General features: G+C 50.7%; 59 protein-coding genes (1 of these 59 only partly in view). 35 read left to right on the top strand and 24 right to left on the bottom strand.

Going from position 1 to position 56861, the window contains the following annotated elements:
• Positions 1 to 162 precede the first annotated feature (162 nt).
• The 5 genes from nirK (at position 163) to L2712_RS00510 (ending at position 4279) form a co-directional block, all read left to right on the top strand.
• Positions 163 to 1341, top strand: a complete 1179-nt coding sequence (nirK, locus tag L2712_RS00490) for a copper-containing nitrite reductase (RefSeq protein ID WP_248976563.1) — start codon at positions 163 to 165, stop codon at positions 1339 to 1341.
• A gap of 64 nt (positions 1342 to 1405) precedes the next feature.
• Entirely contained in the window at positions 1406 to 2251 is an 846-nt protein-coding gene (locus L2712_RS00495; RefSeq protein ID WP_248976564.1) for a hypothetical protein, read from the top strand.
• Between the two features lie 18 nt (positions 2252 to 2269).
• Positions 2270 to 2908 carry an SCO family protein gene (locus L2712_RS00500; RefSeq protein ID WP_248976565.1) on the top strand — a complete coding sequence of 213 codons (639 nt, stop codon included), beginning with the start codon at positions 2270 to 2272 and terminating at the stop codon, positions 2906 to 2908.
• Between the two features lie 19 nt (positions 2909 to 2927).
• Positions 2928 to 3380 carry a copper chaperone PCu(A)C gene (locus L2712_RS00505; protein WP_248976566.1) on the top strand — a complete coding sequence of 151 codons (453 nt, stop codon included), beginning with the start codon at positions 2928 to 2930 and terminating at the stop codon, positions 3378 to 3380.
• A gap of 122 nt (positions 3381 to 3502) precedes the next feature.
• A complete protein-coding gene (locus tag L2712_RS00510) occupies positions 3503 to 4279 on the top strand; it encodes a Crp/Fnr family transcriptional regulator (RefSeq protein WP_248976567.1) in 777 nt (258 codons plus the stop codon).
• Here L2712_RS00510 and L2712_RS00515 read toward each other — a convergent pair.
• The gene (locus L2712_RS00515) at positions 4263 to 5468 is read right to left on the bottom strand and encodes a GGDEF domain-containing protein (protein WP_248976568.1); all 1206 of its coding nucleotides are present in this window, start codon (positions 5466 to 5468) and stop codon (positions 4263 to 4265) included. The two genes, L2712_RS00510 and L2712_RS00515, sit on opposite strands and share 17 nt — an antisense overlap.
• Before the next feature lie 106 nt (positions 5469 to 5574).
• Complete coding sequence (locus tag L2712_RS00520) at positions 5575 to 7515, bottom strand: bifunctional diguanylate cyclase/phosphodiesterase (protein WP_248976569.1); 1941 nt, start codon at positions 7513 to 7515, stop codon at positions 5575 to 5577.
• A 441-nt stretch (positions 7516 to 7956) separates the two neighbouring features.
• Here L2712_RS00520 and L2712_RS00525 point away from each other — a divergent pair, with 441 nt between their 5' ends.
• A complete protein-coding gene (locus L2712_RS00525; protein ID WP_248976570.1) occupies positions 7957 to 9402 on the top strand; it encodes an MBL fold metallo-hydrolase RNA specificity domain-containing protein in 1446 nt (481 codons plus the stop codon).
• 71 nt (positions 9403 to 9473) lie between these two features.
• Positions 9474 to 10703, top strand: coding sequence for a cation:proton antiporter (locus tag L2712_RS00530; RefSeq protein ID WP_248976571.1), 1230 nt, complete (start codon positions 9474 to 9476; stop codon positions 10701 to 10703).
• A gap of 11 nt (positions 10704 to 10714) precedes the next feature.
• Here L2712_RS00530 and L2712_RS00535 read toward each other — a convergent pair whose 3' ends face one another.
• Both L2712_RS00535 and L2712_RS00540 read right to left on the bottom strand, forming a co-directional pair.
• Positions 10715 to 11884 carry an MFS transporter gene (locus L2712_RS00535; protein WP_248976572.1) on the bottom strand — a complete coding sequence of 390 codons (1170 nt, stop codon included), beginning with the start codon at positions 11882 to 11884 and terminating at the stop codon, positions 10715 to 10717.
• A 370-nt stretch (positions 11885 to 12254) separates the two neighbouring features.
• Positions 12255 to 13262 carry a class I SAM-dependent rRNA methyltransferase gene (locus tag L2712_RS00540; RefSeq protein WP_248976573.1) on the bottom strand — a complete coding sequence of 336 codons (1008 nt, stop codon included), beginning with the start codon at positions 13260 to 13262 and terminating at the stop codon, positions 12255 to 12257.
• A 106-nt stretch (positions 13263 to 13368) separates the two neighbouring features.
• Here L2712_RS00540 and L2712_RS00545 point away from each other — a divergent pair, with 106 nt between their 5' ends.
• On the top strand, positions 13369 to 14004 hold the full coding sequence (locus tag L2712_RS00545) for an esterase/lipase family protein (RefSeq protein WP_248976574.1): 636 nt from the start codon (positions 13369 to 13371) through the stop codon (positions 14002 to 14004).
• On the opposite strand, the gene rarD is transcribed toward L2712_RS00545, so the two are convergent.
• Positions 13924 to 14850: an EamA family transporter RarD gene (rarD, locus tag L2712_RS00550; protein ID WP_248976575.1), complete on the bottom strand. Its 927-nt coding sequence runs from the start codon at positions 14848 to 14850 to the stop codon at positions 13924 to 13926. The two genes, L2712_RS00545 and rarD, sit on opposite strands and share 81 nt — an antisense overlap.
• A 240-nt stretch (positions 14851 to 15090) precedes the next feature.
• Here rarD and mnmC2 point away from each other — a divergent pair, with 240 nt between their 5' ends.
• The 3 genes from mnmC2 to L2712_RS00565 all read left to right on the top strand — a co-directional run bounded on the left by mnmC2 (position 15091) and on the right by L2712_RS00565 (position 17847).
• Entirely contained in the window at positions 15091 to 15783 is a 693-nt protein-coding gene (gene mnmC2, locus L2712_RS00555) for a tRNA (5-methylaminomethyl-2-thiouridine)(34)-methyltransferase MnmC2 (protein ID WP_248976576.1), read from the top strand.
• 108 nt (positions 15784 to 15891) lie between these two features.
• Positions 15892 to 17424, top strand: coding sequence for an FG-GAP repeat domain-containing protein (locus L2712_RS00560; protein ID WP_248976577.1), 1533 nt, complete (start codon positions 15892 to 15894; stop codon positions 17422 to 17424).
• A gap of 210 nt (positions 17425 to 17634) precedes the next feature.
• A complete protein-coding gene (locus tag L2712_RS00565) occupies positions 17635 to 17847 on the top strand; it encodes a hypothetical protein (RefSeq protein WP_033539439.1) in 213 nt (70 codons plus the stop codon).
• A 22-nt stretch (positions 17848 to 17869) separates the two neighbouring features.
• On the opposite strand, the gene L2712_RS00570 is transcribed toward L2712_RS00565, so the two are convergent.
• From L2712_RS00570 to L2712_RS00640, 15 genes are all read right to left on the bottom strand, one after another.
• Positions 17870 to 18118, bottom strand: a complete 249-nt coding sequence (locus L2712_RS00570) for a hypothetical protein (protein WP_248976578.1) — start codon at positions 18116 to 18118, stop codon at positions 17870 to 17872.
• A 119-nt stretch (positions 18119 to 18237) separates the two neighbouring features.
• Positions 18238 to 19500 (bottom strand): sensor histidine kinase, encoded by a 1263-nt coding sequence (locus tag L2712_RS00575; protein ID WP_088905495.1) that lies wholly within the window; start codon positions 19498 to 19500, stop codon positions 18238 to 18240.
• An 11-nt stretch (positions 19501 to 19511) separates the two neighbouring features.
• The gene (locus L2712_RS00580; protein ID WP_248976579.1) at positions 19512 to 20195 is read right to left on the bottom strand and encodes a response regulator transcription factor; all 684 of its coding nucleotides are present in this window, start codon (positions 20193 to 20195) and stop codon (positions 19512 to 19514) included.
• Between the two features lie 105 nt (positions 20196 to 20300).
• Positions 20301 to 21668: a magnesium transporter gene (gene mgtE / locus L2712_RS00585; RefSeq protein ID WP_248976580.1), complete on the bottom strand. Its 1368-nt coding sequence runs from the start codon at positions 21666 to 21668 to the stop codon at positions 20301 to 20303.
• Between the two features lie 100 nt (positions 21669 to 21768).
• A complete protein-coding gene (locus L2712_RS00590; protein ID WP_033539435.1) occupies positions 21769 to 22044 on the bottom strand; it encodes an HPr family phosphocarrier protein in 276 nt (91 codons plus the stop codon).
• On the bottom strand, positions 22037 to 22885 hold the full coding sequence (gene rapZ, locus L2712_RS00595; protein WP_033539434.1) for an RNase adapter RapZ: 849 nt from the start codon (positions 22883 to 22885) through the stop codon (positions 22037 to 22039). The genes L2712_RS00590 and rapZ overlap by 8 nt, the downstream gene beginning before the upstream one ends.
• On the bottom strand, positions 22882 to 23325 hold the full coding sequence (gene ptsN / locus L2712_RS00600; protein WP_033539433.1) for a PTS IIA-like nitrogen regulatory protein PtsN: 444 nt from the start codon (positions 23323 to 23325) through the stop codon (positions 22882 to 22884). The genes rapZ and ptsN overlap by 4 nt, the downstream gene beginning before the upstream one ends.
• 2 nt (positions 23326 to 23327) lie before the next feature.
• Positions 23328 to 23615 carry a ribosome hibernation promoting factor gene (gene hpf / locus L2712_RS00605; protein ID WP_033539432.1) on the bottom strand — a complete coding sequence of 96 codons (288 nt, stop codon included), beginning with the start codon at positions 23613 to 23615 and terminating at the stop codon, positions 23328 to 23330.
• A 30-nt stretch (positions 23616 to 23645) separates the two neighbouring features.
• Positions 23646 to 25133 (bottom strand): RNA polymerase factor sigma-54, encoded by a 1488-nt coding sequence (locus L2712_RS00610; RefSeq protein ID WP_033539431.1) that lies wholly within the window; start codon positions 25131 to 25133, stop codon positions 23646 to 23648.
• Between the two features lie 132 nt (positions 25134 to 25265).
• Positions 25266 to 25997 carry an LPS export ABC transporter ATP-binding protein gene (lptB, locus tag L2712_RS00615; RefSeq protein ID WP_248976581.1) on the bottom strand — a complete coding sequence of 244 codons (732 nt, stop codon included), beginning with the start codon at positions 25995 to 25997 and terminating at the stop codon, positions 25266 to 25268.
• Positions 25994 to 26536, bottom strand: coding sequence for a lipopolysaccharide transport periplasmic protein LptA (gene lptA / locus L2712_RS00620; RefSeq protein WP_033539429.1), 543 nt, complete (start codon positions 26534 to 26536; stop codon positions 25994 to 25996). The genes lptB and lptA overlap by 4 nt, the downstream gene beginning before the upstream one ends.
• Positions 26523 to 27080 carry an LPS export ABC transporter periplasmic protein LptC gene (lptC, locus tag L2712_RS00625; RefSeq protein WP_033539428.1) on the bottom strand — a complete coding sequence of 186 codons (558 nt, stop codon included), beginning with the start codon at positions 27078 to 27080 and terminating at the stop codon, positions 26523 to 26525. Before lptC ends, lptA begins: the two co-directional genes overlap by 14 nt.
• On the bottom strand, positions 27077 to 27628 hold the full coding sequence (gene kdsC / locus L2712_RS00630) for a 3-deoxy-manno-octulosonate-8-phosphatase KdsC (protein WP_033539427.1): 552 nt from the start codon (positions 27626 to 27628) through the stop codon (positions 27077 to 27079). Before kdsC ends, lptC begins: the two co-directional genes overlap by 4 nt.
• Before the next feature lies 1 nt (position 27629).
• Complete coding sequence (locus tag L2712_RS00635; RefSeq protein ID WP_033539426.1) at positions 27630 to 28607, bottom strand: KpsF/GutQ family sugar-phosphate isomerase; 978 nt, start codon at positions 28605 to 28607, stop codon at positions 27630 to 27632.
• Between the two features lie 35 nt (positions 28608 to 28642).
• A complete protein-coding gene (locus tag L2712_RS00640) occupies positions 28643 to 29602 on the bottom strand; it encodes a calcium/sodium antiporter (protein ID WP_088905491.1) in 960 nt (319 codons plus the stop codon).
• A gap of 165 nt (positions 29603 to 29767) precedes the next feature.
• On the opposite strand from L2712_RS00640, the gene L2712_RS00645 reads away from it, so the two are divergent.
• The 10 genes from L2712_RS00645 (at position 29768) to L2712_RS00690 (ending at position 38438) form a co-directional block, all read left to right on the top strand.
• Positions 29768 to 30613, top strand: a complete 846-nt coding sequence (locus L2712_RS00645; RefSeq protein ID WP_052125622.1) for an ATP-binding cassette domain-containing protein — start codon at positions 29768 to 29770, stop codon at positions 30611 to 30613.
• A complete protein-coding gene (gene mlaE, locus L2712_RS00650; RefSeq protein ID WP_088905490.1) occupies positions 30600 to 31385 on the top strand; it encodes a lipid asymmetry maintenance ABC transporter permease subunit MlaE in 786 nt (261 codons plus the stop codon). The genes L2712_RS00645 and mlaE overlap by 14 nt, the downstream gene beginning before the upstream one ends.
• 71 nt (positions 31386 to 31456) lie before the next feature.
• Positions 31457 to 31930, top strand: a complete 474-nt coding sequence (mlaD, locus tag L2712_RS00655) for an outer membrane lipid asymmetry maintenance protein MlaD (RefSeq protein WP_033539423.1) — start codon at positions 31457 to 31459, stop codon at positions 31928 to 31930.
• Between the two features lie 44 nt (positions 31931 to 31974).
• Positions 31975 to 32595, top strand: coding sequence for an MlaC/ttg2D family ABC transporter substrate-binding protein (locus tag L2712_RS00660; RefSeq protein WP_428848606.1), 621 nt, complete (start codon positions 31975 to 31977; stop codon positions 32593 to 32595).
• Positions 32595 to 32888 carry an STAS domain-containing protein gene (locus L2712_RS00665; RefSeq protein WP_248976583.1) on the top strand — a complete coding sequence of 98 codons (294 nt, stop codon included), beginning with the start codon at positions 32595 to 32597 and terminating at the stop codon, positions 32886 to 32888. The genes L2712_RS00660 and L2712_RS00665 overlap by 1 nt, the downstream gene beginning before the upstream one ends.
• A 15-nt stretch (positions 32889 to 32903) precedes the next feature.
• Positions 32904 to 33161: a BolA family protein gene (locus L2712_RS00670; RefSeq protein ID WP_033539420.1), complete on the top strand. Its 258-nt coding sequence runs from the start codon at positions 32904 to 32906 to the stop codon at positions 33159 to 33161.
• A gap of 9 nt (positions 33162 to 33170) precedes the next feature.
• Positions 33171 to 34430, top strand: coding sequence for a UDP-N-acetylglucosamine 1-carboxyvinyltransferase (murA, locus tag L2712_RS00675; protein WP_248976584.1), 1260 nt, complete (start codon positions 33171 to 33173; stop codon positions 34428 to 34430).
• Positions 34431 to 34473: 43 nt separating this feature from the next.
• Entirely contained in the window at positions 34474 to 35943 is a 1470-nt protein-coding gene (locus L2712_RS00680) for a sensor histidine kinase (protein ID WP_248976585.1), read from the top strand.
• Positions 35943 to 36575, top strand: a complete 633-nt coding sequence (locus L2712_RS00685) for a response regulator (RefSeq protein ID WP_033539418.1) — start codon at positions 35943 to 35945, stop codon at positions 36573 to 36575. Before L2712_RS00680 ends, L2712_RS00685 begins: the two co-directional genes overlap by 1 nt.
• A gap of 195 nt (positions 36576 to 36770) precedes the next feature.
• Complete coding sequence (locus L2712_RS00690; RefSeq protein WP_248976586.1) at positions 36771 to 38438, top strand: Ig-like domain-containing protein; 1668 nt, start codon at positions 36771 to 36773, stop codon at positions 38436 to 38438.
• A gap of 605 nt (positions 38439 to 39043) precedes the next feature.
• Here L2712_RS00690 and degS read toward each other — a convergent pair.
• Both degS and degQ read right to left on the bottom strand, forming a co-directional pair.
• Positions 39044 to 40123: an outer membrane-stress sensor serine endopeptidase DegS gene (degS, locus tag L2712_RS00695; RefSeq protein ID WP_248976587.1), complete on the bottom strand. Its 1080-nt coding sequence runs from the start codon at positions 40121 to 40123 to the stop codon at positions 39044 to 39046.
• Between the two features lie 138 nt (positions 40124 to 40261).
• On the bottom strand, positions 40262 to 41614 hold the full coding sequence (degQ, locus tag L2712_RS00700; RefSeq protein WP_248976588.1) for a Do family serine endopeptidase DegQ: 1353 nt from the start codon (positions 41612 to 41614) through the stop codon (positions 40262 to 40264).
• A gap of 309 nt (positions 41615 to 41923) precedes the next feature.
• Between degQ and zapE the strand changes: the two genes are divergently transcribed.
• The 10 genes from zapE (at position 41924) to L2712_RS00750 (ending at position 52064) form a co-directional block, all read left to right on the top strand.
• On the top strand, positions 41924 to 43030 hold the full coding sequence (zapE, locus tag L2712_RS00705) for a cell division protein ZapE (RefSeq protein WP_248976589.1): 1107 nt from the start codon (positions 41924 to 41926) through the stop codon (positions 43028 to 43030).
• 275 nt (positions 43031 to 43305) lie between these two features.
• Complete coding sequence (gene rplM / locus L2712_RS00710) at positions 43306 to 43737, top strand: 50S ribosomal protein L13 (protein ID WP_033539413.1); 432 nt, start codon at positions 43306 to 43308, stop codon at positions 43735 to 43737.
• Positions 43738 to 43752: 15 nt separating this feature from the next.
• On the top strand, positions 43753 to 44145 hold the full coding sequence (rpsI, locus tag L2712_RS00715; RefSeq protein ID WP_011867089.1) for a 30S ribosomal protein S9: 393 nt from the start codon (positions 43753 to 43755) through the stop codon (positions 44143 to 44145).
• Positions 44146 to 44251: 106 nt separating this feature from the next.
• Complete coding sequence (locus L2712_RS00720; RefSeq protein ID WP_033539412.1) at positions 44252 to 44440, top strand: DUF2065 domain-containing protein; 189 nt, start codon at positions 44252 to 44254, stop codon at positions 44438 to 44440.
• Between the two features lie 66 nt (positions 44441 to 44506).
• Complete coding sequence (locus L2712_RS00725; RefSeq protein ID WP_033539411.1) at positions 44507 to 45802, top strand: adenylosuccinate synthase; 1296 nt, start codon at positions 44507 to 44509, stop codon at positions 45800 to 45802.
• A gap of 188 nt (positions 45803 to 45990) precedes the next feature.
• The gene (locus L2712_RS00730; RefSeq protein WP_248976590.1) at positions 45991 to 46647 is read left to right on the top strand and encodes a tetratricopeptide repeat protein; all 657 of its coding nucleotides are present in this window, start codon (positions 45991 to 45993) and stop codon (positions 46645 to 46647) included.
• 55 nt (positions 46648 to 46702) lie between these two features.
• The gene (rnr, locus tag L2712_RS00735) at positions 46703 to 49171 is read left to right on the top strand and encodes a ribonuclease R (RefSeq protein WP_248976591.1); all 2469 of its coding nucleotides are present in this window, start codon (positions 46703 to 46705) and stop codon (positions 49169 to 49171) included.
• 14 nt (positions 49172 to 49185) lie between these two features.
• On the top strand, positions 49186 to 49926 hold the full coding sequence (gene rlmB, locus L2712_RS00740) for a 23S rRNA (guanosine(2251)-2'-O)-methyltransferase RlmB (protein ID WP_248976592.1): 741 nt from the start codon (positions 49186 to 49188) through the stop codon (positions 49924 to 49926).
• A gap of 815 nt (positions 49927 to 50741) precedes the next feature.
• Positions 50742 to 51164: a hypothetical protein gene (locus L2712_RS00745; RefSeq protein WP_033540767.1), complete on the top strand. Its 423-nt coding sequence runs from the start codon at positions 50742 to 50744 to the stop codon at positions 51162 to 51164.
• Between the two features lie 147 nt (positions 51165 to 51311).
• Positions 51312 to 52064: a hypothetical protein gene (locus tag L2712_RS00750; protein WP_248976593.1), complete on the top strand. Its 753-nt coding sequence runs from the start codon at positions 51312 to 51314 to the stop codon at positions 52062 to 52064.
• Between the two features lie 625 nt (positions 52065 to 52689).
• Here the strand turns inward: L2712_RS00750 and L2712_RS00755 are convergent.
• Positions 52690 to 53433, bottom strand: a complete 744-nt coding sequence (locus L2712_RS00755) for a DUF481 domain-containing protein (protein WP_033540765.1) — start codon at positions 53431 to 53433, stop codon at positions 52690 to 52692.
• Between the two features lie 222 nt (positions 53434 to 53655).
• On the opposite strand from L2712_RS00755, the gene rpsF reads away from it, so the two are divergent.
• From rpsF to rplI, 4 genes are read left to right on the top strand one after another with little or no spacing between them, the layout of a single operon-like run.
• On the top strand, positions 53656 to 54066 hold the full coding sequence (rpsF, locus tag L2712_RS00760; RefSeq protein WP_248976594.1) for a 30S ribosomal protein S6: 411 nt from the start codon (positions 53656 to 53658) through the stop codon (positions 54064 to 54066).
• A gap of 8 nt (positions 54067 to 54074) precedes the next feature.
• Complete coding sequence (priB, locus tag L2712_RS00765; RefSeq protein ID WP_033540763.1) at positions 54075 to 54380, top strand: primosomal replication protein N; 306 nt, start codon at positions 54075 to 54077, stop codon at positions 54378 to 54380.
• 12 nt (positions 54381 to 54392) lie between these two features.
• On the top strand, positions 54393 to 54620 hold the full coding sequence (gene rpsR, locus L2712_RS00770) for a 30S ribosomal protein S18 (protein WP_011867078.1): 228 nt from the start codon (positions 54393 to 54395) through the stop codon (positions 54618 to 54620).
• A 27-nt stretch (positions 54621 to 54647) separates the two neighbouring features.
• Complete coding sequence (gene rplI / locus L2712_RS00775; protein WP_033540762.1) at positions 54648 to 55100, top strand: 50S ribosomal protein L9; 453 nt, start codon at positions 54648 to 54650, stop codon at positions 55098 to 55100.
• A gap of 282 nt (positions 55101 to 55382) precedes the next feature.
• On the opposite strand, the gene L2712_RS00780 is transcribed toward rplI, so the two are convergent.
• Positions 55383 to 56861, bottom strand: the 3' portion of a protein-coding gene (locus tag L2712_RS00780) for a S46 family peptidase (RefSeq protein ID WP_248976595.1). It continues 726 nt past the right edge of the window; the window shows 1479 of its 2205 coding nt (coding positions 727-2205); its start codon lies off the right edge, out of view — the gene reads right to left on this strand; the stop codon is at positions 55383 to 55385.

Here is a 56861-nt window from a genome sequence, read left to right on the forward strand (position 1 = left end):
TCTGGCTTTGCTCATTACACATTTTTTTAGCGACTTGACCAAAGTCAATTTCAATCTGCGTCAAAGGCATAGTCTTAGCGTTACAAGGTATTCACACCTTCATCATAGCGGCTCTGGCAGTTTGAACCCCTTTGGTGAAATGCGCTAACAACGGAGTATTTAATGGAAAAGCAATCTTCTACCCCAGCAGTTAATGTCAATCAGCAACGTCGCAGCTTCTTGAGTGGATCTGTTGGTTTGGGTTTGGTGGGCGCGGGTATGGCCGCAGGTCTGGTATCAACCAGTGCTTCAGCCACGACTCAGAGCAAGTCTGACCGCATGGCAAACTACAAGGCCGAGCAGTTAGAGCGAGTGACTCAAGAGTTGGTGCCACCGCCTATGGTGCCTAAGCATGATCAGGTCGCCAAGGGTAAGCCTAAGGTGGTGCAGGTAAAGATGGTCGTAGAAGAGAAGCAGGTGGAGCTGGAAAATGGTACCAAGGCGTGGATCTGCGCCTTTAACGGTAGTGTGCCGGGTCCGCTTATCGTTTGCCATCAGCATGACTTCGTCGAGTTGACGCTAGTTAATCCGGCTAGCAACGCTTTGGCCCACAACATCGATTTGCATGCCGCCACAGGTGCCCTGGGGGGCGGTGAGTTGACCTTGGTCTCTCCCGGCCAGGAGGTGACCTTCCGTTTCAAGGCTACCAAGGCAGGAACCTTCGTCTATCACTGCGCACCGGGCGGGGTAATGATTCCGTGGCACGTGGCGATGGGGATGCACGGTGCCATCATGGTGTTACCACGTGACGGCCTGAAAGATGCGGCCGGTAAGCCCATAAAATACGATAAGGCCTACTACCTTGGTGAAGCAGACTTCTATGTACCTAAGGATGCAAACGGCAAGTACAAGTCCTACGACACTGTGATGGGCAGTATGACTGAGGTGCTTGAGGTGATGAAGACGCTTACGCCGTCCCATGTCGTGTTCAATGGTGCGGTTGGTGCCCTGACAGGTAAGGGGGCCATGACAGCTAAGGTGGGTGAGTCTGTGCTCTTTGTGCACTCACAAGCCAACCGTGATTCTCGTCCTCATATCATAGGTGGACACGGTGACTATGTTTGGCCAGCTGGCTCCTTTGCCGATGCGCCGCAGACCGACCTGGAAACCTGGATGCTCGCCGGGGGCTGTGCCTGTGCTGCCGTGTACAATTTCCGTCAGCCGGGTCTCTATGCCTATGTCAATCACAACCTCATTGAGGCTGTCCTTAAGGGGGCTGCTGCCCATATCAAGGTCGACGGTGAGTGGGATGACAACCTGATGGTTCAGGTGAAGAAACCTTCCAACATAGTAACCGCCTAAGGCTGTATCGCTCGGGCCTAGCCGGCCTGGGCAAAGGTTTATTGATAGGGTTTAGGAGGTGCAGATGCGAAGCTTACACCTGATGGCATTACTGATGATGCTGGGAGCTATCTTTATTCCCCCCCGTACACAAGCCGCCGAGGTGGACTATGGCCTGGAGGCAGATGTCTATCTCTGGTACGCCAGTCTGGATATGGCGCAGTACCAGCAACGTCTGGCAAAAGATGCTGGCTTGGTGGATCTGGCCGAATATGCGGGTGCCGAGATACGTGGTGGTGCCCACCACATCATGTCGATTACGCCGATCGCCCAAAGCCAAGATGGCAGTGAGGTTGAGGTCGAGATTGAGTTTCTGTTGGCCTCCGCTATGGAGATTAAGGCGCATAGTGAGGTCAGGGGGCAATATGTGGTGCAGCGCCTGAACCTGGATAATTTAGGGTTGGTGCGCAGCAGCGTTACCCTGGTCAATGAGTATGATGACTTCACCTCACGTTACCGAGCCGCCGCGCCTAACAATCAGATCCGCGCCGCCCTCTATGCCTGGACCCAGTCATTAGATAGTTTGGACGGGGCTAGGCTGTTCTCCCTGATGGCGACGGATGCTAGCTTTAGTGGTCCGGAAGACCCTTCCCAGACCCTAGGCCAATACCTTGCCTACCTAAAGCGTCTCGAACATAGCGACAGTCGCCGGGTGATTAAAAACCTTACCCTGACGCCAGAAACCGCAGGTATATATCGACTGAATTTTGAATATCAATGGACGGCGACCAATAACCAGGGGGAAGTCGAGCTGGCACAGGTCGGCGTGGTGATGCTCTTGTCCGTGAGTCAGCAGGGAGTCAAGGTAGATCTTTATCGTGCCCAGTACCTGCCGCCGGTAACCGATCTTGGCGCCGAGGTGCGCTGTTAGCCCTACGAGGAAAAGATGATGACACAAGTGATTCAACCTAAGGTCAAACGTGCGCTGAATATCGTTTTACTACTCATCGGCAGCATGATGAGCTGCGCCTGCATGGCAAATATGCCTATTCTCAAGGGGATAGGTGGCGACTTTAGCCTGCGTAGCAGTAAGGGGGGCGAGGTACGTCTGTCGGACTTTGACGACAAGGTGGTGATGATGTTCTTCGGCTACACCAATTGTGCCGACATCTGCCCGACCACCATGGCCCATATCAGTCAGCTAATGAATCAGCTGCCAAGTGAGACTCGTGAGCGCATCCAGGTACTCTTTATTAGCATAGATAGCGACTACGACACCCCTAAGCACCTGAATAGATACCTCAGCTATTTCGATCCCAGCTTTATCGGTCTGGTGGATGAGCGGGAAAAGATTGATGCAGTTGCCGCCCTCTTTAAGGCCGACTACACCAAGCTGGCCGAAGAGAGGGTGACGACTGAGTATAAAAAGTTGAGCCTGGAAGATAGTGAGGCGCCTAAGCGTCAGGGATATCTCTATTCCCATACCGCCAAGATCTTCGTGCTCGATGGCAAGCAGCGGGTGCGCGGTTTCTTCTATACAGGTACCCCCATCGACGAGATGCGTCAGCAGATAGAGAGTCTGCTGTAATCATTAAAAAGGAGATCATATGAAACAGGTTTTTTGTTTGTTGGTGTTGCTTTGTAGTGGGGTTGGCTCCGCCCAAGCCAGTGAGCTAATGGTGCATGATGCCTGGATCCGTGGTATGCCGCCCACCTCCAGAGTCGTGCCCGTCTACCTGTCGTTGCACAACCCTAGTAATAAGCCGCTTGTGCTCAAGGGGATCAGTAGCCCCAGGGGCGCAGTCGAGCTGCATCAGACTCTGATGGAAAATGAGGTAATGCGAATGCAGAGTGTGGGGGCTATTCAGATTCCGCCTCACGGCATGGTAAAGCTTGCGCCCAGTGGCTATCACGGCATGATGTCGGACTTTAAGGGCGGTGTACCCGCCTTGGGAGAGGAGGTGCAGCTCACCCTGACTTTGGCAGATGGTGAGAGCCTGTCGGTCACGGCCAAGGTAACAGCCCAGGGAGCTGCGCACGACCACAGCATGCATCATTAAATAAGCGCTAGGTGTTTTTTGAAGTAGATGTATCTTTAATGCCTGTTCATCATGATCTAGATCACGACTTGTTATCAGCTTGTGATTTAGATTAACGAAGCGACAGGACTAAGGAAGGCGCGATGATAACGGATCCACAGATTAAGGCCTGCATTCACAGGCACCACCTATTTTCTGCACTGGGAGAAGAGGAGCTTTGCCGTTTGCTTGGTCAGGCGGCCAAGATCACCCTGGATGCTCACGAGAATCTCTTCTATCAGGGGGATCTGGCGAAGCGTTTCTACCTGGTGATTCAGGGCCATCTGCAACTCTATCGCACCAGTTTGCAAGGACAGGATAAGGTGATCGAGGTGGTGCGTGAGGGGCGCACCTTTGCCGAAGCCCTGATGTTTAGTCGTCAAGCCTCTTACCCTGTGTCGGCTCAGGCAGTATCTCAATGCACCTTAGTGAGTTTCGACAGCGATGGTTACCTTGGCATGCTTAGAGGTAATTCCGATGCCTGTATCGCCATCATGGCCGAGATGAGTGTCAGACTGCGTAAGGATATCAACGAGGTGGAGCTGCTCTCGGTACAAAATGCCCAATCACGCCTGTTACTCTTCTTGCTACGTAACATGCAAAAGATTGGCGATAATCAGGGGCGTGTCGAGTTAGATATTCCTAAACGTGTACTGGCATCGCGCCTGTCGATTCAACCGGAAACCTTTTCTCGGTTAATGAAGAAGATGGTCACAGAGGGGATCATCACAGAGTCCCGCGGCGCTATCGACATCAAAGAGCTTTCTAAGCTTTATGCCAGTGCCAATATGCCCTTGGCTAATCAGACGATGAATCAGAACGCACCCCTTATGCAGGCGGGTAAGGCGCCTTGCCAGCAGATTGCTATTGAGATGGTGTAGCTAGGGTTTCGGCCAACGGGCGTTCGGCGGTGCAGCAGCGATCTCTGCCAGTCTCCTTGGCGCGGTACATCGCTTTGTCGGCCAGTGCCAGCAGGCTGTCCGGCGTGTCGCCTTGAGTGGCGGTCACTATGCCGAAGCTGGCGCTGATGGGAATGAGTTGTCCTTGCCAATTCAGGCTGTGTTGTCGCAGGGTGTGCTGTAGTTTCTGGGCGATGACATCTGCCTCTGTGCTATCGGTCGTTGGTAAGATAAGCAGAAACTCCTCTCCCCCAAGACGGCAGAAGCTGTCCGTGGCGCGTATCACTTTACCAATCTGCTGCGCGGTCTTGACCAGTACAGCATCTCCCGCCGAGTGGCCAAACTTATCGTTGATCTGCTTGAAAAAATCGAGATCGAACAGAATAAGGCTGTAGGCCTGCCCATCTCTAAGCCAACGCTGATGCAGTTGTTCTAACTGTTGCTGCATGGCGCGTCGATTCCACAGGCCGGTGAGATAGTCTCTGTCTGCCTGCTGGCGAATTTTTTGTACCAAGCGGGTGAGAGCATTGCCCATCATGATCACATTGATCCACAGAGTCATGATCACATATAGCCATAACATAGGGATGGCATCGTTGCTCAGAATAGTCGCGAGTTGGGGCTTTAAGGAAGGGTTCAATGCCAGTAGCAGGGCTCTGAGGGCGAAGGTGATTCCCATCAGGGCGATAGGGCTTAATAGCACCACCGCGATGGGCCGTTTGACCGTGCTTTCCAGGGCGACCAGGTTGTCTTTCGCCATCAGTAAAAAGACGATAGCCGCCATTAGCGAGAAGAGTATTCCGAGTGTGCCGCTTGCCTCGTGGCTCGGCGCCTGAGTCAGCATCAGTAGCCCAATGACTAGCCAGAGTGCGCTATCGAATTTAATGCTGCTGTTTAGCCTGAACAGACCTTGAGTGCCGCTGCGAAGCAGAATAAACCCCAGTAACAACAGCATATCGGCACCATGCCAATAGAGATAACTGGCGCTTTGTCCTCTTTGAGTTGTCAGTATTACGCCAATAAGGACGAGGAGGTTAGCAAGGGAAAAATAGGCACTGGCACGCGGCGCAATACGCAATGGAAAGCTCATTACCCCCCAAGCGAGGGTAGAGGTGCCGGCGAGCAGACAGATAAACATGACGAGCAGCTCGGCGATGGGATCAATAGTCATAAGCAATCTTTTTTATTTTTCCACTCTATAGAGCAGTTTCTCTGCAGTGAATACTCGTTATCGCAAAAATGTATATGATGACGATGAAAGGCTGAATATATCGCCCTTAGCCGTCTATCTGTTTGTTCGTTAGGTAGCAGCGCTCAAAGCTTATCGCATCAGTGGGTTTACCATAGAGGTAGCCTTGACCGAAATCGCACTCTTCCTGACGAATAAAATCATCCTGAGCCTGGGTCTCAACTCCCTCGGCGATCACATTGAGCGTCAGCTTCTTACCCATGGCGATGATCGCTCGTGTCAGTTCCCTGTCTTGCTCGTTCTTCTCCAGGTTTGTAATAAAACAGCGATCTATCTTGAGAGTGTCGAAGGAGTATTTTTGTAGGTAGCTCAGGGAGGAGTAGCCGGTGCCAAAATCGTCTAGAGAGATCTTGACGCCCAAAGTTTGTAGGCGGTCGATGATATGTTTGGCCAGCTGCTCATCTTGCAGTAAGACGCCCTCGGTAATTTCCAGTTCTAGGGAGGAGGGCGGCAGTTGATACAGGCTCAACAGATTGGCGATGTAGTCGGCAAAATCGACGTCGCGAAACTGCAGTGGTGAGATATTTATTGCTACGCGAAATTGCTGGCTGGGATCACGGCAAAGCCATTGGGCAGCCTGTTCGATGGCGGTATGCAGGACAAAGTTACCTATGGCAATGATCTGGCCATTGTTTTCTGCCAAGCTGATAAATTGGTCCGGTGGTACGTTGCCCAGCAGTGGGCTGTGCCATCTAAGTAGGACCTCGGCGCCGATCACACCTTGGTGCTGCAGACTGAATAGCGGTTGATAGTGCAGACTAAGCTCCTGATTTTTTAGGGCGTCGACCAAGTGAGATTCCAACAGGCAACGGCGTTCGATATTGGTCTGAGTCAACTTGTTAAAGAAGCTATAGGGCGTGCCGTCACTCTTACTGATGCTCATGGCTGCGCCCGCTTTTTGCATTAGCTCGGCAGCATCCTGTGCGTCGGTCGGTGCTATTGCTACTCCTATGCAGCAGGGAATATTGATGCTGAAATTGGCCAGAGCAAAGGGGATGTTGGCGGTCTGTATGATGCTGTTAATTAACGGAAGCTCTAGTGGATTTGTGCCTCTGTGGGCAATGACAAATTCGGCGCCAGCAATACGGGCAAACAGGTTGTCTTTGTGCAAAATGCCCTTAATGCGCTGACTAAAGAGCTGCAGTACCTTGTCCCCAATGACGTAGCCATAGCTTTCATTGATTGACTTAAAGTTACGTAGGCCAAAGTAGATCACATAGGTGTTTAGTTCGTCGGCTTGGCTGAGCTGTTGCGACAGTTGATTAATGAAGCCAAGTCGATTGGCCAAGCCGGTTAATGGATCGTGATCTTTATGAAATTGCAGTGAATTTTCAATGGCGGTGCGATGCTCTATTTCGCTCAATAACTTTTTACTGAGTTTGGTTAGCTCAAGTGTTCGCTCTTGTACCTTGGTTTCTAAGATCTGGTTGAGGTGAAGCAGTTTGGCGCTCTGATACAGACTGGCGAGATTGGCGTTGATGGCATTTTGAAAACGTGCCAACAGATGACGAAAGGTCCGCCCGTAGTCTCTCTCATGATTATCCAGCATGCAGAGGGTGCCAAAGGGATGGCCGTTGGGCCAGGTTAGCGGTAGGCCACAATATGCGATCATTCCCAGTTTGATATCTGGATTGCTATCCCACTCTTTATCTTTTAAGGCATTGGGCACTACCAGCTCGGATTGATTTTTGATAACGGTTTCACAGTAGAGACCATGGCCCAGACCCTCTGTATCATGGCGTTTATAGGGATTGTCCGGATGCTGGCTGCTGGTAAAGACCGAAATGTCTTTATCTGTCACCCGCATGATTAAGATGGCCGGCGTATCGACGATTTCCGATAAAAGATCTAGGGTTTGCTGCCAGCCATTAAACATCTCATCCGGCACGCCAAGCTGGGCCGTGTTTACCTGAGTTTGACTGAAGAGAGGGTCTTGCTCCAGCAATGAGAAAGCGTCTTGGTAGGGCATGATTAGGCATCCTGAAAAGCGCATTTGTGATCCGTTTAACTAACTATAACCTATAGACTTCATCGGTGTATGGTGTTGTGTTGCTGTTTTTTTGAGCTGTATGGCTTTTTGTCTTTTATATCACCGGAAGCTTAACTGAACGTTTGGTTTTAAGGTGTTTAACACTAGTTTATTGTCTAAATCCCATCATCTTTCTCGAGCGATAACCAAATGCTCATCGGGCCGCATTGACCATTAGCTTTAAAGGCTGGCTCATCTTTGCAATCATTTGCTGTAGGGCTTTAAAGCCTGCTCTGGCTAATGGAGATAAACCTTGGCGTTAACTGGTTGGAAGCTATTAAAAAGACTATCTTTTAATCATAAGCCGATTCATTTTCAGGCGAGTTTAGTTCTGGCCATTCTCTTTGCCTTACCGTTTGTGGGCACACTAAGGATACTCATATGCAGATGACGCTCTCTTTTCTCGGCGCCGCCCAGGAAGTCACTGGGTCTTGCCATCTTCTCGACATCGCGGGTCGTCAGGTGTTACTCGACTGCGGCATGATTCAGGGAGGCAAGCTTGATGCCCTGCGCAATCACGAACCCTTTGTTTTTGAGCCCACAGAGATCCATGCCGTGGTGCTGAGCCATGCTCATATCGATCACTCGGGGCGACTGCCCCTGCTGGTCAAGTCTGGCTTTACCGGCCCTATTTATACCCATAAGGCGACGGTCGAGCTTTGTGAGGTGATGCTTAGAGATGCCGCCATGCTGCAGGTACGCGATGTAGAGCGGCTTAATCGAAAGCGGACGAAGCTGGATCAGCCTCTGCTAGAGCCCTTGTTCGACGAAGAAGATGTGGCGGCGGTGATGAAACAGTTTGTCGCCCTCGATTATGGCCAGTCGGTGCAAGTGGTGCCTAACCTGACGGCACGTTTGTCTGATGCCGGCCATATTCTGGGCTCCGCCGTGGTGGAGTTGTGGCTGGGGGAGGCCGATAGCAGAAAGAAACTGGTTTTCAGCGGCGATCTCGGCCGGGCGGGCATGCCAATTTTGGATGATCCCACGTTTATCTATGATGCCGATCTGGTGTTGATGGAGAGCACCTACGGCGATCGGTTACACCGCAGTTGGGACGATACGCTGGCGGAGCTAAAGGCTATTTTTGCCAAGACCATCAAGGAGAGCCGAGGCAATATTCTGTTGCCGGCGTTTTCAGTGGGTAGAGCCCAAGAACTGCTCTACCTGTTTCACCTTTATGCCAAAGAGTGGGCCTTGTCGAACTGGCGTATCTGTCTCGACAGCCCTATGGCGATCAAGGCGACGCAGATTTATGTGGCCAATTATCAGTTGATGGATGAGGATTTTAAGCGTTTCACTCGCCTGTCTCCGGGCAAGCACCCACTGCTTTCTAATGTGGACTTTATCAATAGCACTGAGGAGTCGATGGAACTTAACGAGATCCATCAGGGGCTGATCATCATGGCTGGCAGTGGCATGTGTAACGGTGGCCGGATCCGCAGTCATCTGGAGCATAATCTGGCCAATCCTAAGTCAGATGTGATCATCTGTGGTTTCCAGGCTCTAGGTACGCCGGGCCGTTTACTGGTGGATGGCGCCGAGTCGCTTACGATTCATGGTCGTAATATTCCGGTGAAGGCCAAGATACATACAGTGGGCGGGCTGTCTGCACATGCGGATCAGGCGGAGCTTATCCACTGGTATCAACACTTTGAACAGATGCCGCCATTGGTTTTAATCCATGGCGAGAAGGAGGCGCAGGAGCGGCTGCTGGCTAAGCTGACCGCCGAGACGAGTAAGCCGCCCCATGTGGTGATTGCCGAGCGCGGCGATACGCTGGATCTTAGTGCATTGCCTGAGCTAGTGTGGCTGCCTAGTAGAGATTAATCTTTCCTTGGAGGTAAAATCTCTGTTAGCTTAACGCTCAGCGAATGATATTAGCCCAAGGAAATCATCAGATGGATGAACATATCGTCATACTTATCATAGCCTTAGTTGTTTTGTTTTATGGCTATATTTCTAAATGGTTGGCGCGTTTCTACATCTCGGGTCCTATGGTGTTTACCTTACTTGGTCTGCTTATGTCGCCCTACGGGCTCGATGTGGCTCAGGTCAAGGTAAATGCCGACTTTGTCACCACCTTGGTTGAGATCGCCTTGGTATTGGTACTCTTTAGTGATGCTGCGCTGTTAGATCTCAAGTTGCTCAAACAGTCTTGGCAGTTGCCGGCGCGGCTGCTGTTTATCGGTTTGCCTATTACCGTGGTGGCGGGAGCCGTAGTGGCCAGGTATTTCTTTCCCGATTTTCCCACTCTCTATCTGTTAATGTTGGCCTTATTGCTCACGCCCACCGACGCGGCGCTGGGTAAGGCGGTTGTGTCAGATCCTAAGGTGCCTAAGAAGATTCGCTCCACCATCAATGTAGAGAGCGGCCTAAATGATGGCATTATCTTCCCCATATTGATCACTGTGGTCGCGATGATCTTGAGTGGGCTGGAAAAGGCTCAGGACAATAGCTGGCTGATGTATGTTGGCGAACAGATTCTGTTCGGTGCCTTGGTGGGCGGCGTGGTCGGTTATCTGGGGACTAAGCTGCAGACTTTCTGTTTTAAGCGCGAGGGTATGGTGGAGACTTACCTTAACTTGATCCCTATCGCGCTGGCTATCTTGGCTTACTACCTTGCCGAAGCGTTTTCGGGTAATGGCTTCATTGCGGCCTTCTTTGCCGGTCTCTATGCCGGAAATACCAGTGAGATGGCCAGGGGGCATATTGAAGATTTCGCCGAGAGCGAAGGTGAGCTGCTGGTGTTGATCAGTTTCTTTATCTTCGGTCTGGCGTTCGTGCCCACCACCTTGCCCTATGTCACCTTTGATGTCGTGATCTATTCGCTGCTTAGCCTGACGCTGCTACGTATGTTACCTGTGATGGTATCTCTTATTGGCACTAAGCTGGATCTTGCGACCATGGCCTTTATCGCCTGGTTTGGGCCCAGAGGGATCGCCTCAATTTTGTATGTACTCATCATTGCCCATGAAATGGGCGGTATCAAAGGGTTTGAGACCCTCTATAGCGTAGTGACTGTGACAGTTTTGATGAGCATACTGGCTCACGGCCTGTCGGCCCAGCCGCTGGCAAACTGGTATGCCAAACGGCATCCAGATACCGAATCTAGCGCCAAACAAGATTAGGGCGCCAAGCTTTAGTTTTGCAGATGATCGGTTTGTGTATGGATCTTCTGCATGCTCTTGATCAGCATGTAGAGGCAGGTGCTGAGCAGACAGATCCCCAGATAGAGCATCATGCCCTGACGCTTATTATCTAAGGTTAAGGCGAGTAAAGGACCGGCAACTGACCCCAGGCTGTAACAGAGCAGCATCAACTCGGTTGCCGATACCAGCTTAACCGAGGGCAGTTTGTCACAGGCCAGTGAGATAGCCACCGGATAAAGGGCGAAGCTCGCCGCGCCCAAGATAAAGTAGCTCAACGCCTTGAGGGTAATATCATTGGACTCTATGGCGCCGATCACTCCCATTAAGCCTATTAGGCAACACATGGCCATCAAGAGACGCTTATCCATACGGGGTGAGAGATAACTGACTAGTGGCTGTATCGCCATACCGCCCAAAATGATAGCGGCCATCAGTAGCCCTGTTAGGTTAGGCTCTCCCACTTGCTTGGCAATGTAGACAGGCATCAGGCCGTAGATGGGCCCCAGCAGCAGGCCTGAGACCAGGCAGCCTACAATTGCTGGCCGGCTAAGGCCTGCGATCTCTTTGATGGAGAGTTTCTGTTGCTGTTGATGAGAGGGTTGTCCCGAGGTGATTAGCAGTGGCGCCAGCATGGCCAGTGCCAATAGGGCGATCACAAATAGGTAGGGTAATACGCCTTGGGTACCGACTTCACCTATGGCCAGTTGTCCGACGGCGCTACCGCCATAGAGACAGGCCATGTAGATCCCCAATCGCTTAGCTCTTGCCTTCAGGCTGTTAGCCATCAATAACCAAGACTCAACCACTACAAAGACACCGGCAACGGCAAACCCGCCCAGCAGACGTGCTCCCAGCCAGATGCCTGCAGTTGGCAGCAGCAACATAGCGAATATGCTGGCGATTATTAGCGCCAGAAACAGCATAAAGGCTTGTCGATGACCGACTTTCGCTATGATGCGCTCGGCTCTGAGTGCACCGATAAGTAAGCCGAGGTAGAAGATGCTGGCAAGCCAAGGTGCCAATTGCTCTGACAGGCCAAAACTGTGCAGCGACAATGGAATAAGGCTCATAAGAAAGCCTGATGCAAGGGCAAAGAAGGACAGTCCTATAATGGGTGCTGTAGGATTGTTCGATTTACAGTTATCGGCGACGTCTAACACCAATAATCTCCAACTTATCTATCATAAATGGCGGTAAAATTAGGTAGGTTACCTGTGTTGCCATTTATCGCGGGTTTAGCGGGAAGCGAAATGTAGTGCCAGATTCGATGCAAGTAAAGTGAATTTTATATTTTGTCGTTTTTTTGATTGAAAACGTGCCAAATGTGGCAAATAAATGTCCGCTTTTGTCTTGGATAGCAGATGAGGCGGGCTTAGTGAATGAAGAGTCTTTCTGATTGCTTAACTAGTTTATCTCACCTTTAAACCCTCTTTGTTAACCTGTTTTGTTGAGTATTTGTTGCTTAATGCGCTTAGGGAGGTTTAAAGCCGTAAAAATGAATGTTTACGGCTTGATGTGGTTAGGGGGTGTCTAATTGAGCGTCAGGGCGACTATCTTTAGGGGATGATTGCCATCGAAAGAGGGGAAGTCGTCATGGCAATGCAGCCATTCAATCTGGCTTACTTCGCGTCCCTGCTTTTCGACGCAGCGGATCAGAGATTTCAGCCAGGTTTCGCGCTCTACTTTTGCCACATTGTTGCAGCAAACGATAGTGCCACCGGTACGCGTTGTCATCATGGCAGGTTTAAATAGGCTCTGGTAGTCATTGACTAAGTCGACGATACCAAAGGGGCTCTTAGCAAAGCGTGGCGGATCGAGAAATACCAGGTCAAACTGGCGTGGTGCCAGTTTTGGATAGCTGGGCAGTTTTTGGTTGCGGCGGCCGCCCACCTTCATGCCCGCCAGCTGACGCATTGCCGGAAAGGCATCGCTTTGAATAAATTCGCAGGTGTCGCCTACCTCGTTGAGTTCGGCATTACGGCGTCCGGCGGCGAGAGCAAATGAGGAAAAGTCCACATTGGTCACCTTGGTCGCCCCGCCCACCGCGGCGGCTGTGCCTATACCACAGGTGTAGGAAAACAGGTTCAGTACGGTTTTCCCCTTGCTATGGGCTTTGACGTATTCGCGGCCGATGCGCATGTCGAGAAACAGCAAGGGGTCTTGGCCTTCATGGCGAAGCTTGCTGATGAAATGGATATCGTTTTCCAGCATTTGCTGTTCGGCGCGGGCAAAGCACTCGAGATCGTCTGTTAGCGCATTGAGAATACGAGAGTTTTTATTGGATCTGTCATTGTAGATAACCGGAAGATCCTCGACCTTTAGCAGTTCATCGCTAAGGGCCGTCAATTCATCCTGTGGCAGCGACTCGTGAAAGCTCTGCACTAACCATGCATCGCCATAGCGATCTATGGTGAGTCCGTTGATGCCTTCAACTGTACCGTGGAAGACGCGAAAACAGTTGGTATTGGCGGCTTGTGCATCGGCAAGCAGGGCCGTTCTTTGGCTTAATGCTTGGCGGAGCAGCGCGGCATTGGACATGAGCTTATGATCTCTAATCGGTGGTATGCTGAGTGTGAGCACGGATAATAGCAAATATTCACCCCCTTGGGGGGATTAAGGGTGTCGTCGATAATAGGGAGTCGGTATGAAACTTGTGTTGGTTCATGGGATCTTTAATACGGGGCATGTCATGGGCTGGATGCGACGTCAGTTTGAGCGCCAGGGCTATGAGTGCCTGACCCCGACACTGGCTCCTTTTGATGGTCGCCGAGGGATTGCTCATGCGGCCAAACAGCTGCAGAGGTTTATCGATGCGAGTATTGCAGAAGATGAGCCGATCTCCCTGATAGGTTTTAGTATGGGGGGCATAGTTGCCCGCTATTATCTGCAGCACCTTGATGGGCATAAACGTACCAAGGCGCTGTTTTCTATCTCTTCTCCACACCATGGCAGTTATCTTGCCTGGTTGCCATATCCCTCAATGGCGATGCGGGAACTACGCCCAAGGAGTGAGCTGCTTTGCCAGCTGGCGCGCAGTGAATCTCGGTTAACGGGTATCGACCTCTACTCGTTTCGCACTCCGATAGATTTCACCATAGTGCCGAGTCGCAGTTCTCATTGGCCTCTAGCCGAGAACCGAGTGATCTGGTGTCCGCTGCATCTGTCGATGATCTTCAGTCGCCGTGTGGTGGCAGAGATCTTAATGGGGTTGATGCAGCTGCCGGCGCGCGCTAATAGTGCGCCAGAGGTCGGGGAGCGCCTCCAGGGAGCAGAGGATTAATCCTGTCCAGATCAGGGCGAAGCTCACCGCCTTGACGCTATCAAACACCTCGTTAAACAGAAAGATTGCCAGCAGAAAGTGCATGGTGGGCTCTATGTATTGCATCAAGCCCACCATGGAGAGACTGGTGTGGCGAATCGCCAGGGCAAAGAAGATCAACGGCAGCAGGGTCACCGGCGCCGAGCCCATGTAGAGCAGCAAGTTGCCTGCCCCCGCAGAAAGGGCTTGGCTCTGCCCGGTGGCGCTGAGGTAAAGCAGATATGCTGCGGCAATCGGCGTGAGTAGCGCAGCCTCTATGGTGACCGAAGTGAGTGAGTCGAAGCGGATAAACTTCTTACACAGGCCGTAGAGGGCGAAAAAGCTGCCCATCAGCAGGGCAAGCCAGGGCAATTGACCATAGGCCATGACCATATAGCCGATCCCAAGGCCACCTAGGACGACCGCCCACTTCTGTGCTAGTGACAGTCTGTCTTTAAGGCAGATGACACCCAGACCTATGGCAAACAGTGGATTGATAAAGAAGCCCAGGCTGGCGGCCAATACCTGACCATGGGTTAACGCCCAAGTGAAGCTATACCAAGAGACACACATGATTAGCGAAGCCAGTCCACATAGGGCAATGGAAGGAAGGTTGGCCTTTAGCATCGACAGTGTGGGGAGTGGTTTTCTCAGCAGCAGAAAAACCAGCAGCATAAAGGGAACTGAGCAGAGCAGGCGAATCGCCAGCATCTCGGTCACATCGGCACCGGGCAGAAACTGATAATAGAGGGGCAGGAGTCCCCAGAGCAGAAACGAGACGATCGCCAAGGCGTTGCCTTTGGCGCTAACTTGAGTGGTGCAGGGCATAGGGTTCTCTAGTGCTGTTGGCTGTAACAGTGTCAGGCTGCCGTAGCTGGGTTATACGGCAATGCACACAATAAAGGCTTGTTGACCTTACTGAAATTGGTGCGGATTTTCGCACTCAAACCTCAGGCTGGCTGTGAGGTGGATCACTCTTGTCCGGATTTTTTATCGTTAAGGCATTGCCTTTCAATATCTGGGTTAAGGTACAATTTGTCCAAGCTAAGCCTTGATATGAGCCTGATAATGAATAAGATCCATGTACAGATGACCAAAGATGGTTCTCATACCCTAATGAGTAGCCTGTTTGATGATAGCTACCATGCTCATAATGGGGCCATGAGTGAGTCTGAACATGTCTATATACAGGCTGGGTTTGCGGCGCTTGATCCGGCCTTTAAACAGGTCAGCATTCTCGAGTTAGGTTTTGGCTCTGGGATGAACGCCATACTGACCCTCAAACAGGCTTTAGGCTGTGAGGGTAAGATAACCCGGCCGATCCGTTTCGTGACCGTTGAGGCCTATCCTGTGCCGAGAGAGGTGATCGCACAGCTTAACTACAAGCAGCATCTCTCGCCCGCCCTGCGCATACTCTTCGATCGGCTGCACACTGCCCCTTGGGGTGAGGATGTCACCCTCTGCCCAGGTTTTGTGATACATAAAATTCATGGCAGCTGGGATCGAGTGCAGTTACCGCAGGCGTCAGTCAATTTGGTGTTCTATGATGGTTTTGCGCCGAGTAAGCAGCCAGAGCTATGGACACAAGATAACTTCGAGCGTCTCTTTCCCGCCATGATGCCTGGTGGCATGTTGGTTAGCTACTGTGCCAATGGTCAGTTTAAGCGCAACCTTAAGGCGGTGGGCTTCACGGTGAAGCCCTACCCGGGGGCGTTGGGGAGGCGGGAGATGACTCGCGCCTGGAAGCCCTTAGTTGAGTAAGTAGGCTATTTATTCGCTTTTGTTTGTAACAAGGCATTAACTTAGCTTTATTTTTCGCAGGGAATCGATAGATTAGAACCTTCCTAAGATCTCCCAGGGAAATGATCTGTGAAAAAACTGGCAATAAATTTCTGCTTTACTTGGGTTAGCGCTTGCTTGCTGATGGTGTCAATCGGTCAGGCGCAGGGGGATGCCTCAAATCCACTGGCGTTTGTCTCGCAACGCATCGATACCGGCTTTAAGCTGACTCATCCTTTGGTGAGTGCCAATTTGCTTGGCGATGGCAACAAGGAGTTGCTGGCGATAGGTGTCGATGACACCCAGACCAAGTGGCTCGCCGTCTACAGCTTGGATGGCGTCAGTCAGCAGTATCGCTTATTGCATAAGCTATCACTTGCCAATGACCTGTTTCGTTTCGATGTGACCGCTAAGCCTAAACAGGCTGACGCGCTGCAATCTGTCTACTTTATGTCGCGCTCCCATCTGTCTAAGTTAACTTTCAGTGAAAAGGAGATGGCGATCAGTGAGCTGTTTCCCATCGCCCCGCTGGTGGTGAAGCAGCGTATTGAGTTTATCGCTCGTGGTCATTTTGTACGGGATCTCAACCAGGATGGCCGAGACGATTTCATCGTAGGCCAGTTCGACCAAACTCAGCTTTTTTTAGGGCAGGGCGAAGGTTGGCTAAATCAAACCTTAGCGATTAAGCCTAAGGTGCTGCTCTATCGTGATGGCGCTCGTTACAGTGAGGCCAAACTCTATTTTGCCGATATGGATCTCGATGGTCTTGATGACATTATCAAGGTGGGTGAGGGTGAGCTTGAGATCTATGGCCAACATCAAGATGGTCAGTTTGAAACCTATCCCAGGTATCTGGCGGTCAGTCAGGCGATCAGTGGCCTGGATTGGTGGGACAGGCGTGACGCCTATGGTGAGGCGCTGGATCAAAGTGACCTTATCTACCGCAAGGTGGAGCAGATTAAAGATCTCGACGCCGATGGTATCGTCGACATGGTGGTGCGCTATACCAAAAGCTCTGGGGTGCTTGATAGGGTCAACGACTACGAGATCTATTTCGGCAGCCGCGGGGAGAATCGTGTTCAGTTTGGTAAGCAGCCCCAGAGCGTGATCAGAGCCGATGGCACCCTGACGGGCTTCGAGCTGGTGGACATCGACCTAGATGATCGCAGCGAGGTATTGGTGTCGGGCTTCGATATCGGCCTGTCGCAGATCATCGGCGCCCTGGTTTCCGGGAGCATAGATCAAGATGTGCATCTGTTTAAGATGGACAAAAATGGCCGCTTTGCCAGTCGGCCCAATATGAGTAAGTCTGTTGAGTTAAGTTTTAGTCTGACATCGGGACAGAGCGGCACGCCCGTGGTCACCCTTGCCGATATCGATGGCGATAAGCGCCAGGATCTGCTGCTCTCTGATGGTGAACAGGAGCTGGATCTCTACCTTGGTAGTGAAAAAGGTGCCCCGTTTGCTCACAAGGATAGCTTGAAGCTGACCTTGCCCAAAGATGGCGAGATGCTGAGCAGTGACGATTTGAATCAGGATGGTAAGGCGGATCTGCTGATCAAGTATGGTCGTCAAGACAAGGCGGATCTGCAGAGCCAATTTTTGGTGATCATGACCCAATGACCTGATGTAGAGGCGGTGATACGAATTGTAGCAATTCAACTCACTGGCATTTGCTGGCAATAAGCCAATAAGGTTCAGATGGTTAGCTCATCTCATGCCTTAATCTAAATTTAAGGTCATTTTTGCTTAAGTTTGGTTTAATTTTGTCCAAATACCCTTGACCATATTATGACCTATGGGTCAGTGAATGATGTAGTCTAAGGGTTGTGTATGATAGGTTTTGGCCGCGCCAGCAGTTCTGCGGGAGCAGATGTCGCAGTAAATATCATCACCTACCTGGGAGCTGGATGCTTATTGGTGGTGGTCGTAGGGTTTACAATAGCCCTTTATAAAGAATGGTTGGTCGTTCGTCGCTTCGACGCCGAAAAGCAGCGGCAGAAATTTTACGATAGTCTCTCCAATATCACGACGAGATCCCGCTAACGTTAGCAGCTTATTTATCTGTCTAGTTCAGTGGCAGCCTCGCCTGTTCGGCGATCAGGCTGGCAATCTCTTTTGTCAAATTGGGCCGTTCATCTATTTGATTTACTTGGCTCAGTTGACCAAGTAAATCATCGATATTCATGCCCAGTTGCATAGCAACCTCCTGCGCGTGACGATTGTTGAGGTGCTGTTCATTCACTAGTTTTTGCCTTAGGGCGCATCTGTCATTGCTGCTCTTGTCGCCGAGCATAGGTGTCCAGGGGGTATACAAAGTAAAGCCTCCACAGTGTCTGTTTACACTATGCTAAGCGAAACTTGTGCCAAGAAGATGACAATTCAAATTCCCATGCCGACAGGCTGGTCTTTTACTTTAGTGGGCGTGTTGCACCATCATGGGGCATCTGGCGCTGCAGGAAAGTGCAGTGTGGCGATGCAGCCCGTATCACCATTGGTGAGGCTAAAGCGCCATTGATAGCGCTGGCACAGGGCCTCGACTATCTCCAGCCCTAAGCCATGACCCTGAGGCTGGGTATCTAAGGTGCTCATGCCACGCCCCTGATCTCTCACCGAGATCCCATCCGTGTCGATACTGATCTCGATACAGCCTGTGTCGCTGGCATTGATGGCGTTATTGAGTAAATTGATCAGTAACATACGCAGAACTGGCTCGCTGGGGGCGATCTGTGGAGTAGCATTGAGGATAAGCCGCAGTTCAATGGCTTTATGGTCGGCAAGCGGTTGTATTTCATTAATTATCTGAGAAAGTTCTTTTTCTGTCAGCGTTCGCGTATTCGACGCTAGCAATCCCTTTTCCTGTTTTACCAGACTCAGCAGGGCATCTATGGTGTGTTGCATATTGCTGGCAGCGGTAGCGATCCGTTTACGCTGGCGTTTGAGAAATTCAGGGTTTCCCTCTTGCTCTAACAAACGACTGGCGCCCTGAATGATGGTCAGCGGGGTTCTGAGTTCATGGCTGGCGTAACGCGAGAAGGCCTGCTCCTGGCGAAGCAACTGGGCGATCTGCTGCTGGTAATAGTTAAGACTGGCGGTAAGAGCGTGAAACTCTTGAGTCGCATCGTTGGAGACCTGGAAAGGGCGCTCTGCGTCGGGGGATTCCAGCTGTTTGCTAATGGCTTGGATCGGAGCGATCAGCCTGTGTGTCAGTCGATTGATGGCAAAGCCGAACAGGGCGAACAGCATCAGGGTGACGGCCAGTATCACCAGGCTGATACTGCGCCATTCGTTACTGCTCAGTTCTACCTGTGCGGCATCCATCACCAAGAGCAATGGTAGGGTTAAGCCTTGCGCCTGATATTCGCCGCGATAGATGAAGATATCTTCCTTGAAAGTATCATGTAGCTCATCGAGAAATCCAACAGGCAACTCTGCCATCGGTTGGTAATCCTTAGGCAGCAGGCTCAGGTCATTGTAGGCGGTGATATTAGTGCTAAGGATGAGCGGCGAACGGGCGCCTTGCTCGAAGGCGGTCTGAGCGCTGGGGACTATCTGTTCTAGGGCACGGCGATTGATCTCATCTTCGACCCAGTAGAGTATGGTTACACTGAGCAGATAGAGAATCGCCGCCACTAATAGGGCGATAGCCCCAAAATAGAGGCTTAATCTACGGGTCAGGCTCTTGGCGGTTTGTTGCACCTTTGGGCTCGCTATTGTTTTACATCTAACCGAAACCCAATCTTAGGTACGGTTAGTATGATGGGGGTATCGAAGGGTTTATCCACCTGATTTCTCAGCTGGTACATGTGGCTGCGCAATATATCGCTGTTGGGAGGCTCCTCTCCCCACAGGTGCTGCACTATCTCCTCACGTTTCACCACATTAGGAGCTCGGGAGATAAGCAGCTGTAAGATCTGATAACCGCTTGGGGTAAGCTGAAGTTTTTTGCCCTCCCGGTAGGCAGTATGTTCGGCGATATTCAGGGTGAGCGGCCCACACTGTTTACACCCTTGGGCGACTCGTCCTTGTTGGCGCTTGATTAGCGCCTGCAGGCGTACAGTGAGTTCATCGAAATCGAAGGGCTTAGTCAGGTAGTCATCGGCCCCGCTATGAAACCCCTGGAGCAGATCCTGTTTATCATCCAGCGCCGTTAACATCAGGATAGGGACACTCGCGCCTTGCTCACGCAGGGCCCTGGCGACAGCGTAGCCATCCATCTTAGGTAACATAAGATCTAATATGATGGCGTCGAAGTGCCCTTCGGTGGCGAGTCGCAGGCCGAGTTCACCATTGCTGGCGTAATCCACCTGCGCGCCTTGGGATTCAAGGTAGTCCCCCAAGACGCCGGCGACATCTGGGTTATCTTCGATGATCAATATCTGAGTATTTTGCATGTCACCTCTCTCTATGATGTGACCATAACCATACTAACGTGAAAAAGATGTCGATAATATTGAAATTCAAGCGCATCCGATTCGGTATCGGGATGCTCTTGGCATTCAGTTCAGCAGAAACAGGGTCGCCAGGCCTAGGAAGGCAAATAGGCCGATAACGTCAGTGACTGTGGTCAGCACCATACCGCCAGCAAGGGCGGGATCGACATTAAACTTCTTCAGTAGCAAGGGGATGCTGGCGCCAGCAAATCCTGCCACCGTCATATTGATCAACATGGCGCCGCCGATCAGGGCGCCAAGGGCGATATCGCCTTTCCATAGCCAGATGGCGCCAAACACCAGCAGGGACCATAACAGGCCATTGAGAAAGCCGATGGCCAGCTCTTTGCTTATCAGCCAGCGGGAGTTACTCTGACCTATCTGTCCTAGGGCAATACCGCGGATCACCAGAGCTAAGGTCTGGTTGCCAGCGACGCCGCCCATGCTGGGAACTATGGTCATCAGGATGGCGATGGTGGCAAACTGCTCAAGGGTGCTCTCGAACATGTTACTGACCGAGGCGGCCAGCAGCGCGGCAAATAGGTTGATGGTGAGCCAGAGTGAGCGCCTAAAGGTACTCTTAAGCACAGGACCGAAGGTATCTGTGTCGTCGTCCATCCCTGCCATCCCCATCATGGAGTGTTCGGCATCTTCACGGATCACGTCGACAATATCATCGATGGTGATACGACCAAGCAGACGGTTGGTCTCCTCTTCGATCACCGGCGCCGACACCCAGTCATGGCGCTCAAACAGCTGGGCGACTTCGCTATCGTCCATACCGACCGGGATCCCTTCGAGATCCTTGTTCATGATATCGCGCACCGATGCATTAGGATCGCAGGTAAGTAGATCGGTAATACGCACGCCGCCCAGCAGGCTGTCGCGCTTATCCACCACATAAAGGGTGTCGGTGGCATCGGGCAGTTCACCACGAATTCTCAGATAACGCAGTATTACATCGACATTGACATCGGGGCGCACGGTGACGGTATCGGTATTCATCATACTGCCGGCGGTGTCTTCCGGGTAGGAGAGGGCCTGCTCAACCCTGGCTCTATCCTGGGCTGTCATCGACTGCAGTACCTGGTTGAAGACGCTGTCGGGCAGGCTACGCAGTATGTAGGCCAGATCGTCTGTGTCCATGCCTTCGGCCGCCTTGGCGACACGCTCCGGACTCATCTGGGTGATCAGATTGTCTTTGAGTTCCTCGCCGAGCTCATCGAGGATCTCGCCGGTGTGCTCTTGATCGATCAGTTGCCATAACACCTGACGGGTGCGCGGCGGAGAAGACTCCAAGATGAAGGCGATATCTGAGGCAGCCATGTCGTGCAACATGCTGCGCACATGCACAAACATACCGCTACCTAAGGCTTGAGTGAGCTGATTTAGGCGTTGATCTGTGGTTTCACTATCTAACACTTCGATCGGCATAGCTCCTCCTTAGGCAATAGATTGACCGGCTTGGGTAATAGGCGTGTAAGTCTATGATAAGTATAGGACGAAATTCACCCGGCACCGCAAAGCGAGCCGATTATACGGCCTCGTCGAATTTGGCGTCAATAAGGGCACTGATGGCGTCCAGTGCCGCCTGGGCATCTTTGCCTTCACTGGTGATTGTGATGGTTTTGCCCATGCCGGTTTCGAGCATCAAGAGGCCGAGTACGCTGGCGGCCGAGGCTTGTTTGTCGCCCTGGATCAGGGTGACTTGGGCATCGAACTTGGCGGCAAGTACTGCCAGCTTGGTGGCCGCCCTGGCGTGCAGTCCCAACTTATTGCAGATGGTCAGCTCGCGAGCCAACTTAGTCATGCTTTAGCTCTCTGTGACGAGCCTGTACCTTATGCTTGCCTTTGTTGAACAGCTTGGCCAGTTGGTCGGTGACATAGACAGATCTGTGTTGCCCACCCGTGCAGCCAATGGCAATGGTGAGGTAACTGCGGTTGTTACGCTCAAGATGAGGTAACCAGGTTTCCAGCAGGTTTTCGATTTGCCAGATAAATTTATTTACCAGTGGCTGCTGACTCAGAAACTGCTGCACTGGCTCATCGAGGCCGGTCAGGGGTCTCAGTTCTGGCTCCCAATGGGGATTTGGCAAAAAGCGCACATCGAACATGAAGTCGGCTTCGCTTGGCATGCCATATTTAAAGCCGAAAGATTCGAAGTTGATCACCAGCTCTTTATCGACTGTGCCCAGTAATATTTCGCGCACCTTGTCACTCAACTCATAGATGTTGAGGTTAGAGGTGTCGATATAGTGATCCACTAGCTTGGCGATGGGATCGAGCAATTTGCCTTCGAGCTGAATCGCCTCCTTGAGAGAGACTTTTGAGCGTGACAGCGGATGTAATCTGCGGGTCTCGCTATAGCGCTTGAGCAGCACATTGTCGCTGGAGTTAAGGAAGAAACTTAAGATCTCGGTATCTTTCGGGAGCTTGGCCAGCTGCTTTTCCAACTGGATCTCTTCGCTGGGCATATTGCGCACATCGACGCTAATGGCCACCAGTTCGCTGCGTCCCTTGAGTTGCTCCAGCAGGGATTCCATCATCTGTAGGGGCAGATTATCGACACAGTAGTAGCCGAGATCTTCTAAGACCCTAAGTGCGACAGATTTTCCCGACCCTGAGCGTCCGGATACCAAAACCAATTTCATTGGGTGATCACCTGATAGAGTTCTGACTCATCCTTGGTTTTTCTTAGCTGTTTCATGATCGCCTTGTCATTGAGTTTCTCTGCCATGGCGGCCAGAGTACTAAGATGCTGCTCGCATTGATCTGCGGGCACCAATAATGCAAAAAGGATATCGACGGGCTTATTATCAATGGCATCGAATGCGATTGGTTCAGCACACTTCACCAGTACGGCCACAGGTTGCTCTATGTTCGTCAGCCGTCCGTGAGGAATCGCGATACCATTGCCTATACCTGTGCTGCCCATTTTCTCTCGAGCCAGAAGGCTTTCAAAAATCTCTTGAGAGGAGAGGGTGGGGTACTGGACAGCGGCTAAGTCGCTGATAAGCTCCAGTACCTTTTTCTTACTGCCCGGAGTGGCGCAGGTTGTGCACTCCGGCCGCAGGATGGTACTCAGTTCCATCGTTAATGTTTAGTAAGCTTCTCTTTGTGTTTAATGACCTGACGATCGAGCTTGTCAATCAGGGAGTCTATCGCGGCATACATGTCCGCATGTTCGGATGTTGCGAACACTTCTCCGCCACGGAGGTGTAACTTGGCCTCAACCTTTTGCTGCAACTTTTCGACATTTAATACAACGTGCACATTATTGATCTGATCGAAATGACGTTCAAGCTTTGTGAATTTCTCTTCAACATAGTTTCTTAGAGATTGGGTGATCTCGATATGGTGCCCAGTCAGGTTTATTTGCATAAAGATAGTCCTCCAGTTTCCAGTTACGTGTTATAAGCTCTTACGCTGATTCGAGGGCGGTATAAGCATTGCCTCTCGGTACTTAGCAATAGTGCGACGTGCCACTTTAATGCCTTGTTCAGCCAAGAGTTGAGCCATCTTGCTGTCGCTTAATGGCTTTTTCTGGTTTTCCGCAGCAACTAGCTTCTTAATAAAAGCGCGTATTGCTGTTGAAGAGCACTCTCCACCATCGTCAGTGCCGACATGGCTAGAGAAAAAGTATTTGAGTTCGAAGATCCCTCTCGGGGTATGCATATATTTCTGTGTGGTTACACGGGAGATGGTCGATTCGTGCATCTCCACCGCTTCGGCGATGTCGTTAAGCACCATGGGCTTCATCGCCTCTTCACCAAATTCGAAGAAACCTTGTTGGAAGTCGACGATGCAGTTGGTGACCTTTAGCAGTGTCTCGTTACGGCTCTCAAGACTCTTGAGGAACCATTTCGCCTCTTGTAGGTGACCACGAATAAACTGACCGTCAGCCTGGCTCTTAGTACTGCGCGCCATGGCCGCATACTGCTGGTTGACGTTGATCTTGGGCATGCTATCGGGATTAAGCTCGACCACCCAGCGTCCCTTCTTCTTGGTGACGGTCACATCAGGGATCACATACTCGTCGCGGCTGGCGGTAATGGCTAGGCCTGGACGGGGGTTTAGGGTCTGAATGAGGGCGATAGCATCTCTTAGCTCATCTTCTTTAAGCTTGGTTTTGCGCATCAAGAGGCGGAAGTCGCGTCCAGCGATGAGATCCAAGTGCTCTTTGATCAACATGCGTGCATTGGCTATATGCGGGGTATCGTCGCTGTATTGGGCCAGCTGAATCGTCAGACACTCGCTGAGATCTCGTGCCGCCACGCCTATGGGGTCGAAGTGCTGTACTCGCTTGAGTACTGCCTCGACCTCATCGAGTTCTATTTCGGGATCGCCCATTGCTTCGAGAATATCCTCGCAGGTCTGGGTCAGGTAACCGCGTTCGTCAATGGCATCTATGATGGCGGTGGCGATGGCCAGATCGTTATCGGAAAAAGGGGTGAGATTCTTTTGCCATTCGAGGTGCTCGTATAGGCCTTCACTGGTCTCGCCCTGAAAAGGCATGTCGTCGTCGCGCATGGCGCCGGAGCTGGAGTTAGGGGAGGCGGTATAGACCTCGTCCCAGGTAGTGTCGACCGGCAGCTCGTCAGGCATAGAGTCTTGAGTCAGGGCATCTGAGGTCTCGACGCCTGAGTTATCCTGACTCGAATCCAGCTCTATCTTGTCATCATACTTGCTGTCGAAATTGTCGACGGCGGTATCATCTTGTAGTTCGGCACTGGCGCCTTCTTGCTCTTCATCCAACTCCAGTAGCGGATTGGATTCTAATGCTTGTTGGATCTCCTGCTGCAACTCTAGTGACGACAACTGCAACAGACGTATGGCCTGTTGTAGCTGGGGCGTCATGGTGAGATGCTGACCCATTTTGAGCTGAAGTGACGCTTTCATCGTACTGCTATTCCCTTGTTTCTAATTATAAAATGAGAAAGCTCTGGCTAATTGGCCGGACAAATATAAAGGATAGTCCTTATGGCCACAATCTGATATTAGTTTCAGTTTATGGCCCGGTTATAAGATTAACTATAGCTTGAATTGTTCACCTAAGTACACTGCTCGTACTTGCTGATTGTCTAAGATTTCGGCGGGTGTTCCTTCGGCGATCAGATTACCGTGGCTGACGATATAGGCTTTCTCACAGACGTCTAATGTTTCGCGCACATTATGGTCGGTGATCAACACCCCAAGGCCACGGTTTTTGAGTTGCTCGATGATCTTCTTGATGTCGATGACTGAGATAGGGTCGACACCGGCGAAGGGTTCATCGAGAAGAATAAATTTCGGGTTCGCGGCCAGGGCCCTGGCGATCTCTACCCGGCGACGTTCACCGCCCGATAACGCCATACCCTGGCTGTCACGGATATGGGTAATATGAAACTCTTCCAGAAGATGTTCCAACTGCTCTTCGCGGCCATCGTTATCCAGATCGCTGCGAGTCTGCAGTACGGCCATGATGTTGTCGCGTACCGAGAGTTTGCGAAAGATGCTGGCTTCTTGGGGCAGGTAACCTATGCCTTTACGGGCACGAAGGTGCATGGGGTCGAGAGTCAGGTCGTCATCATCGATATAGATGCGCCCCTTGTCGCTCTGTACTAGGCCTACCACCATGTAGAAGGTGGTAGTCTTACCGGCCCCGTTTGGTCCCAATAGGCCGACGATCTGCCCGGTTTTGACTGTAAGGCTCACATCTTGGACAACGGCACGACTCTTATAGCTCTTGGCGAGGTTTTCCGCCTTCAAGGTCAGGTCTGTCATTGCTTTTCCTGTTCGGGTTGTTCTGGCTCGGGTTGCGCTTGTTTCTGCTCTTGATAGTTTTCAGGCTGAATAATGGTGATCACGCGGTCATTGCCTGTACTCTCGGCGATCAGCTGTTGCTGTTCAATGTTGTAGCGGATCTGAGTGCCTGTGACCTGGCTGCCTTCCTGTTCCAGTGTAGCATCGCCAATGAGTGTCAGGGTGCGGCTCGAGAGTTCATAGCGGATCTCTTTGGCACTGGCAGAGGCGGGACGACCATCTTCCATTACCTGAGAGTAGGTGGCCGGGTTGCCTGTGGCAACGAGGATCTTGCCACTGTTCTTTTCTTTGCTGAAGGCGCGCAGTTCATCGGCCAAGATCTTGATCGAGCCCTGAGAGACCTCAACCGGTCCATGGAAGATGATCTGATTGTTCTTGATATCGGCTTCCTGGCTAGCGGCAGAGATCTTGACCTCTTGTAGCAGGTCATTATCCTTGGCTTGGGCGCCCAGGCTAATCAGGGTTAGCAGCCCAGCGAGAATAAGGCTATTTAGTTTCATATGTTCCTTCTACCTGACTCGTCAGTCGTATATTTTGTGCGTTGAGATCGGCGTATAAGCCTTGCCCCGTGATGAGGAAATCTCGCCCCGTTACCCGAATGCTTTTGTCGGATGTCATTATCATAGTATTGAGATCCAACTCCAGATAGGTGGTCTCTATGGTCTGGATAGGTTCTTCTGGGCTAATCGCATCAATGATAACATTATTTTCTAGGGTGACCCGTCCGCTATTTTTGTCCAGAGTGCCTTTAGTCGATCTGAGTCGCCATTGGGCATCGCCCTTGTCTGGATACACGAGATAGATGGGCTGAGTAAAGTAGGTCATGTTGCGTTCGGCGTAGTGCTTCATGTGGCTGGCCGATACGCGGCTATTGATGCCGCCCTGCTCATTGTACTGCACGCTCTTAAGATCCCGGACGATATAGTCGGGACTGTCGGCGTTCACCTGTGCCAGATCTTCTTCTCCCCGTTTCGATTGCACCTGCCAATAGAGGACTAGTGCGGTACCGAAAAAGGCGATAATGGCCAGCGTGACTCTATTCATATGCTCATTCCGTGGGCCGACGCAAACTTATCCTGGCTGAGCAGAATAAGGTCTGTCAGTTCTCGCAGGGCGCCGTGGCCCCCCTTGATATGGGTCGTCATGTCGGCGTGTTGGCGCACATAAGGGTGGCCATCAGCCACACAGACAGATAAGCCCACCTTCTGCATCACAGGCAGATCCACCATATCGTCGCCAATATAGGCCACTTCCTGGGGCGTGACCTTATAGAGAGCCAGCAGCTCTTCGTATGGTTCAAGTTTGTTGTCCACGCCCTGATAGATATGGGTGATCCCAAGGGCTGTCATGCGATCTTCCACTATCTGAGACTTACGCCCTGTGATGATGGCAACGGGAATATCGCTGGTGAGCAGCGAGCGCACGCCATACCCATCGCGGGTGTGGAAAGTCTTAAGCTCATCGCCCGAGTTACTCATATAGACTAAGCCATCGGAAAACACGCCGTCGACATCGCAGATCAGCAGCTTAATCTGTTTAGCCTTCTGCCAAACCGCATCAGTGATGGGACCGTAGAAACCTTGATGTGCCATGTTAGATCACCCCCGCCTTGACCATATCCAGCATATTGAGAGCGCCGATGGGACGCTGTGTCTCATCGGTCACTATCAGGCCGTTAATCTCTTTTTCGTCCATTACCTTAAGGGCCTGCGCCGCCAGTATGCCGTCGCTGACGGTGACACAACCATGGGTCATCACCTCGGAGATAGAGGTCTTGCGCAGGTTAATCTCGGCGTCGATCACCCGGCGTAGATCGCCGTCGGTAAAGATACCTACCAATAGGCCTGCCGAATCGATCACAGCCGTCATGCCAAGGCCCTTCTTCGATATCTCATACAGGGCATCGGTAATGCTAATGTCTTGTGAGACTAAAGGTAACTCATCACCCTTGTGCATCACGTCGCTCACCTTCAGCAGGAGCTTACGGCCCAAGCTGCCACCGGGATGAGACAGGGCAAAATCATCTTTGGTAAAGCCACGCGCCTGTAATAGTGCGACCGCCAGGGCATCGCCCATCACTAAGGTGGCAGTGGTGCTAGATGTGGGTGCAAGTCCTAATGGGCAGGCCTCTTCTGGCACCTCGATACACAGGTGAACCACGGCGTGTTTAGCCATATTGGATTCGGGTTTACCCGTGACCGCAATCACAGGCAATCCCATGCGTTTGATCACCGGCATCAGGGTTAAAATTTCACTGGCCTCGCCCGAGTTTGAGATGGCGAGCACTATATCGTTTTCGCTCAGCACACCCAAGTCGCCGTGACTGGCTTCACCCGGATGCACGAAGAAGGCTGGAGTCCCTGTGCTGGCCAGCGTGGCCGAAATCTTGTTGCCTATGTGGCCGGATTTGCCCATGCCCATGACGATCACCTTGCCGGTGCAGGCGAGGATCAGTTGGCAAGCTTTGGCAAATTCATTTGAGTCGACATATTGATACAGGTTGTCCAGCGCATTGCGCTCGGTATCGATAACCTTGCGTCCCCATTGACGTAATTGATCCGCATCTACCATCTTGTTCTCTCTATATTTTTCGGCCTAAAGCGCTATTAGGATAGGAAAAGCGTGACTTGATAGCCGATAAAAGTCACTAATAACACGCCACCATGCCAAGGGCGAAGTTGGCGGGCTTTGCCGGTTAATAAAATCAGTATGGCCAGGGCAACGCTGGTTGCCATCACCATATAAAAGTCTCGAGTGCTGGCTGCGGCATCTACCGCACCGGGTGCGATAAGCGCAGGCAGTGCCAGTACCGCTAAAATATTAAACAGGTTTGAGCCAACCACGTTGCCTATGGCCAGGTCGTCCTCTTTCTTTAACACGCCCGCCACACAAGCCGCCAATTCAGGCAGGCTGGTGCCAACGGCTATGATGGTGAGTCCTATGACTAAGTCTGACATATGGAAAGCCTTGGCGATACCCACTGCGCCTTGCACCATCCAGTCTGCCGACAGGGGCAGCAGCACTATGCCGATCACTAACCAGAGCACAGCCTTTGGCGTGGGCACATCCTTAGGAACTTCGCTTTCGGCTTCATCGATAAAGGGGTCTTTCTCCTTGTTGGAGATCGCATGCCAGATGAGATAGCCCATCAGCGAAAAAAAGAGTGCCAGCAACACGAGTCCTTCGATGCGGGTCAGTTGCCCGTCGTGGAGGAAATAGCCCGCCAGCGCCGTCGCCCCCAGCATCATAGGAATTTCACGCTTAAGTGTTTGTGAACCTACTGATATTGCGCCTAAAAGCGCGGTGATCCCCAAGATAAGCGTGATGTTGGCAACGTTGGAGCCCAGCACATTACCAATGGCAGTGTCTGTCATTCCCTCGAGGGAGGCGGTGGCCGCAACGAACATCTCTGGCGCCGAGCTGCCCATGGCAACTATGGTGAGCCCGATTAACATGGGAGGCAGGCCGAGATTGCGGGCGAATGCCGCGGCGCCAAAGACAAATTTGTCGGCGCTCCATACCAGCGCCCCTAAACCGACGATCAGTAAGAAAATATTAAATAGCATTGAAATTCTTTTTATTTAAGAGTCTGCCGCGCATTTTCGCTGGATTTGAGCCAAATTGAAAGTATTGCGCAAAGATAGTGTCGATTCAGTTGTGCACAATCGGTCAATTTCGTACAATTTGTCTCTTTTCCTGCCGCCTATCCATGGAATGTATTAGGTCCTGTTATGAGTCATCAATCGTTAAGTCATGACACAGAGTCGTCAACCGAGACCAGGCCATTGGTTGAGGTTAGCCATCTAGGTTTCAGCCGTGGTTCCCATGTCATCTATGATGATGTGAGCCTGTCGATTCCTCGCGGCAAGGTAACCGCCATCATGGGCCCTAGCGGTATAGGTAAGACGACCCTGCTGAAGTTGATCGGAGGGCAGCTGCGCCCGGATACAGGTGAGGTTAAGGTCGACGGCATAGATGTGCACAAGTGTAATCGCAGTGAACTCTTTGACCTGCGTAAACGTATGAGCATGCTGTTTCAAAGCGGCGCGCTGTTTACCGATATGAACGTATTCGATAACGTTGCCTTTGCACTTCGGGAGCACTCAGACTTGCCAGAGGCGATCATTCGCCGCATCGTGCTGATGAAGCTTGAGGCGGTAGGCCTGAGAGGCGCGGCGCAGATGATGCCGAGCGAGCTGTCTGGCGGCATGCAGCGACGTGCAGCCTTGGCCCGTGCCATTGCCCTTGAGCCCGAGCTGGTGCTCTATGATGAGCCCTTCGCCGGTCAGGACCCTATCTCTATGGGGGTCTTGGTAAAGCTGATCCGAGAGCTGGGCGATGCCCTGAGTCTTACTTCTGTGGTGGTGTCTCACGACGTACAAGAGGTGTTGGGGATTGCCGATTATGTCTATGTGCTGGCCGATAAGAAGGTGATCGCCCATGGCACGCCCGCCGAGTTGAAAGCGGCAGATAATCCTAAACTGAAACAGTTTATCGGTGGTCAGCCCGACGGGCCTGTGCCGTTTCACTTTCCCGCACAGGATTACCAAAAGGAGATGTTAGGTGAGCGTGATTGATCATATCGCCAGCTTAGGTCGTAGTGCAATCGATAGCGTCACCGGCTTGGGTCGTGCTGGCCTGATGTTGTGGGGCGCTATTGCCAAGGTCCCTAGAGTACGAAAAGGCACGCCTTTATTAATTAAACAGCTGTATGTGATTGGCGTGCAGTCTATGGTGATCATCTTAGTGTCTGGCCTGTTTATCGGCATGGTGCTGGCATTGCAAGGCTATAATATTCTGGTGGGGTTTGGCACCGAAGACAGCCTGGGTCCTATGGTCGCGCTCAGTTTGCTGCGTGAGCTGGGACCTGTGGTGACCGCGCTGCTGTTTGCTGGACGCGCCGGATCGGCATTGACCGCCGAAATTGGTTTGATGAAGAGCACCGAGCAGCTCTCTAGTCTGGAGATGATGGCTATCGATCCCCTAAGGCAGGTGATCGCGCCGCGATTCTGGGCCGGGGTGATCAGCTTACCTCTACTGGCACTAATGTTTACCGCTGTGGGGATCTATGGTGGTCATCTGGTGGGAGTGGAGTGGAAAGGGATAGATAGCGGCAGTTTCTGGTCGATTCTGCAGGCCTCGGTAGAGTGGCGCGAGGATATCGTGAACTGCATGATCAAGAGTCTGGTATTTGCCGTCGTGGTGACCTGGATAGCTTTATATCGCGGTTATCATGTGATCCCCAACCCTGAGGGCATTAGCCGCGCAACCACACAAACCGTGGTGCAATCCAGCCTGGCAGTGCTGGCGCTAGATTTCTTGTTAACGGCCATTATGTTTGGCCGCTGATTAAATTTTGTTTATGGATAAACCTATATATTTGCCGTCATGGTATGTATAGAACTGAGTGGTAATTGAGTATGTTGACTCGAAAAATTGAACTGTTAGTTGGCTTGTTTATTCTGTCGGGCCTGTTGGCCTTTTTGGTCCTGGTCTTTAATGTGGCCAATGTCGAGGTGAAACCTGGCCAGAGCCATTACACCTTATACGCCAAGTTTACCAATATTGGCGGTCTTAAGGTGCGCTCGCCCGTCAAGGTGGGCGGCGTGGTGGTTGGCCGAGTGACCAATATCAGCTTAGATCCTGAAGAACTGGTGGCTGTGGTCGAGCTGGCAATGGATAAACAATACGATCAGTTCCCCGAAACCAGTAGCCTGTCGATTCTGACCTCTGGCCTGTTAGGCGAGCAGTTTTTAGGTCTGACGCCCGGTTTTGTGATGGACGATATCGGCATGCTCAAAGATGGTGATCGTATCGATGACACCCATTCGGCTTTGGTGCTCGAAGATCTCATCGGCCAGTTCTTATACAGTATGAAGTCTAAAGAAAATTAATAGGGACGATTATGAAACAGTTGTTGAAAGTGGTTTTCTCCGCCATGGTGCTGTTGACCAGTGCGGCGGTGAGTAGCGAAGAGATTTCGGTTAATACCAAAGATCCTTACGCCATGGTGGAATCGGTTGCCAACAAGACTTTCGCCAGGTTTCATCAGGATTTTGCCACAATTAAGGCCAACCCTGACCACCTTAAGGTGATAGTCTCTGACGAGTTGATGCCCTACATAGATTATAAGTATGCCTCTTATAAGGTGATGGGGCCTTACCTGCGCCAGAGTACTCCGGAGCAGCGTGAGCGTTTTGCCGAGGCGTTTAAGACCTATTTGATCGCTACCTATGCCCAGGCATTTACCGAGTACACAGATCAAGAGGTAGAGTTTGCACCGGCTAAGCGTTTCGACGATGAGAAGATGGTGGATGTTAATGTACAGGTTATCGAACAGGGACGTCCGCCGATCAAGTTGATCTTCAAGGTGCGTCGTCTTAAGGATGATACCTGGAAGGCGTTTGACCTTGTGGCCGAAGGTGTGAGTCTACTGGCCTCTAAAAGCGCAGAGATCTCTAACCTTATCCGCCAAAATGGTATCGATGCGGTGATAAAAGAGTTAGAAACTCACACTGAAAACCATATCAGCTTGGTTAACCAAGGGACTAGGCTATAATGCTGTCCTTTAATCAGGAGGCGGGCGTCTGCCGGGTGAGCGGTGAGCTGTCCCAGGCGGCGGTGGTGCAGCTTTGGCCCAAGCTTGATGGGCTGCTGAGCCAGACGAGTGAGCGCTTGGATCTTTCTGGCATCGTTTATAGCGACAGTGCCGGTGTGGCATTGCTGCTGCATCTGGTGGCCGAGCAGAAGGCGCAGGGCAAGACGCTAGCGCTATGTTGTCCGCCAGAGCAATTGAAAAAGTTAATTGATTTATATGATTTACAAGACTTCTTCATCGAAGAAGCCAAATAAAAGGGTTATCCATATATGGAATGCAATGAGATTGAACAGCTGCTTAGCCAAGCGCTGACACTAGATGAAGTGCACGTGAGCCAGGATGGGACACATTATAAGATTGTCGCCGTTGGTGAGTGTTTCGACGGTGTAAGCCGAGTCAAACAGCAGCAGATGATCTATGGCCCCTTAATGGAACATGTGACCAGTGGGGCATTGCACGCCATCACGATCAACGCCTTTACCCCGACGCAGTGGAAGCGTGAAAAAATCTTCAACATGCCAGGCTAGAGACTCATAGTGGATAAATTAACAATTCAGGCCAGTGGTGCACTGGCCGGTGACGTGGTGATTTCAGGTGCGAAAAATGCCGCGCTTCCCATTCTAATGGCCGGTGTATTGGCCGAGACTGACTTTGTGGTCACCAATGTCCCCAACCTGAGAGACGTCAACACCAGCTGTGAATTACTTCGCTGCCTCGGCGCCGACGTTAGTCGCAGTGATGAGGGTAAGATCACCATATCGACCACCCATCTTAACGAGTTTTGTGCGCCCTATGAGCTGGTGAAGACCATGCGCGCTTCAATTCTCATCTTGGGACCTCTGCTGGCACGTTACGGCACTGCCGACGTCTCTTTGCCGGGCGGCTGCGCCATTGGTGCGCGTCCGGTTAACCTGCATCTGCATGGTCTGGAGCAGATGGGCGCCAAGATTGAGGTGAAAGAGGGCTATATCAAGGCCCGCGTCGATGGCCGCCTCAAGGGCGCTCATATCTTCATGGATATGATCAGTGTCGGTGCTACCGAAAACCTGTTGATGGCCGCGGCTCTTGCCGATGGTGAAACCGTGATTGAAAACGCCGCTCGTGAACCTGAGGTGATCGATCTGGCGAATTGTCTGAACGCCATGGGCGCTAAGATCAGTGGTGCCGGTAGCGATACCATTCGCATTCAGGGTGTCGAGTCGCTCAGTGGCTGTGAATACCGTGTGATGCCGGATCGTATCGAGACAGGTAGTTTCCTGGTGGCTGCCGCGGTAACCCGAGGTAAGATCCGCTGCGTCGATGCCGATCCCAAGACGCTCGAAGCTGTGCTGGCCAAGCTGGAAGATGCTGGCGCAACCATCACCACGGGTGAAGATTGGATTGAGCTGGATATGCAGGGGCAACGCCCAAAGGCGGTCAATATCAAGACCATGCCTTATCCTGGTTTTCCGACGGACATGCAGGCGCAGTTCTGTGTACTCAACGCCCTGGCCGAAGGGACGGCGACCATTACCGAGACCATCTTTGAGAATCGTTTCATGCATGTGCCAGAGCTGATTCGTATGGGCGCTAACATGGAGCTTGAAGGCAATACTTGTATCATCAAGGGGACTGAACAGCTTAATGGTGCTCAGGTGATGGCGACCGATCTTCGCGCCTCGGCTAGTCTGGTGATTGCTGGTCTAGTGGCTGAAGGTGTGACCACAGTGGATCGTATCTATCATCTCGATAGAGGCTATGAGCATATCGAAGACAAATTTAAGGGCCTTGGCGGCGAGGTCGTGCGGGTCAGCTGATCTTTGATTACCTTATGATAAAAGCCACCTTAGGGTGGCTTTTTTGTCTTTGGCCGGTTTTAAAACGATATTGCTGCAGTCGTCACGGCAGGGCATGTTGAGCCAGTGGTACAGTCTGGCTATGTCGACCTTTATCGTGTTTAACATCTATCTCTTTTACGGCCTGGTATTTTTTTCCATTGGCTGTGTCGTTGTGTTTCGCAATTTTAAGTACAGCCAACTCTCAATCTCCCCCACACTATGGGCGCTGGCTTTGTTTGGGTTTACCCATGCCTTTCATGAGTGGTCCGAGTTATATGTGATCCTGTTTGCCGATGATATCTCCAGGCAATATCAGGTGCTCGTGGAGTGGCTTAGACTGCTTAAGTTAGCGCTCTCGTTTGCCAGTTTGATGGTATTTTCTTGGCTATTATTCTCTATCTTGTCGCGGTCCATTGCGCGCATCGGCCATGGGGTGATCTTGCTTATCTTGTTGGCATATTTAGTGTCGGTAGTACGTTTCTCAACTTCGCTGGACTTATCCGATGAGATGTTTGCGCAGGCTTCATTCTATACACGTTTGTTGCTGGGGTTTGGCAGCGCCTTTCTGGCTGGATGTGGCATGGCAATATATGGTCACGACCTGTTGCGGCAGCGACATGACTATGGACAATACTTTGTGGCCACAGGCGTAGGACTTTGGATATACGGCATATTCGCGGGGTTGGTTGCAACAGATTTACACATGACAGTTCCCGTGCTGCGTACCTTGGCCAGTGGCCTGGTACTCATTGCGCTGTTGAAGGCTCTCAAGATTTTTGATATCGAACGCGAGCAGCAAACAGAGGCCAAGTTGAAACGGGCGGTGGAGACGGATAAATACAAGGCGATAGGCCAGCTTGCCATGGGGGTAGCCCATGAGATCAACAATCCTTTGGCTTCTTCGACATTGGCGCTGGACTTACTGGAGCGAAAATATCCACCCCAGGATCCTGCGCAGGCTGAGTATATTCAGCGAATTCGCCTGGGCATTAGTCGCGCTGCCGAGATCAGTAAGGAGTTGCTGGCTTACGCTCGACCTGTGTCAGAAGAACCGAGACAGGTTAAGTTGGCTGAGGTGGTTGGTTCGGCAATTAAGCTCTTGTCTCATAAGCAACGAGAGTTCGACATCAAGGTCGATTGCCCCGACTCGCTGCAGATCATGGGGCAAAAAATTAAGTTGGAAGAGTTACTGATTAACTTGCTCAACAATGCCATGGATGCCAGTGATAAAGGCGGTAAGATCTGCGTCAGTGCGTTGCAGCGAGATGATGGCATTCAGTTATCTGTGAGTGATGAGGGGCAAGGGATGGATGAAGCTTGTCGTGCTCGGGCTCTAGAGCCTTTTTATTCTACCAAGGCGATAGGTAAGGGGACCGGGCTGGGATTGGCTATCTGTGAGTCAATTGTCAGGGCACATCACGGCAGTATGTGTATCGAAAGCCAACCCGTGCGGGGCACTCAGATATCGATTGTTTTTGAGGAAGGGGCATAATGGCAAATGTGTTGATTGCTGAAGACGACGCAGACTTACGTACCAATATGGTAGACATATTGGAGTTGGAAGGTCATCAGGTGATCGCCGTCGATTGCGCTGAGGGGGCCATTTCTGCCTGTGAGCATCACAGTTTCGATATTGCGCTAATGGATCTGCTGATGCCTGGGATGACTGGGGTTGAGGCTATCTCAAATCTACGTCAGCTGAACCCGTTTATCGCCATCATCATTATCACTGCCTATGCAACGGTAGATACAGCGGTTGATGCCATGAAGAAAGGTGCCGATAGCGTGATGACCAAGCCTTTTAATGCCGGTGAGTTGTTGATGAGTATCAAGCGCAGTATCGCCGAGAAGCAGTTATTAAAATCTGCCGCCGATATCGACCCAGACAGCGTTTATGCCGCTCTGGCAAATCCGTTAAGACGCATGACCCTTAAACAGCTTGGTACTCATAAGCAACTCAAATTTATGGATCTTTGCCGTCTGGTGGGGGTAGAAGATCACACCAAATTTAATTTTCATCTGCGCCAATTGAAGAAGGCGGGTCTGGTTCAACAAAATGAGAGCAAGATCTATATTCTGACAACAACGGGTCAATTTGTTTTACAAAACCACAATCTTTCATGATGATTTTTAGTATTTAAAATCAGCTTCTTACCTTGACCTTGATAAGTAAAGTTCACAATAGCCTGACTATTGTGAAATCGCCTAATCTATCCCTTTAGTGGTAAGTCACAAATACTGTGACCATGTCCAAAGAGACATATCAATCGCCCTCCCTGCAAAGTTGGTGATTGTCATAAGCCACGAGAGGATGAACAAATGAGCAACCAAATTCCATGTAAAAAGCTATTGCTCGCTAGCATGATATCCATGTTAGTGGCATGTGGTAGTGATAACGATGAAAACCCACCTCCAGTTCAAGAAAACACCCCGCCCGTTGCCGTAGCCGATAGCGCGACCGTGACGGTTTCTGAAATGGTCGTCATAGATGTACTGGCCAACGATACCGACGCCGATGGTGACACGCTCTCTATCGTATCGGTCAGCAATGATAGCGCAGTGATCAAAGAGGGTAAGGTTGAATATACCGCGGGAACTTCGGCAGGAGAGGTTAAGTTTAATTACACCATCACCGATGGCACTGATGAGGCTGTTGGTGAAGTGACAGTGACAGTAGAGGCCTTGCCTGAGCCAGAGGTGTTAGCCTATGTGGGATCAGCGGCTTGTGCCGGATGCCACAGCGAAAAGCATGCTTCTTTTGCTAAGACGGGTCACAACTTTAAAATTCAAAAGATCAGCGACGGTGCACAGCCAAGCTTCCCGTATACGCCTGAAACGACCATTACTGGCGCGATCGATCTGTTAGTGGATTCAACGCCGAACAACACCTTAGGCGCACCAAGTAGCTATGATGATGTCAGCTATGTGGTGGGGGGCTATCATTGGAAAATGCGCTGGTTGGACAAAGACGGTTACATAGTGACGGGTAAGAATGTTCAATACAACATTCGTAACAGTAAGGGTGAGCTGAATATTCCCGATAACCATCCCGTCGATCCAGATGTGATGGGTAACTACAAAGATACAGAGTTTGACTATAAATACAGCTGCGGTAACTGTCATACAACGGGCTGGAAGCGCACCACAGATGTGGCCGGTGGCGACAACCGTAATCCAGATCGTCAGGACGACCTTATCGGTATGAATGGTACGTTTGCCGAGCAGGGCATTCAATGTGAAGCCTGTCATGGTGCGGGTAGTTTCCACGTTAAGGCACCTTCGAAAGATAACATCACCAAGATAGCCGTTGCGCGTACGACAGAGGAGTTCCTCGCCGATGATATGGCCTATGGCAAGGCGGTGACCTGTGCCGAATGTCATACCCGTGATGGTGAGAAGGATTACCCCTCTTTCGTCAGTAAGTACAATGAGGCCTATCCTAGCGGTAGCCAAGTAGGTGGTCGCATCATTGCCAAAGGTGGCTTGGCGCAACATCACCAAACTGCCGATGAGCTTTTAGGCGTAGTACCACAGGACCACGGTATCTATAAGGCTGGTGATGAAATTGGTGTTAAGAAAGGCATGAGCTGTACGACCTGCCATGACTCTCATAAGTCGACTAAGAATCAGGACAGCAGCGATGGTCTGCATATGGGCGCCGTTAAAGCCTGTACCGATTGTCATACAATGGAATTTACCGACGGTGGTGGATCATATGGCCACGGCACGATAGCGGAGTGTACCGACTGTCATATGCCTAAGTTGGCTAAGAGTGCGGTAACGACAGCACCTAAGCTGGGTAGTGCGGATGTGGTATTTGGTGATATTAAGTCTCACCTCTTTACTCTGGATTTATCGCCTGATGCCAAGCAGTTCACCGATGATGGCAAGTATCAAATGCCATGGGGTACAGCTAAGTTTACCTGTGGTAATTGTCACGACAATTATACAGAGAAGGCCGCAGCCTTAACTAAGGTTCATAAGTAACCGTTCCCTAAGTAAGAGGTTTAATAATAAGTGCGTAAGATCGCACCATAAAAGCTCAACAAAGTGATTCATTGCCCTTTCCCATAAAGGTAAAGACCACCTCAGTTATATGCTAGGGTGGCTTTTTTTGATGAGTCTGGTTTGTTATCCATCAAGCGCGTGTGTTGTAAATGCTTGACTGAATAAGAGTCGTCCTCTTTACTGGAGACGTGCAGATAAGCCTGAATCAGTTAAAGGGTAGCGAATAAATTTCATACATTTCAGCGGTACAGAAACGCTTATACTTGTAATATAGGCAGGTAAGCTTGGTTCATTATGCTAAGGAGAGTATATGGCACATGGTAAAAGGATGGCGTTATTAGCGGTGCTGCTCAGTGGAGCACTGATCTGTTATGGACTAGGAATGCACTTTGGTGCGTTAGGACTGCTGATTGCCGGCGCCGTGCTTGAATGCAGCTTTTGGTTGCGACTCTTTCGGAGTCCGAATAAATAAACCTTTGGGGATGCCCCTCATTTTATTACCTCTTGGCTTTCAATGGATAGAAAGTACAAAAGTAAAAAAGCCAGCATTTGCTGGCTTTTTACTTTGTTCTTTTTGAGAAAGATTATTCGTTATTAAAGTTTTCACCTATGGTGACGGGCACCTGATAGTACTTGCCGCTGCGTATGATGGTCATAGTCACCTGAGTCCCTGGCGGTGTCTCGGCAATTCTGTCCATCAGCATTTCGACGCCAGGAACGGTTTCGTCGTTAAATTTAGTGATCACATCTCTGGGCCTTAGCTTAGCCTGCGCCGCAGGGCCTTGATGATCGACGCCTGTCACCATCACACCGGTCAGATCCGGTAGGTTGAGGATCTGTGCCATCACAGGGTTGATGGGCTCACCTGTGATTCCCAGGGCACCACGGATCACCCGACCATCTTTAATTAATTTACCCATGATGCTGTGAGCCAGCTTGATAGGAATGGCGAAGTTGATGCCGTGTCCACCCCCTTCTCCACCGATCTGGAAAGCGGCGGTATTAATGCCGATCAACTGACCGCTGGTATCGATAAGGGCGCCCCCCGAGTTGCCTGCGTTGATGGCCGCATCTGTCTGTAGGAAATCCAGATAGCCCGAGCTAAGGCCGTTACGCCCCGTGGCGCTGATGATTCCTTGGGTAATGGTTTGCCCCAGGTTATAGGGGTTGCCTATGGCCAGTACCACATCGCCTACCTGGGCCGGGATATCTAAGTTGATGGGCACTACGGGTAGGGCGTCGCCCTCAATTTTAAGCACCGCCAGGTCAGTGACCGAATCTGAGCCAACGACTTCAGAGGTGAATTTGCGTCCATCTTGCAGGGCCACAACTATCTCATCGGCTTTCTTGATCACATGATAGTTAGTGAGTATGTAACCCTCTTTACTCATGATCACGCCCGATCCCAGCCCTTGGAGTGCCCCTGAATTAAGTGGGCGGCTCTGATCTATGCTTAGGCTGTAGATGTTGACGACGGCAGGTGCCGCGCGGCGAACCGCCTTGGAAAAGGAGAGTTCTATGCCGTTTTGTCCGCGGTGTTGAAAGAAGTTATTTTGATTGTTATTTCCCGTGATTAAGGGGGTGATGACCAGAAAGACCGCGGCCATGATGAGGCCGAATAAAACAGCTTTCGCGATGTAAATTACCGTGTCTTTTAGAGTCATGATTTTGCGTGCACTGGGAAAAGTAGCGTTAGATTAACATGTTTAGTTATAGGGCACTATTGGCTATTTAGCCTCTGATAGGCTTTGGCTTAGGAAGTGCAAGGGATCATGCTTAAAGCATGATCCCTTGGTGCTTATTTACCTGAGAACCAGGTAAAGGCTGTTGTTACCGCGTAGCAACTTAAGCGCAACGGCGCCATTTTGCTCCTTAAGTTCTGCCTTGAGTTCCTTAAGGTTTTCGATGCGGGTACGGTTCACCCCGACAATGATATCGCCCTTAAGCAGACCACTGGCCGCAGCCGGAGAGCCTTGCGTGATATCAGTGATCTCAACCCCTTTCTTGTGGTTCTCTAAGGTAGCGCCGGTCAGCATTGGGTGTACTGCACCTGCTGCAGTTTCCGTCTGCTGGCTGGATTCGCCCAGTATCGCCGTGACGGTTTTCTCATCGCCATCGCGGATTAGGCCAAGTTTCACCTTGGCGCCGGCGCCCATGGTACCAATCTTGGCTCTGAGCTCCTGGAAGGTCTTGATGGGCTTGCCATTAACGCTGACAATGATGTCACCGGCCTTAATGCCCGCTTTGTCTGCGGCGCTGTCTGGCATGACTTCATTAACGAAGCCGCCGTGTTGAGAGTCCAGACCGAAGCCTTGAGCCAGTTCACTATCCAAGTCTCGACCGCTGACACCTAGCACGCCACGGCGCACCTCACCGTGCTCGATCAGCTGATCCACCAGGTTGTTGACCATGTTAGCCGGGATGGCAAAGCCTATCCCTACGTTACCGCCGCCAGGGGCGACGATGGCGGTGTTGATACCAATAAGCTCACCGTTAAGGTTAACCAGGGCGCCGCCCGAGTTACCGCTGTTGATGGCGGCGTCGGTTTGAATAAAGTTCTCTAGCATCTCAATGCCTAAGCCGCTGCGCCCCATGGCGCTGACGATACCTGAGGTGACGGTCTGACCTAAGCCAAAGGGGTTACCAATGGCGACAGCAAAGTCACCCACCTTAAGCTCGTCTGAGTCGGCGCGCTTAAGCGCAACTAAGTTTTTCGCCTTTATTTGTAGTAGCGCGACATCGGATTCGGCATCGGCACCAATAAGCTTTGCCTCTATTTCACGGCCATCGTGCAGGCCAATCAAGATCTCATCGGCGCCTTCGATCACATGGTTATTGGTGACGATATAGCCTTCTTCGGCATCGATAATGACCCCTGAACCCAGGCCTTTAAAGGGACGCTCCTGTACCTGCTCTCTTGGCGCATTGGGGCCGAAGAAGTAGCGAAAAGCATCAGGAAGACGCTGTTTAGACACATGGGTGCCTGATACGGCGACGGCAACCACGGCTGGGGTGGTTTTTTCCAGCATGGGAGCCAAGCTAGGAAGCTCTTGTCCACCGACGGCTAGCGGTATGGCGGCTTGAGAAACGGCGGGCATGACCATAAGGCTGGCGCCGAGCAGGGCGGCTGAAAGTAGTGATAATTTGGTTTTCATCTATTCATGACTCCAAGGTTGCAATTATGAACTTTTGACTCTGTAGATATAAGGCTACTCGGACGTAAATCAAGTCAGTAATTTTTGCTGTGTTACTCAATCCGACTGTCGCGTTTTAAATAAAGTTCATGGGATTAACAAAGGTTAATTTTTCGTTAGCCTTCATTGACTAGCGTGAATCGCGCGGCGACAAATTGCCTTGGCCTACGACCTTTTGCTCGTAGGATTGTCTGGGACGACATATACCCTGCGTTCGATTGTCGTGGTACCATCTAGCGGTTGAATTAAGGATAGAAGAGAATAATTTAAGTGTCGCATCTCACCCCTTGGCAGCATTATCAAGCCGATCTACAACGTGATGATTTTTCCTATGATCCTGCCCAGGAGCAGGCGGTCAAGGCGCTGCAACGCGTCTATGACGAATTGCTTGCGGCTCAGCAAAAGCCAAGTGGCGTCGCGAAACTGTTAGGATTTCTCGCTAAGCCAGCGCCTCAGGTGCAGGGCCTGTATCTCTGGGGTGGTGTCGGGCGGGGAAAGACCTATCTGATGGATACCTTTTATGATGCCTTGCCGGGTGAGCGTAAACTCAGGGCGCACTTTCACCGCTTTATGCATCAAATACATCTGGACCTTGATGGCCTAAAAGGTCAGCGAGATCCCTTGTTGGTGATCGCCAAGCGAATGGCCGAGCGTTATCAGGTGATCTGCTTCGATGAGTTTTTTGTATCAGATATTACCGACGCCATGTTGCTGGGCACTCTGTTTCAGGCGCTATTTGCTGAAGGTGTGGCGCTGGTGGCGACGTCTAATATCATTCCCGATGAACTCTATCGTAATGGATTGCAACGGGCGCGCTTTCTGCCAGCGATAGCGCTAATCAACAAACACTGTCAGGTGCTCAATGTGGACAGCGGCATAGATTACCGTCTGCGCACCCTAGAGCAGGCAGAGATCTACCATTATCCGCTAGATCCTCAAGCCGACGAAAACCTGTTGGGTTATTTTCAACAACTCGCCCCAGAGTCGGAAGTTTCAACTGCGGCGATTGATATCGACGGCCGCGAAATCGCCATTCGCAAGCAGGCTCAGGGCGTGCTCTTAATTAACTTCAGAGATCTGTGCGACGGCCCGCGAAGTCAGCGTGACTATATGGAATTGGCCCGTCTTTATCACACTGTACTGCTTAGCGGTGTCGAGCAGATGGGCAGTCAAAGTACGGGCGATGATATCGCCAGACGTTTTCTGGCCATGGTGGATGAGTTTTATGAGCGTCAGGTAAAGCTTATCATCTCTGCCGAGGTGGCGCTGGATGAGATCTATACTCAGGGATTACTCAGCTTCGAGTTTAGACGTTGCCGCTCTCGCCTGACCGAGATGCAGTCTCACGATTATCTAGCGCTGGAACATCTGCCTTAGCCTGCTCGGCGAAAGGAAAAAGTGTGGTTTTTTGCCGTTTCGCTACGACAACAAGCATAAGCTGAGTAAATCATTTAAATTAGCTAAAAAATTAGGTGATTTTTAACTCAGCTTTGTCTATAATTCGCGACCTGCCCTCGTTACTCCGCCAAAAAGGCGGAAGTTGTAAAGCCTTATTCTTTGCTCGAAGGGGCGGAGAATGGCACTTTTTGTGTTGCTATTTCATCGGAAATGGCGGCATGTGAGAACAGAATTTAAACTTTGGGTTTTTGTAAATGAAGACTACATATACTGCTACACCAGAAACAGTGACGCGCGAATGGTTCGTTGTTGACGCTGAAGGTAAAACTTTAGGTCGTATGGCTACTGAGATCGCTCGTCGTCTACGTGGCAAGCATAAGGCAGAATACACTCCTCACGTTGATACTGGCGATTACATCATCGTTATCAATGCTGAGAAAGTAACTGTAACTGGTAACAAAGCAGCAGCTAAGACTTACTACTCTCATTCTGGTTTCCCTGGTGGAATCAAGCAGATTACTTTTGATAAGCTGCAAGATCATAAGCCAGAAATGATTATCGAGAAAGCAGTAAAAGGTATGTTGCCAAAAGGTCCTCTAGGACGTGCCATGTACCGTAAACTGAAAGTTTACGCTGGCGCAGAGCACAACCATGCTGCACAACAACCACAAGTTCTTGATATCTAATCCGGGAGTAAGCTAATGTCTGCAACTCAGTACTACGGCACTGGCCGTCGCAAAACATCTACTGCTCGCGTATTCGCTAAAGTAGGTAGTGGTAACATCGTCGTGAACCAACGTCCACTTGACGAATATTTTGGTCGTGAAACTGCTCGTATGGTTGTTCGTCAACCTCTAGAGCTAGTTGAAATGACTGAAAAGCTAGACATCTATGTAACTGTTAAGGGCGGTGGTATCACTGGCCAAGCAGGTGCAATCCGTCACGGTATCACTCGTGCCCTGATGGAACTTGATGAAGCTCTACGTCCATCTCTACGCGCTGCAGGTTTCGTTACCCGTGATGCTCGTAAAGTTGAGCGTAAGAAAGTGGGTCTACGTAAAGCACGTCGTAAGCCACAATTCTCAAAGCGTTAATTTTTACGCTGCGAAAATTCGAAAAACCCAGCCTTGTGCTGGGTTTTTTTATGGCTATTTTCTGCTATTTTTAAGCCTTATTGTTCTCTATAGGAAACGCGTTTAGATGACTTTCCAACTCCTGATGCTGGTTCTGGCCATAGTGTTGATTATCGAAGGGATAGGACCGCTTTTATTTCCGAATCGTTGGCGGGCATATTTGCAGGAAATTTCTAACCAAAATCAAAGGGTTTTACAAAGGTTGGGCGGTGCTTTAGTCACGGCTGGCGTGGTCATATTGATTATTTTTTCATAAATTACTTGCCATTTCCCCCCCAAGATCTGCTAAAATCCCGTTTTAACCACTACCTTGCAGCAAATAATGGGCAAAAACGTCGTAGTTCTCGGCACCCAATGGGGTGACGAAGGAAAGGGTAAGATAGTCGACCTACTTACCGAACAGGCCAAATATGTCGTTCGTTATCAAGGTGGCCACAATGCGGGTCACACTCTTGTTATCGATGGTGACAAAACCGTTCTTCATCTTATTCCATCAGGGATCTTACGCGATAATGTAAAATGCATTATCGGTAATGGCGTGGTGCTTGCACCTGACGCCCTGATGAAAGAGATCAACATGCTTAAAGAGCGTGGCGTCCCTGTAGAGGAACGTCTGCTTATCTCTGAAGCGTGTCCGTTAATCCTTCCCTTCCACTGTGCCTTAGATATCGCACGCGAAAAAGCGCGCGGTAATAAAGCTATTGGTACAACGGGTCGTGGTATCGGTCCAGCTTACGAAGATAAGATCTCTCGTCGTGGTCTTCGTGTTGGCGATCTGTTTAATGCAGAATTGTTCGCCGAAAAACTGAAGGAAGTGATGGCATATCACAACTTCATGTTGACCGAATACTATGATTGCGAAGCGGTTGATTACGAAACCACATTGAAAGATGCGTTGGCGATTGCTGACTATCTGAAGAGCATGTGTACAGATGTGACTGAGTTGCTGGATCAAGCACGTAAGGCCGGTGAGCCTATCCTGTTTGAAGGCGCACAGGGTACCCTTTTGGATATTGACCATGGTACTTATCCGTTTGTAACCTCTTCAAACACTACTGCCGGTGGTGTTGCGACAGGCTCTGGCTTCGGTCCACGTCATCTAGACTATGTGCTCGGTATCATGAAGGCATACACCACACGTGTGGGTGCGGGTCCTTTCCCTACTGAGTTGCAAGACGAAATCGGTGATCACTTAGGTACTAAGGGTCACGAGTTTGGTGCGACCACTGGTCGTAAGCGTCGTCCAGGTTGGTTAGATATCGTTGCCATGAAGCGCGCGGTACAGATCAACAGCATCAGCGGTTTCTGCTTGACTAAGCTTGACGTACTCGACGGTTTGGAAGAGGTGAAGATCTGTGTGGGTTATCAGTACCCAGATGGCAGCATCGCTACCGTGACTCCGCTAGCAGCAGAAGGCTACGAGCAGGTTACGCCTGTGCTTGAAACTATGCCTGGTTGGAGTGAGAACACCTTTGGTGCGACCTCTATTGAGCAGCTGCCACAGGCGGCGATCAACTACATCAAGCGCATCGAAGAGTTACTGGAAACGCCAGTCGACATTATCTCAACGGGTCCCGATAGAAACGAGACCATGATTCTAGTGAATCCGTTTAGTTAATCATAAGGGCCGCGTTAAGCGGCCTTTTTATTGGGAGTTGTTTATTGCAATATGGCCACAGAGGCGCCGCCTTAGGCTGACTATTTTGCAATCGCTTTTAAGCTAACGCCACAGCGGCCGATAAGATAAGGTATACTGCCTAAGTCTGTTACGGATAAAGGCACGAGTTCTACATAGAGAATTTTGTTATGGCACGATTAGTATTCTTTATTTTAATGGCCTGTTTATCGACAGTGGCACAGGCTGAAACCAAAACTGACAAGCAGACTGACGACAAAAGCGTGATCAGAGCGGTCGATATTTATAGCCAAGAGCAGCTTATCGACATGATCCGAGACAAGTCTTACCTGACAAGGGTAAAAGGCGACGATTGTCAGCTGGTACAAGATATTGAGGCGCGTGCCGAAGTGCTAAAACAGCCGCTGTATCAATATCTTTGGGCTGAGATGCTGAACTATGGTATCTGTGTCAAAGCCAATCCTCCCAGAGGCATTTCTATGCTTCGTGACGCTGCTGAGCAAGGCAGTGCAGAAGCTATGGTTCGGATCGCCGAGTATTACCATGAGGGTAAGTTCGTGATCCAAGATAAAGAGCGCGCAGTGCAATACACGCTGCCCGCTGCCGCCAGTGGCGATCTCCCTGCACGTATGATGCTGGTGAGATTGTTTGGCGAAGGCTATGGTAGTCCCAGAGATTATGTGATGGGTTACCACTGGCTTTACAACGATGTATTTAGTGATGAGGCGACCAAACAGGAAGCCATGAAATTATTGATGGTGCTAGAAGCAAAAATGCCCGCCAGTGCAGTAGATAGGGCTAAGCAGGAGCATCTGAGATCCCGATAAACGCCCTAAGCCCCTTAGACAATCTGGAGAGCCGGGCAAAAAGTATGGATATTGAATGATCAAAGATCCGCATTTAAAGCGTGAACAAGAGAAGTACGACAACCCCATTCCTAGTCGTGAGTATATTTTAGATTACTTACGCTCACAGCAATCACCCCTCAATCGTGAAAAAATTGCCCAGGCGCTCAAGATCAGCGATGAAGAGCAGCTAGAAGCCTTACGTCGCCGCCTCAGGGCGATGGAGCGTGATGGCGAGCTGGTCTTTACCCGTGGTCAGGCCTATGGCTTGCCCGAGCGTATGGATCTGCTAAGTGGCACAGTTCTGGGCCACAAGGATGGTTTCGGCTTCCTTAAACTCGATGAAGGGGGCGATGACCTCTTTATCAACAACCGTGACATGCTGATGTATTTTCACGGCGACAAGGTGCTTGCTCAAAAAGCCGGTGTCGATCGTAAGGGCCGCCGCGAGGCGCGTATCGTACGTCTGACCCATGAGCGCAGCGCGCCTCTGGTGGGGCGTTTCCATCTGGATTCTGGCATGGCCTTCGTGATTGCAGACGACAAGCGCATCACCCAGGAGATCCTGATCCCCGATGGCGATCGCAATGGTGCCCGTCAGGGCGATGTCGTGGTGGTTGAACTCACCCGTCGTCCTGGCCGCTACATGAAGGCTGCCGGCAAGGTCACCGAGGTGCTGGGCAAAGAGATGGCGCCGGGCATGGAGATTGAGATTGCCCTGCGCAACTACGATCTGCCCCATACCTGGTCGAGCCTGATCGAGAAGAAGCTGCGCAAGATCCCTGATGAAGTGACCGAAGAGGATAAACAAGGGCGGGTTGACCTGCGCAAGTTACCTCTGGTCACCATAGATGGTGAAGATGCGCGTGATTTCGATGACGCCGTCTATGCCGAGACCAAGAAGAGCGGCGGTTGGCGCCTGTGGGTGGCCATTGCCGATGTCAGCCATTATGTGCGCACTGACTCGGCGCTGGACAAAGAAGCCCGCGCCCGCGGTAACTCAGTCTACTTTCCGTCTCAGGTGATCCCTATGTTGCCGGAGAAATTGTCGAACGGTCTCTGTTCGCTCAATCCTGGGGTCGACAGGCTCTGTATGGTGGCCGAGATGACCATTTCGGCAACGGGCAAGCTGTCGGGCTATAAGTTTTATCCAGCCGTGATGCACTCTCATGCACGTCTGACCTACACCCAGGTGGCGGATATGCTCGAAGGTGGCGAGGTGAGTGATGAGCTTAAGCCAATCTTCCCGCACCTGCAGACATTGCAGTCGCTCTATCTGACTTTAGATGAGACACGCGCGCAGCGCGGTGCTATCGCCTTTGAAACCACTGAGACCCAGTTTATTTTCAATGCCGATCGCAAGATAGATCGCATCGAGCCCCGTACCCGCAATCAGGCCCATAAGATCATCGAAGAGTGTATGATCATGGCCAACGTGGCGGCGGCTAAGTTTGTGCAAAAGCATAAGGGTGAAGTGCTCTATCGGGTGCACGAAGCGCCGTCAGAGCAGAAGCTGACTAACTTTAAAGATTTCCTCAAGGAGCGCGGCCTCACCATGGGCGGTGGTCTTGAGCCTGAGCCGGCCGATTATCAGGCGCTCATGGAGCAGGTGATTGACAGGCCTGATGCCGAATTGATTCAGGTAATGTTGCTGCGCTCTATGCGTCAGGCAACTTACACCCCGGATAACGAGGGTCACTTTGGCCTGGCGCTGGAGCAGTATTCGCACTTTACCTCGCCGATTCGTCGTTACCCCGATTTGATTCTGCACAGGGTGATCCGTTACCTGCTGGCCAAGGAGCGTGGCGAGGGCAATGACAAGTGGACGCCTGATGGTGGTTACCACTATCAGATCGAAGAGCTTGATCTGCTGGGTGAAGAGTGTTCCACCACAGAGCGACGCGCCGATGAGGCGACCCGTGATGTGAGCGATTGGCTTAAGTGTGAGTTTATGCGTGACCATGTGGGCGACACCTTTGAGGCCGTTATCGCCTCGGTCACCCACTTCGGCATGTTTGTGCGCCTAAGCGATCTCTTTATCGATGGTCTGGTGCATATCTCGACCCTGGGCGGCGACTATTATCACTACGATAATATGCGTCAGCGTCTGGTGGGTGAGGCCACGGGGCAGGTGTATCAGATAGGCGATCCCGTCACGGTTAAGGTAGCGGCGGTGAATCTGGACGACCGTCAGATCGATCTCATGATGGTGGGCGACGATGGTAAAGCACCTCGACCACGCCGGGGCAAGAAGCCCTTGACCGCTCGTGAGCGAGTCAATCTCGAAGGCGCCAAGGTTGGCCGTAAGGGCGGCAAAGAAGATGACAAGCCAAGCGGTAAGCGCCGATCTGGCAAACGCAGTGACGCTAAGCCCGGAGCAGGCAAGCCAGGAGCCGGCAAGGCGGGGGCGGCCAAGCCAAAGAGCGGTGCCCCAAAAAGCACAGCTAAGGCTAAGCCAAGCGCCAAGAAGCGTAAAGCGGTTAAAAAACGCAGTAGTAAGAAATAAGAGATTTTAATTAGATGAAGAAACAAGATTTTACCTTCGGCATCCATGCCGTCGAGGCCTTGCTAAAAAACAGCCCTGAGCGGGTGATTGAGATGTGGGTACTCCAGGGCCGTGATGATCAGCGCCTGATGCCACTGATCCAAATGGCGGCGGAATATGGTGTGTCGGTGCAGCAGGCCTCTCGTAAGGCGCTGGACGACAAGGCCGGCAGCAGTCAGCACCAAGGTGTGCTGGTACGTGCTAAGCCCGCTAAGCAACTCAATGACAACGATCTTCTGGCGCTACTGGATAAAACAGAGACCCCGTTTCTGTTGATCCTCGACGGCGTGACCGATCCCCACAACTTAGGTGCCTGTCTGCGTAACGCCGATGCCGCCGGAGTACACGGGGTGATAGTGCCGCGCGACAACTCGGTTGGCCTCACGCCAACCGTCAGTAAGGTTGCCTGCGGCGCCGCAGAAGTCGTGCCCCTGTTTCAGGTGACTAACCTAGCGCGCACCATGAAAGCTTTGCAAGATAAGGGCGTTTGGATCGTCGGCGCGGCCGGTGAAGCCGAGCACGACCTTTACAAGGCCGACCTTAAAGGCCCAATCGCCATCGCTATGGGCGCCGAAGACAAGGGCCTACGTCGTCTGACCCGCGAGAGCTGTGATTCGCTGGCCTCTATCCCGATGGCGGGTAGCGTCTCTAGCCTCAACGTCTCTGTGGCCACAGGGATCTGCTTGTTCGAGGCGGTTCGCCAAAGGTTGGGGTGATTGGGAATTCGATCTTCCAATTTTTGAGTCGCTGACTCAAGGTTGATGAATGCCGATGAGGGAGACTTCATCGGCATTTTTGTATCTGTCGTTGGACGACATGGTCATTTAGTGACGTGGTTTTAGCGTTAACCGTCGCTGTTGTTTATAGCCTGCGGCTCGCTTATGTGCAGATACATCTGCTACACGCCGTGAATCCCTCCCTGGAGGCTCGACGATGGCATCCCTGCCATCGACGTCCGCAGATGCATCTACACCCGGTTATTTCATCTCTTCGATTGAACGGTATCGGAATTTTCTATGTGTCTGGTTAAAGTGCATTTGTTCTTGCCGTGGATCTTGTAGCGTTAACCTTCATTGTTATCTATCGCCTGCCCGGTAGGGGATGTGCAAGCACTCTTTTGGCATGGTGAGTGAAGCGCAGCTTTGTGTTCACGAACGAGAGGCATGGATGCCGAACTGGCTGTTAAACAGGGATGTTGTTTGGATATATCCCTATACACTTCACGGCGGTACTGACCTACATGGATGTTGGGAATGCCAAAAAATGTAGGGAACATTTTTGGTCATGCCGCCGAGAGCCAAAAGCGTGCTTACACCCATATCTAAACGTCTCTTCGATTTGGCTTCACTTGGCATCGGTAAATGATGTTGATTAATATTGAGGAATGCTTTAACTGTATATGGGCCAAATAGTGATGGGTTAGTCTCTTCATCAGTTGGTTACATCGGTACTTGGAGTGTAAATTAATTATCGGCAGGAATTTATCCGGTAGGTCGGATAATAAGCCATTAGCTGTAGAAAGGAGATCATTATGCAGTATAAAAACACTCAGCCTGGAATCGCGATGCTTTCAATTATGGGAATTGTAGTATTGGTACTTGTCTTTGCATCGGTAACGAAGCCTACCGAACCTATTGGATTTGCGTATTTAATTTTAGGTGTGCTTTCTATTCTTTTTTCATCATTAACCATTAAAGTGGAAGGTGGAGAAGTAAAGTGGTTTTTTGGTCCAAAATTTTGGAATAAATCAATAAAAATATCTGAAATCGAGTCGATCAAAAAGACAAGAACGAAATGGTACTACGGGCTTGGAATTCGTTTAATTTCAACTGGATGGTTATATAACGTTTCAGGTCTAACAGCTGTTGAATTAAAACTCAAAGATGGCACAACCGTTAGTTTGGGTACAAACGATCCTGAAAACTTAATAAAGGCTATTGAGCAAAGCAGCTAACAAGCCAAGTCAGCGGGAGTTATCCTTGATATCGAATGATAAAAGCAGCGTTCACCTATTTTGATAGCCTCTTAGGTTTGGCTTCATTGGTTACATTTTAAGATGATTTTTGCCGTAAGAGCAGTGCATTTGACAAGGAAGCAATTAATGAGATGGATTCTTACACTCTGGCTTACTCTGGTTTTTGTTGGTTGTTCGAATACTAGGATCCATGAACAAGCCAAGATTAGCCTAATTTCTCCAGATACTATTCTTTTTGACGGCTCTATAACACAGCAAAATGTAGCTGTTTTTGAAGAGCTGTTAAACGCTCAATTCCAACAAGTCGCTACAATCGTAATCAAAAGTGTTGGGGGGGATGTTTTGTCAGGTATTTACCTTGGTGAACTCGTTCACTCCCATCAATTGGACGTAATCATTAGAGGAGTATGTGCCTCTTCTTGTGCCAACTATGTTGCGACCGCCAGTAGTAATGTCATAGTTGAAGAAGGAGCTGTACTTGGTTGGCATGGTGGTTCGCTGCAATCTTTATATGGAGGGTTTGAGCATGATTGGTTCGATTCGTTTTTTGCAGATAAAGAATCTTTTAAGGAATATCTTGCGGAGTGGCAGTTAAAGGAACGAGCCTTCTTTGAGAAAGTTGGTGTGAATCAGTCTTTGACAGTTTTGGGTATGGTGCCTGGACTAAAAGAAAAGCGAAATACGATGCTATATAGCTTTGATAAGCAGACACTAAACTTATTGGGAACGAGTATTAAGTATGTTGGTGAGCAAAACCGATTTGATGTCGAGGGAAATGAGGTTCTTCAGGTGTTTCAGCTATCTCCTCAACAGTTGCAAGTGATGTTGAAAAATCATTCACTACGTTTGGCTCAAGCCAGAGTATATGGAACGAATTGAGAAAAGATAATAATGTCTAAAACAGATTCGCTCCTGATTGATAACCGACTGACACCAGTAACGTCAAATCGAAGAGACGATAGATATCGGTGTAAACACGTTTTTGGCCTTCGAAATCAGGGATGATTTCGCAGAGCCCACAGGGAAGTGCTCGTGGCGAGCCAAAAACGTGTTTGCACATAAGGCCTGCGGCAGGCAATTGATACAGCATAAGGCCAAGGTTGGCTTAAACCTTTCAAATATCAAAGTCGGGTAGAAGCTACTACTATCTGAAAAGTAGTTGAAAACGACAGGCATCAGTAACGTTAAATCGGAGAGACGTTGGATACCTAGTGTAGATACGCCGATGAGCTTCCGAAACAGGGATGTTTCGGCAGAGCCTATAGGGATATATTCAAACAACGTACGTGTTTAAAGGCCAGTTCGGCATCCATGCCTCTCGTTCGTGAGCACGAAGCTACGCTTCACTCACCGTCTCACAGGCGTATCTGCACATGAGCCCACCGCAGGTGATAAGTAGACCATGAAGCTATGGTCTGAAGTCAGCGAGCAAATATCAAAGTGGCTAGTGGCCACGACTGGCAAGTCAGATTAATTGCCCCATCATTTGGGGGCACTCAAACCTTTATTTAAAGGTGTACAGCAGATTAAAGGTCGTGACGGTATCCGTCTGCTTCGAATCTTCGGGTACTACTTCTGTGTACTTGATATTCATGCCCACCTTAAACGCCCAGTCTTGAAACAGGGTGTTCTTGTAACTCATGTCTAGTGTGACAGTGCTGTTGTCCTCGCCAGTCTCGGCGGTGAGGTCGGCGTTGAAGCTGGTGTATTCGTGGATCTTCTGCTCGAATTTGGCGGCGGTACGCAGAATCACCTCACGCTCGGCTTCTGGGTCGGGGACCGACTCACTGACCTGAGGCAAGTTGTATCGATAACCTGGGCCCACTTCGAGACTCAACTTAGTGCTGTCGCCGCTGATGGCATCGAAACCATAACCGGTCGACACAGTCGAGATGCGGGTATAACTACCAAATCTGTCTTCGGTGAAGTCGCCACGGGCAAAGATATAGCCTGAGTAGATCTTGTAGCTCGACTGGAGCTGGACATCATATTTTTCTGATGTGGTCTTTTCTGAATCTGAGGCGAAGTAAGCCTTGAACACCCCTTCCTGACGGAAGTTGTCTGTGTCGTAGAGTAGCTTGGTGCGGCCGTTGAAGCTGCTGGACTCTGTGTTACCCGTGTTGATCTGCAGCCCCGCTTCGATCTCTGCCGAGAAGTCGCTAGGGGGTTCCTGATAGTCCGGGGGCACGAGCGCCCAGGCACTGTGGCTAAGGCCGAGTGTGAGAAATAAACTTGTTGCTCTTAACATTATTTTTATTTTTTGCACGCGTCTAGAACACAAAAATGACAGCGCACTATCATACCGTTTCACCGGGCGATGGGCAAAGTGAATAACGAAAGATATTGCTTGAGTTTTGAGGTGTGAGCATGTACTATTCCGCGGCTTAATTCAGTCACTTTATTTAGTTCCTTGCCTCCATTTGGTCTGACTGAGCCAACAACGAGGCTAGATAACCGTAAGGAGCAAAAAATGCGTCATTATGAAATCGTATTTTTAGTTCACCCTGATCAGAGTGAACAAGTGCCAGGTATGATCGAACGTTACACGGGTATCCTTACCCAAGCTGGCGGTCAAATCCACCGTTTAGAAGACTGGGGCCGTCGTCAACTGGCTTACCCAATCATCGAATTGCATAAAGCTCACTATGTTCTGATGAACGTAGAAGCGACTGCAGAATCGGTTGAAGAGCTAGAAACAGCTTTCCGTTTCAACGACGCTGTTCTTCGTAGCATGGTTATGCGTACCAAAGGTGCCATCACCGAAGCTTCTCCAATGGCTAAAGCGAAAGACGAGCGTGAATCACGTCGTTCTAGCGAAGATCGCCCAGCTGCAGAAGCAACTGAAGCATCTGAAGAAGCCGCTGAAAACGCAGCAGAGTAAGTTTATTTGTGGCCACCAATCATTTGGTGTTGTCTGGAACCATAACCCGGTCCAGAAGCTTTAGTAGCCCGGCAGGCATCCCGCATTGCGTGATCATGTTGGAACACAAATCGCAGGTTTATGAAGCAGAGATGCTGAGAAACGTATACTGCCAGATACAAGTGATATTAAGTGGCGAACGCTTTAACAGCATCACAGACAAACTGAAAACCGGTGTGGATATTGAGGTTAAAGGCTTTATCGCGCTCCAACGAGGACGCAATGGTCAAAATCGCCTGGTATTACACGCTGAAAATGTCGAATTGAAAACTTAGGAGACTGTCAACATGGCACGTTATTTCCGTCGTCGCAAGTTCTGCCGTTTCACTGCAGAAGGCGTTACTGAGATCGATTACAAAGATATCGCTACTCTAAAGAACTACATCACTGAAAGTGGTAAAATTGTTCCTAGCCGTATCACTGGTACAAACGCTAAATACCAACGTCAACTGGCTCGCGCTATCAAGCGTGCTCGTTATCTTTCTCTACTGCCTTACACTGATCTACATCAGTAATAGCGCATCAATTTAGAGGAATTAATAATGAACGTTATTCTACTTGATAAAATCGCTAACCTGGGTAACCTGGGTGACCAAGTGTCAGTTAAAGCTGGTTATGCTCGTAACTTCCTTTTACCTCAAGGTAAAGCAGTTGTTGCTAACGCTGCTAACACTGAAGTATTCGAAGCTCGTCGTGCTGAACTAGAAGCTAAGCTAGCTGCTGAACTAACTGCTGCTAATGAGCGCGCTGAGAAAATCAACGCTCTTGAAGCTGTTGTTATCGCTTCTAAAGCGGGTGACGAAGGCAAGCTGTTCGGTTCAATTGGTAACCGTGACATCGCTGATGCAGTGACTGCTGCTGGCGTTGAACTAGCTAAGAGCGAAGTTCGTCTGCCACTAGGTGCTATCCGCACTACTGGCGAATACGAAATCGATGTTCAGCTTCACGCTGAAGTTAAGGCTGTTGTTAAGCTTTCTGTTGTTGCAGAAGACTAATACACAGTTTTAAACGATTAAAAGAAACACCGCGCTAATCTGATTAGTGCGGTGTTTTTTTATGCCTGCTCGTAAGGCCTACATCAATGACCAATTGTGAGTCGTTAGAAGTCATTAGTTATTAGTCATTAGATACAAGCCACAAGTCACAAGCGTAAGTGAGTGCATCAGCTAGCTTGTCTGAGAGGTGAGAGGTGAGAACTCTGAGAGTTAGGCTGGCAAAAAAATACCCGGCATGGCCGGGTATTTTTATTGCAGTAGATTCGATGAGTGTCTGCTGGCTTAGTTGCGTACCAGCTCCAGCTCGCTGATCAGGTTGTCGGCGTGATCCACTTCATCCATCATCCACAGAATGTAGCGGAAATCCACGTGCACGGCGCGGGTGATGGTTGGGTTAAAGAACCAGTCTTTGGTAATGGCTTCATAGGTGGAGTCAAAGTTGAGTCCCACCAATTCGCCCTTGCCGTTAAACACGGGTGAACCCGAGTTACCACCCGTGGTATCGACGCTGGAGAGGAAGTTCACCGGCACAGAGCCAAAGCTCTCAGGCTTGTCCAGGCATGAGAATAGGCGGCACAGCCAAGAGGCTGGGTCTTGATACACTGACTCGACCTTGTGGCTGCCATAACGCTTGGCCTTGATGGCATCCAGTACCTTTTGAGGTGCATCGAAAGGCTCAACGCCCGTGTGTTTGGCGACTATTCCTTCCAGGCGAGTGAAGGGCTGCTTGTAGAGGGCGTCTTTCGACTGGTAACCATCCACCATGCCGTAGGTGATACGCAGGGTGCCGTTGGCATCTGGGTATACGGGCCAGTTGTTGGCCTTGTAGTAGGCGATAACGGCTTCCATGTAACCAGGACGCGCCTTAGACAGCTTACCGGCTAAGGTCTTCTTAGCTTTTTCCTGTGTCAAGTTAGTGTCGTACAGGGCTACGGCGATGCGGATGAAAGGATCGGCGCTGGTTTCAAAGGCTTTCACATCGGCGTCCATCCAGGCCAGACGCTCGGCCTGATTGGTGAGGCCGGTTAGCGAATAGAGACCATCGAGCTTATCGCTCAGGCTCACCTCTGGGTCATCCGATTTCAGCATGGCATCCAGCTCAGGTACGCGGTTGTCCTGGGCTAAATAAGCCTTGAGATCCTGCAGCCAGAGCGTCTTATCGACGCTGATGGCAAAGCTTGAGTCGATACGCTTGAGGCGCGCCTTGAACATCTTCATGTCGCGCTCTTGGTAGCCCTCTTCACGCTCGGCATCTGGTTTGGTCTTCTCTTTAGCCAGACGATAGAGGCGGTTAGCTGCGGCTAATAGCTCGCTGGACTGGGCATTTTCGAAGAAGTAGCGGGTCTGCTGCGCCTGGCGCTGCTCAACCAGCAGAGTCTCTAGCTGATCAAACTTAGCCTGATAGCTCTGGTATTGGCTGTCTGTGCTTAGCCACTTGCGGAAGTCGTCTTCGCGCGCCTGCTTGATACCGGCGATATCGGTGGCCTTAAAGCCATCGAGCAGACCGTTATATTTCTTCATGCGGTTGGCCATAGAGGCCAGGGTACCGGCGTACTTGATCTTAACGCCAGCGTCCTGTGCGCCCATGGCTTCAATGGTGTCGATACGCTGCTGATAACGCTCAGCAAGAGTAGGGTAGAGCCAGTCGCTGGCAAATTTTAGCTCGCTGGTGAGGCGGTAGCGGCTGGTCGAGCCAGGGTAACCGGCCACGAATACGCCGTCGCCCGCCTTAACGCCGTCGGCGTTGATCTTCAGATAGCT

It is taken from the genome of Shewanella marisflavi, assembly GCF_023283925.1.
Lineage (GTDB): Bacteria > Pseudomonadota > Gammaproteobacteria > Enterobacterales > Shewanellaceae > Shewanella > Shewanella marisflavi.

Excerpts from the sequence above, each read along its gene's own strand:
- L2712_RS00520 (WP_248976569.1), bottom strand. The coding sequence starts at position 7,515 with ATGCCCTACCAAGACGCTTTCTCATTGCTGGAGCAAGACCCTCTCTTC.
- nirK (WP_248976563.1), top strand. The coding sequence starts at position 163 with ATGGAAAAGCAATCTTCTACCCCAGCAGTTAATGTCAATCAGCAACGT.
- ptsN (WP_033539433.1), bottom strand. The coding sequence starts at position 23,325 with ATGGAACTGAGTACCATCCTGCGGCCGGAGTGCACAACCTGCGCCACT.
- mnmC2 (WP_248976576.1), top strand. The coding sequence starts at position 15,091 with ATGAATAAGATCCATGTACAGATGACCAAAGATGGTTCTCATACCCTA.
- L2712_RS00590 (WP_033539435.1), bottom strand. The coding sequence starts at position 22,044 with ATGACTAAGTTGGCTCGCGAGCTGACCATCTGCAATAAGTTGGGACTG.
- L2712_RS00640 (WP_088905491.1), bottom strand. The coding sequence starts at position 29,602 with ATGCTATTTAATATTTTCTTACTGATCGTCGGTTTAGGGGCGCTGGTA.
- rpsR (WP_011867078.1), top strand. The coding sequence starts at position 54,393 with ATGGCACGTTATTTCCGTCGTCGCAAGTTCTGCCGTTTCACTGCAGAA.
- L2712_RS00565 (WP_033539439.1), top strand. The coding sequence starts at position 17,635 with ATGATAGGTTTTGGCCGCGCCAGCAGTTCTGCGGGAGCAGATGTCGCA.
- L2712_RS00645 (WP_052125622.1), top strand. The coding sequence starts at position 29,768 with ATGAGTCATCAATCGTTAAGTCATGACACAGAGTCGTCAACCGAGACC.
- L2712_RS00580 (WP_248976579.1), bottom strand. The coding sequence starts at position 20,195 with ATGCAAAATACTCAGATATTGATCATCGAAGATAACCCAGATGTCGCC.
- L2712_RS00530 (WP_248976571.1), top strand. The coding sequence starts at position 9,474 with ATGGATGAACATATCGTCATACTTATCATAGCCTTAGTTGTTTTGTTT.
- L2712_RS00495 (WP_248976564.1), top strand. The coding sequence starts at position 1,406 with ATGCGAAGCTTACACCTGATGGCATTACTGATGATGCTGGGAGCTATC.
- L2712_RS00505 (WP_248976566.1), top strand. The coding sequence starts at position 2,928 with ATGAAACAGGTTTTTTGTTTGTTGGTGTTGCTTTGTAGTGGGGTTGGC.
- rnr (WP_248976591.1), top strand. The coding sequence starts at position 46,703 with ATGATCAAAGATCCGCATTTAAAGCGTGAACAAGAGAAGTACGACAAC.
- L2712_RS00510 (WP_248976567.1), top strand. The coding sequence starts at position 3,503 with ATGATAACGGATCCACAGATTAAGGCCTGCATTCACAGGCACCACCTA.
- rpsF (WP_248976594.1), top strand. The coding sequence starts at position 53,656 with ATGCGTCATTATGAAATCGTATTTTTAGTTCACCCTGATCAGAGTGAA.
- L2712_RS00635 (WP_033539426.1), bottom strand. The coding sequence starts at position 28,607 with ATGGTAGATGCGGATCAATTACGTCAATGGGGACGCAAGGTTATCGAT.
- rapZ (WP_033539434.1), bottom strand. The coding sequence starts at position 22,885 with ATGAAATTGGTTTTGGTATCCGGACGCTCAGGGTCGGGAAAATCTGTC.
- L2712_RS00525 (WP_248976570.1), top strand. The coding sequence starts at position 7,957 with ATGCAGATGACGCTCTCTTTTCTCGGCGCCGCCCAGGAAGTCACTGGG.
- L2712_RS00545 (WP_248976574.1), top strand. The coding sequence starts at position 13,369 with ATGAAACTTGTGTTGGTTCATGGGATCTTTAATACGGGGCATGTCATG.
- L2712_RS00685 (WP_033539418.1), top strand. The coding sequence starts at position 35,943 with ATGGCAAATGTGTTGATTGCTGAAGACGACGCAGACTTACGTACCAAT.
- L2712_RS00665 (WP_248976583.1), top strand. The coding sequence starts at position 32,595 with ATGCTGTCCTTTAATCAGGAGGCGGGCGTCTGCCGGGTGAGCGGTGAG.
- rplM (WP_033539413.1), top strand. The coding sequence starts at position 43,306 with ATGAAGACTACATATACTGCTACACCAGAAACAGTGACGCGCGAATGG.
- kdsC (WP_033539427.1), bottom strand. The coding sequence starts at position 27,628 with ATGGCACATCAAGGTTTCTACGGTCCCATCACTGATGCGGTTTGGCAG.
- L2712_RS00755 (WP_033540765.1), bottom strand. The coding sequence starts at position 53,433 with ATGTTAAGAGCAACAAGTTTATTTCTCACACTCGGCCTTAGCCACAGT.
- L2712_RS00745 (WP_033540767.1), top strand. The coding sequence starts at position 50,742 with ATGCAGTATAAAAACACTCAGCCTGGAATCGCGATGCTTTCAATTATG.
- L2712_RS00690 (WP_248976586.1), top strand. The coding sequence starts at position 36,771 with ATGAGCAACCAAATTCCATGTAAAAAGCTATTGCTCGCTAGCATGATA.
- mlaD (WP_033539423.1), top strand. The coding sequence starts at position 31,457 with ATGTTGACTCGAAAAATTGAACTGTTAGTTGGCTTGTTTATTCTGTCG.
- L2712_RS00515 (WP_248976568.1), bottom strand. The coding sequence starts at position 5,468 with ATGACTATTGATCCCATCGCCGAGCTGCTCGTCATGTTTATCTGTCTG.
- degS (WP_248976587.1), bottom strand. The coding sequence starts at position 40,123 with ATGACTCTAAAAGACACGGTAATTTACATCGCGAAAGCTGTTTTATTC.
- L2712_RS00750 (WP_248976593.1), top strand. The coding sequence starts at position 51,312 with ATGAGATGGATTCTTACACTCTGGCTTACTCTGGTTTTTGTTGGTTGT.
- lptB (WP_248976581.1), bottom strand. The coding sequence starts at position 25,997 with ATGACAGACCTGACCTTGAAGGCGGAAAACCTCGCCAAGAGCTATAAG.
- L2712_RS00725 (WP_033539411.1), top strand. The coding sequence starts at position 44,507 with ATGGGCAAAAACGTCGTAGTTCTCGGCACCCAATGGGGTGACGAAGGA.
- L2712_RS00720 (WP_033539412.1), top strand. The coding sequence starts at position 44,252 with ATGACTTTCCAACTCCTGATGCTGGTTCTGGCCATAGTGTTGATTATC.
- L2712_RS00670 (WP_033539420.1), top strand. The coding sequence starts at position 32,904 with ATGGAATGCAATGAGATTGAACAGCTGCTTAGCCAAGCGCTGACACTA.
- L2712_RS00730 (WP_248976590.1), top strand. The coding sequence starts at position 45,991 with ATGGCACGATTAGTATTCTTTATTTTAATGGCCTGTTTATCGACAGTG.
- L2712_RS00540 (WP_248976573.1), bottom strand. The coding sequence starts at position 13,262 with ATGTCCAATGCCGCGCTGCTCCGCCAAGCATTAAGCCAAAGAACGGCC.
- lptC (WP_033539428.1), bottom strand. The coding sequence starts at position 27,080 with ATGAATAGAGTCACGCTGGCCATTATCGCCTTTTTCGGTACCGCACTA.
- rplI (WP_033540762.1), top strand. The coding sequence starts at position 54,648 with ATGAACGTTATTCTACTTGATAAAATCGCTAACCTGGGTAACCTGGGT.
- rlmB (WP_248976592.1), top strand. The coding sequence starts at position 49,186 with ATGAAGAAACAAGATTTTACCTTCGGCATCCATGCCGTCGAGGCCTTG.
- hpf (WP_033539432.1), bottom strand. The coding sequence starts at position 23,615 with ATGCAAATAAACCTGACTGGGCACCATATCGAGATCACCCAATCTCTA.
- mgtE (WP_248976580.1), bottom strand. The coding sequence starts at position 21,668 with ATGCCGATCGAAGTGTTAGATAGTGAAACCACAGATCAACGCCTAAAT.
- rpsI (WP_011867089.1), top strand. The coding sequence starts at position 43,753 with ATGTCTGCAACTCAGTACTACGGCACTGGCCGTCGCAAAACATCTACT.
- L2712_RS00660 (WP_428848606.1), top strand. The coding sequence starts at position 31,975 with ATGGTGCTGTTGACCAGTGCGGCGGTGAGTAGCGAAGAGATTTCGGTT.
- L2712_RS00610 (WP_033539431.1), bottom strand. The coding sequence starts at position 25,133 with ATGAAAGCGTCACTTCAGCTCAAAATGGGTCAGCATCTCACCATGACG.
- degQ (WP_248976588.1), bottom strand. The coding sequence starts at position 41,614 with ATGAAAACCAAATTATCACTACTTTCAGCCGCCCTGCTCGGCGCCAGC.
- L2712_RS00500 (WP_248976565.1), top strand. The coding sequence starts at position 2,270 with ATGACACAAGTGATTCAACCTAAGGTCAAACGTGCGCTGAATATCGTT.
- lptA (WP_033539429.1), bottom strand. The coding sequence starts at position 26,536 with ATGAAACTAAATAGCCTTATTCTCGCTGGGCTGCTAACCCTGATTAGC.
- rarD (WP_248976575.1), bottom strand. The coding sequence starts at position 14,850 with ATGCCCTGCACCACTCAAGTTAGCGCCAAAGGCAACGCCTTGGCGATC.